Here is a 57,671-nt window from a genome sequence, read left to right as displayed (position 1 = left end):
AGTAATCTTGCATTAATTTAGAGAAATATCCAGAAGATTGAAAGCTGATACAGTCGGTTGGCATAATTTTAAATTTATTTTTGACAGCTGTAAATTTAATGAAAATATACAGGTAAAAACGCTTTTAACGAATGCTTAAGATTTGATTTTTAATTTTTGTTTTAAAGTACCTTAAATCAAGTTTTTAAATTGAAATAAAATTCGTGTTTTTAAAATGGAAAAAACATCAGATTTGTTAAAAAACGTATGATGTTTTAAAACTAATTCTTTGAAACATGAATTATTAATAATGAAACTATATTTTTGTAATCAAAAAAAAAGTTATATCTATTTTACATGAAAACTAACGAGAATAAAAAGAACTCTCTAAAACATGTTCTTTTTGGAAGCCTTATTGGTACCACAATTGAATTTTTTGATTTTTATATTTATGCCAATGCAGCAGTGTTGGTTTTTCCTCAATTATTTTTTCCTAGTTCAGATTCGACAATGGCGACTCTGGAATCTTTAGCCACTTTTTCTATTGCCTTTTTGTCGCGCCCTTTAGGTTCGGCATTTTTTGGCCATTATGGTGATAAGATCGGACGTAAGTTTACTCTTGTTGCAGCTTTATTGACAATGGGAATTTCGACAGTAACAATAGGATTTTTGCCAAGTTATGCGAGTATTGGTGTAGCCGCTCCGTTATTATTAATGCTTTGCCGATTCGGACAAGGTGTTGGTTTAGGAGGCGAGTGGGGAGGCGCTGTTTTATTGGCGATAGAAAATGCACCACCAAATAAACGTGCTTGGTACGGAATGTTTCCGCAATTAGGCGCTCCAATAGGATTATTGCTTTCTGGTGGAACTTTCTTGTTGTTGACAGATTCTATGAGCAATGAAGATTTTATGAATTATGGTTGGAGAATTCCTTTTATTGCAAGTGCATTTTTAGTGATAGTTGGTTTTTATATTAGAACTAAAATTACAGAAACGCCTTCGTTTGAAAATGCTAAAAAAGAGGAAGAAGAGGTAAAAGTTCCTTTTCTGGAATTAGTAAAATCATATAAAAATCAGTTGATTTTTGGAACATTCGCGGCAATAACAACATTTTTGGTTTTCTATTTAATGACTGTATTTACACTTAGCTGGGCTACTTCAGATTTAGGAATTGTAAAAAGAGACGGATTATTGATTCAATTATTTTCCGTATTGTTTTTTGCGCTTTTTATTCCGGTTTCTGCTGTTGTGGCCGACAAGATTGGTCGCCGCAAAATGCTTATCGTGGCAACTGCGGCTATTGCCGTTTTCGGATTTTTCTTTTCTTACTTTTTAAGTTCTGGAAATATCGTTTTGGTTACCATTTTTGCCTGCATCGGAATGTCGTTAATGGGCTTTACTTACGGACCTTTGGGAACTTTTCTGTCTGAATTATTTCCAACAAATGTTCGTTATTCTGGAGCCTCTTTGACTTTTAATATGGCTGGAATTTTAGGCGCTGCCTTTGCACCAATGATAGCAATTTGGTTGGCTAAGACCTATGATGTGAGTTATGTAGGTTTCTATTTAGTAACCGCTGCACTTATATCTTTAGTTTCATTTTTGGTCATTAGCAAAGACGAACATAAATTTTAAGTTATAGATTTAAAATATTTTAAAAGCAGTAATGTAAAAAATTACTGCTTTTTTTTGTTTGTTAGAAAAGTATTTAGATATTTGTCTAAATATATAAATGTAATGAATGATATTTTTAAAGCATTAAATGATGCCACTAGAAGAGAGATTCTCGATCTTTTAAAAGAGAAGGATTTATCTGCAGGAGAGATTGCAGACGCTTTTAATATTTCTAAACCGAGTATTTCACATCATTTGGATATTTTAAAACGGGCGGATTTAATTACATCTGAAAAAAACGGACAATTCATCATTTACTCCATTAATACCACCATATTGGAAGATGTTTTACAATGGATACTAACCTTTAAACAATAATAATATGAATCTAGAATTAAGAAAAGAACTCCCTATAATTGGAATTGTTTCGATTCCTTTTATTTATTTGGGAACAGTTTGGAATAGTCTTCCCGAGAGAGTTCCTATACATTGGAATTACGAAGGGCAAATTGACAATTTGGGAGATAAGATTAGTTTACTGTTTCTAGTTTTTATGCTTCCAGTTTTAATGTATGCTTTAATGACGGCAGCATCTAAAATTGATCCTAAAAAAAGAATTTCATTAATGGGGAGAAAGTTTTATCAGCTTAAATTTTTCTTGGTTTTATTTATGTCTTTGCTGGCTACATTTATTGTTTATATAACCAAAAATCAATCTTTTTCGAGTCCGGGTTTAATGTATGTTGCAGTTGGAATTTTACTAATAATTTTCGGAAATTATTTTAAAGTTATTCAACCGAATTATTTTATTGGAATTCGCACACCGTGGACACTAGAAAATCAGCAGGTGTGGAAAGCTACTCATTCCTTTGCAGGAAAATTATGGCTTGCGGCTGGCTTTATTTTCATCTTGGGAGGCTTGTTGTTTTCGGGATTTAATTTTTCTAAAATTTTTGTAGGTATTGGCGTTACCATTGCTTTTGTTCCTATTATTTATTCTTATTTTAAGTTTAAAAGTTTAGAAAAAAAAGAAAATAACCTTTAAGTAATTAAGCATCGAAATGAAAAAATAATACTTTTTATATTGATAATTTTTAGTTCTTCAAAATCGTTTGGACAAGATATTTCAGGACAATGGAATGGTATTTTAAAAATTCAAAATAATGAGCTAAGAGTTCTATTTAATATTACTAAAACAGAAAAAGGGTATAGTTCTACGGTGGATAGTCCGGATCAAAATGCAAAGGGAATTCCTGTTACATCTACTACTTTTGAAAATTCGGTATTGAAATTAGATATTGCAACTATCGGTGGTTTATACGAAGGAAGGTTAGGTGCTGATAATGTTTTTGTTGGGAAATTGATTCAAAACGGACATACATTAGATCTTAATTTATCTAAAGGAAATATGGAAGTTGCAAAACCTCAGGAACCTAAACAGCCATTTCCTTATTATACAGAGGATGTAAAATTTGAAAATAAAACAGATAAAGTGACTCTAGCAGGAACGTTATCAATGCCTAAAAAAGAAGGTAATTTTCCTGTAGTTATTTTGATTTCTGGAAGTGGCGCGCAAAATCGAGATGAAGAAATGCTAGGGCACAAATCATTTTTAGTTTTAGCAGATTATCTTACCAAAAAAGGAATTGCTGTTTTACGTTTTGATGATCGTGGTTTTAGTCAATCCACAGGTGATTTTAAAAAAGCAACTACTATGGATTTTGCAAAAGATGTACAAGCTGGAGTAGACTATTTGAAAACGAGAAAAGAAATCGATAAAAATAAAATTGGTTTAATCGGACATAGCGAAGGCGGCATAATTGCTCCAATTATAGCTGGAAATTCTAAAGATGTTAAATTTATAGTTCTACTTGCCGGACCAGGAATTCGCGGCGATAAATTGTTGCTACTGCAAAGAGAATTATTAGAAAAACAAATGGGAGTTCCAGATGCGGTGGTAGAGCAGAGTAAAGAAAATTTTAAAGGCGCTTATGATCTTATTATTCAAAGTACTGTTAATGATGACGATTTGAAAGCCAAAGTCAATTCGTATTTTAAATCAAAATTAGGGAATGATGATATGGCTAAAACCACTACAGATCAAATTACAAGTCCGTGGTATTATGCTCTTTTAAAACTTGATCCAAAGCCTTTTTTAGAAAAAGTAAAATGTCCAGTTTTGGCACTTAACGGAAGTAAAGATTTGCAGGTTCCAGCCCAAGTTAATCTTGAAAATATTAAAAAAGTTTTGACAGAAGCGGGAAATAAGAAAGTAACCATTAAAGAATTACCAAATTTAAATCACTTGTTTCAAGAATGTAAGACAGGTTCTCCAACTGAATATGCCACTATTGAACAAACTTTTTCGCCAATAGCTTTAGAAGAAATTTCGAGTTGGGTTTTAATGCAAACGAAATAAAATTATGTAATCGCAAAGATGTATACAGTTCAAAGAAGTTCTTTTCCGTATAAATCTTTGCGATTTTATTTTTATCGTTTTAAAGAAAAATGCCCTCTATATTCTGCCCCATTCATTCTCGTAACCGTAAACCAATAGTCTGATGCAGGTAGTTGATTTCCGAGATAAGTTCCGTTCCAAGAAGTGTTTAATGCCAATTCTTTAACTAATCTTCCGTAGCGATCAAATATTCTAATAGACGAATTAGGAGCTAAATAAGCTGGGTCGATTGTCCATGTATCATTATAACCATCTCCATTTGGAGTAAAGAATTTTGGGAAAGGAAGCTCCTCAGTCAAATTGACGCAATCTCTATTTTTTGCTTCTAGAATGTCTATTGCTACAGGAATTCGATCACTTTCACAACCACTTATGGTTTGAGAAGCATAATAGGTAATTCCGTTTTCAAGTGCAGTTGATTCTGCTAAATTACTTGTAGAAGAATAGCTTTCATACCATTTGACGTTTTGAGCATCAATTATGATATCACTAATTTTTGCATTTTTTTGAATACAGAATTCCTGTGGAGAATTTGCAATCGGACTCGGTGTGTCTTGTATTTTTACTGTAATTGGTAATCTTTCACTTTCGCAATCGTTTTGTGCTTGCGAAACATAATAAATACGACTTTCCAATAAAGTTGTTTCTGGCAAAATAGATGCTGAAAAAAAAGTATCAAACCATTTTATATTTTGCCCAATGATTGGAATGTCACTTAAAGTTGCGTTTTGCTGTACGCAAAATGTATGTGAAGAATTTACTTCAGGAAGTTGATTTGTAATAATAACGGTTTGATTTTGAGATGATCTATTTCCGTTTCCATCATCATAATTCCATTTTATGGTATAAGTTCCAGGAACAGAATATGATAAAGGATCCGCGGTTGTGGCAGTAATTGTTCCAGCACATTTATCTGTTGCTTTGGGAAATATTTTCACTTCAGTATGACAATCTCCCGATATAGTTGGAAGATCCGGAATGTTTGCAACTGGAGCTTGTACATCTCCAATAACCACATCAAAAGTGTATGTTTTTTCACAGTTGCAATCATCGCTTACCACTAAATGGTATTGTCCATTATTTGCACTTGATGGATTTGTAATGGTTGGATTAGACAGAGTACTTGTAAAACCATTTGGACCAGTCCATAAATAATTATATCCAGAATTAGAATCAGCTTTAAAAGATAATGTTTCGCCAAAACATACAGGCGAATTTGTTGACGGATGCACATCAATGTTACAGCTTTTTTCTTCAGAAAAATTGATTAAATAAAAATTCTTTCTTCCGTTAAGATTTTGCTGATAAGAATTCGAATCTGTTATTTTGTTATTTTCAACAGGTGTATCTGCAAAGACAGCATCTTGGGCTGTAGTTCCTCCAATAACAATATTATTATTTTCAAAGCAAATTTTGTTTTCAGAATACTGATCGAATCCATTTACATAAGTTCCAAAAACTAAGCTTCCAGATTTAGTAAACTTACCAATATAACCCTCTGCAAATCCTTTTCTTTTATAGGCGCATGGAGTAGTTATCGATTGATCGCCACCTTCGCCACCAATGTAAATGTGATTGTTTTTAAAAATTAATGAATATACAGCCGATGATGTTCCTAGATAGGTTCCCCAAATTCGCTGGCCGTCTTTATTTAATTTTGCTAAAAAACCAGTTTGAGTCCAACTGTTGTAATCATCAAAACTTCCTGGCGAGGTAATATTATCATCATTGTCACTTCCGAATAAATCTCCTCCAATGTAAACATTGTTTTCGTCATCATTTACAACAGCTTTTATTCTATTGCCAGAACCATAATAAGTGCTCCAAATTCTATTTCCATCTAAACTGAATTTATAAACCGTACCATTAACGCCATTTTTATAATTGGTCTCTTGAAATGTTCCAGGAGTAGAAATATAATTTAAACTAAAAGTTTTTCCTCCTAAAATAAGATAGTCAGATGCGACTTTTATAGTATGTAAATAATCATTGCTTTCCCCGCCTACATAGGTACTCCACACAAGATCGCCACTAGGGTTAAACTTAGTCAAAAAACCATCGAACGAACTATTTCCAGGCATACCAGAGTGATTTAATAAAGTCTGAAAATTATTGTTTGTAGAAAATCCAATGTAACTGTTTGTGCTTCCTACAATATAGATATTATCATTACTATCAATATCTACATCTTCGGCAGAATCTGTACCAGAATTACCCATGTATGTTGCCCACAATCTCGTTCCAGAGGAGTTAAATTTTGCAAGAAATGCATAAGTGGTGTTACTTGTTGTAGTTTGAATATAAGCTCCAGTTGTAGATATGTTTCTTTTGCTATCTGTACTTCCAGTAATTACAACATTATTTTGCTTGTCAATCTTTAGGCCAAATGCTCGATCCCAACTTTCTCCACCATAAAAAGTACCCCAAACTCTTTTTCCTGAAGGATCAAATTTTACAATTATTGCGTCAGATTGCATATTTCTAGAATCGAAAGCAGTGGTCTGATGGGCTCCAGATGTAGCATAAATTCCTGATGTACTGCTCGTGTAGCCCGTAAAATAGATATTGCCAAAACTATCAGTGTCTATATCTCCAAAGTAATTTGATTCGCCTTCACCATAATAAGTTCCCCACAATCTTACCGGAGTAGGATCAATAACAACTGTTTTACCCGCTAAGAAGTTTGCAGAACGAAATCCATAAACATCTTTTTTTAGCTTTTGATATCCAATAATTATTTCTTTTTTACGTCCTTTTTCTTCAATCCAGCTAGCAGGAATTGTTTCTTCCATTTTTCCAAAACGAACATTCATTTGGATTTTATTATCTACCAAATCGGTTTTGGCACCGTTAAATTTTAATTGAATATCAGAGATTTTTCCCTTTGGATGAATAACAAAATTATATTCAACAGCTTTTTTGGGATCTTCGGGAATTGTAAAAACAGCATCAATATTAGGATATATATTTTTGTAGGTAATTTGTTTATACTGATGAACTCCCAGAACGCCTTCTGGTTGATTTGGAACGTTATAATAATTATCAAAATCAGCTGATTTTTGTTCCGTAATTAATTCAACTTTAGAATTTGAATTGACAAAATCAATGTCTACCCTATGAAAAATATATTCTAGATTGAAATCGTCTTTTTCTTTGTTATCTTTTTCTGGAAATAGTTTTGGTGTTGCCGAACGAACAATTGGCGTCTTTTTTACTTCATAGATATCATAAGAAAATCCATTTTTCTTTAACTGAACATTTAAACCTCCCGAATTCAGTAAATACTTAACGTCGGTATTAGGTTTGCCATTCTGATCGATAATTTGACCTTTATTTTCTTTAAAACCAATTGATTGATTTTTGTTTTGTGAAAACAATTGTAGCGTTAATAAGAAAAAAAGTAAAAGTAATCTATGTTTCATTAGAGTAATTTGGATTGCGACAAATGTAATTAAATGTTTACAAATTCAAATCAAAAATTGAAACGCTAAAAAGTCTCAAAATATCCCGTATTTTTGCAAAAAAATAATTCTCTTTTGAAAACAAAACTTTTTGTAATTACGCCGCCATTTACACAACTGAATACCCCGTATCCGGCAACGGCGTATATAAAAGGTTTTCTGAATACTAAAAATATAGAATCAGTTCAGGCTGATTTGGGTATTGATGTGATTTTAGAATTGTTTTCGAAGAAAGGACTTATTGATTTGTTTGAAGTTTCAAGCCTGAAGTTTGAAGTTGGCTCTGAAGTCTCTGATAATTCTAAGCGAATTTTTGCTCTTCAAGACGAATATATTAAAACGATCGATTCTGTAATTCAGTTTTTGCAAGGTAAAAATCCAACTTTGGCTCTACAGATTTGTCAGGAAGATTTTCTGCCAGAAGCTTCTCGTTTTGCGCAACTAGAAGAACTCGATTGGGCTTTTGGAACAATGGGAACACAAGACAAAGCAAAACACTTGGCAACTTTATATCTCGAAGATATTTCAGATTTTATTGTAGAATGTGTTGACGAGAATTTTGGTTTCAGTCGCTATGCCGAACGTTTAGGGCGAAGCGCCAATTCTTTTGATGAATTGTATGAAGCCTTGCAGCAAGAGCCGACATATATCGATTCGATTTTAATTTCACTTTTAAAAGCTAAAATCGAAGCGGTAAGACCAACTTTATTTCTAATTTCTGTTCCTTTTCCAGGGAATTTGTATAGCGCATTTAGATGTGCGCAATGGGTAAAAGAAAATTATCCTGAAATTAAAATTTCAATGGGTGGAGGTTTTCCAAATACCGAATTGCGTTCGCTTTCTGATAAACGTGTTTTCGAATTTTTCAATTTTATCACTTTAGATGATGGAGAAGTCCCAATTGAAGAATTAATTTTTCATTTAGAAAACCCAGATTCGAATTCTTTCAAAAGAACATTTTTATTAGAAAACGGAGAAGTAGTCTATAAAAACAATTCTTTAAAACACGACTACAAGCAATCTCAAGTTGGAACACCAGATTATTCAGATCTGCCTTTGGATAAATATATTTCGGTGATCGAAATTGTTAATCCGATGCACCGAATGTGGAGCGACGGAAGATGGAACAAACTCACCATGGCACACGGCTGTTATTGGGGAAAATGTACTTTCTGTGATATTTCTTTAGATTACATCAAAGTATATGAACCCGTTGCGGCAAGTCTGCTTTGTGACCGAATAGAAGAATTGATCGATAAAACAGGTCAGAACGGATTTCATTTTGTTGATGAAGCCGCACCGCCAGCTTTAATGCGTGCGTTGGCGCTTGAAATTCTAAAAAGAAAACTAGCCGTAACTTGGTGGACCAATATTCGTTTTGAGAAAAGTTTTTCAAAAGATTTATGTTTGTTACTGAAGGCTTCAGGCTGCATTGCTGTTTCAGGAGGTTTAGAAGTTGCTTCAGATCGATTATTGAAACTGATAGATAAAGGAGTAACTGTTGAGCAAGTCGCAAAAGTAACTCGTAATTTTACCGAAGCAGGAATTATGGTTCATGCGTATTTAATGTACGGATATCCTACCCAAACCATTCAGGAAACGGTCGATAGTCTAGAAATGGTTCGCCAATTGTTTGAAGCGGGCGTTTTACAATCTGGATTCTGGCATCAATTTGCATTGACGGCTCATAGTCCGGTTGGCTTATATCCAGAACAATTTGGTGTAACAAAAAAAACAGAAACAATTGGAACTTTTGCAAATAACGACATTGAGTACACTGATGCAACAGGAATTAATCATGACAAATTTAGTTTCGGATTAAAGAAATCACTTTTTAATTTCATGCACGGAATCTGTTTCGATTATGAACTTCAGGATTGGTTCGATTTCAAAATTCCTAAAACCAAAATTCACCCTGATTTTATTTTTAATGCTTTAGAAGAACAAAACGATTTCAATACTAAACCAAATGCAAAAGTGGTTTGGCTTGGAGGAAAACCTGCAGCAGAAATCTTCGCAAAATCAAAAAAGGGAAGAAGTTGGGAAATGATGTCGCTAACTTTTCATGATAAAAAAGAAAGTTTCAATATTCAAACCGGAAAAGAAGAAGGCGAGTGGCTGACTTCAATTTTATCCAAAATAGCGGTTTCAGGTTCTAAAAATTATACTTTTCAGGAAGTCAAAAATGATTTTGAAACTTCGCTAGAAGATTTCGAATTGTTCTGGTATTCTAAACCGATAAACACTTTGCGTGAATTTGGGTTATTGGTACTTTAAACAATTCGAATAATTAATTTTTTGTTACCCAGTAATGTAAGTCTCTTTCTACATCGTAAACCATTCTTTTAACACTTCGCCTGATTACGAAATAAGGAATTCCGATCATTAAAGACATATGGAATAAAAGAAAGGGAAAAAAATGAAAGGGAAAAAAAATGAAAGGGGGATTTTCACCAGGTAGGAAAATAGAACTGAAAATCGAGATCAAATAAAACAGAATCATTATTCCTAAAAATAAAAGCATTCTCTTCTTAAAGCCATTAATTTCGGCATTTACAATTAATAGGTTATGATCTTCTTTGAATGTGCCGGTTACTTTTGCAAACGAATAATTATTGTTAAAGAATTTCCTCCTTTTTTTAAATTCGAAACTATTATTAAGGATGTTGCCTTTATATTCATTTTTGCTTGATTCAAACACTTCAAATGGAACAAAACTTAAATCAGATTCATCAACGTTAGTTCTGAATTTTTGAATGAAATCTATTTTTGAAATGGGTAATTGTATAGAAATGTCTTGAACTAAATTTATCTTCCTTAAAAAATCCTCCATTTATTTTGATTTGGTTAGCGAGCCAAATATAATATTTCTAGAAGAACTGGAAATAAAACATCATCTAAATGATTCTTGTTTTCAAAAAAATAGTTTAGGATTAGTATTCTATACATTCTCCGTCATTCGGAATAGAAGTTTTGCTTAAAAGACCATGATCTGAAAGAGCAGTTCTTAATTGTAATCGGGTGGTTGGGCAATGATTTAAAGCTTCTAAATGATTGGCAAGGACTTTTCCTGGTGCTAGTGTTACGAACTTTAAAATGTCGTCCATTCGCATTAGCAAAGGTTGGCCGATATCTAATCTTGCGGTTCCGCATGCTATAATCGAAATGTCTGGTTTTAATTGCGTTAAAACTTTATTTACATGTTCTGTAAAAACAGTGTCGGAACTGATGTAAATCGATTTTTGATCTGCCAGTTCAATAAGAAAACCCATTACATTTCCCATTAATTTGGCAATGAAACCATAACCGTGAATGGCTGGAATCCCGGTAATTTTTCCATCCAGAAATTTTTGCGGTTCCCAATATTCAAGAGTCTGAATTACACTAAGACCTCTTTGCACAAGAGCTTTTTCATCTTTAGAACTGCAAATTACAGGAATGCTTTTTCTTCTTAAAAAAACTTCACCAGCTTTGTCTATATGATCAGGATGCAAATGTGTGATCAAACAATGCGTCACTCGACTTAAAATTTCACGACTGTTTTTTGGCAAAGCCACCAAAGGATTTCGTTTCGGTTTGTATCTGAAAATAGTAAAAGGCGGAATTGTTTTTCTTTTACCTAACATTGGGTCAACTAAAATGACATGCTTTTCTGTTTCAATTACCAAAGAGGCATTTCGCAAATGATGTAATTTCATATCCAAGAAAATTAGATATTAAAAATACAAAGTTTTTCGAGAAACTACTTACAGATTTTTCTTTATTTTTAACAGAATTGTGATTTATCCTATTGAAAACCTAAACCCAATTCCATGAAGGTTTTCAATCGAAATTCCTTCTTCATTGGCAAGGATTTTACGAAGACGGGAAATGAAAACATCCAAACTTCTTCCCATAAAATAGTCGTCGGTTCCCCATAGAGACGTTAAAATCTGTTCTCTTTTCAAAACAGAATTTTTATGATCTAGAAAAAGTTTTAATAATTCGGCTTCCCGCTGAGTTAAACCAACCTTTTCTTCATCATTAAAAAGAATGAAATTTTTGGTGTCAAAATGATATTTTCCTACTTCATAAATTGTTTTTGCAGGAGAAATATTTTTCTGTGAACGTTTCAAGAAAATTTCAATTTTCAGCAGTAATTCTTCAATGCTGAAAGGTTTTACCAAATAATCATCTGCACCGATACGAAGACCTTTAATGCGGTCTTCTTTTAAAGTTTTAGCTGAAAGGAAAATAATCGGAACATCAACGTCTATTTTTCTAACTGCTTCAGCCAGCTCAAAACCATCCATTTTTGGCATCATAATATCAAAAATGCAAACATCAAACTCTTCTTCTTCAAAAATTTTAAGCGCAGATTTTCCATCAGAACAATGAATAACTTCATAATTATTTTGCTCCAAATTATCTTTGGTTAAAAACGCAAGGGTTTCGTCGTCTTCGGCATATAGTATTTTGAAGTTTCTCATTTTTTGTTAGGAATTGATAAAGTTATAGTAACACCTTTTTCTTTATTGTTTTCGGCTTTTATTTTCCAGTTTTGCAGACTGCAGATTTCTTTTACATAATATAAACCGAGTCCAAATCCGTTAACTTCATTGCTCTTTTCATTTTGAACTCTATAAAACTTATCAAAGATAAAAGATATTTTTTTAGGATTAATTCCAATTCCGTTATCTATAAATTCTAGTTTTAAACAATTGTTTTCTTCTGTGAATTTAATCGTAATTTCTGGCTTTTCATTACAATATTTCACTGCATTATCCAGTAAATTATAAACTAAATTACCAAAATGAAAAATATCGGTTTCCAGCAAATATTCTTTTGAAGAAGTTTCGATTTTAATAGAAGCTTCAGGATATTTTAATTGGATGTTTTCAATTGCTTCTTCAATTATGGGCACAATTAAAATACTTTCTTTTTTAAGTTCTAAAGGAGCATAATCGGATTTTGCGATGTTTAAAATCTTTTCGATATGGCCGTTTAATTTATTTCCTTGATTGATAATAATATCGGTGTAGGTATATAGTTTTTTGTCTTCTTTAATTGGTTTTTGTTCAATTAAATATTTAGAAGCGATAAGAATTGAAGCCAGAGGTGTTTTAAATTCATGCGTCATATTATTAATGAAATCACGCTGCAGTTCCGAATATTTTTTATGCTGTAAAAGCTTAAAAATCGAATAAACGTAAATCAGTAAAATCAGGATCAATGCCGTTGAAAGTACAAACCAAAAACGCATCGAACTAAATAAATAAGTAGTTTCATTTGGAAAACGAACGGCAAAATAATAGACTAGATTTTTATGTTTAGGAAAATAAACGGTCTTTTTGCATTCTGCTTTTTTCTTATAAAGCGAAATGTAATCACCATAAATCATTTCGTCGCTTTGACAATTGTACATCGCGTATTCGAAATCGGTCGTGATGTTCATTTTTTTGAATTCTGTTTTTAGATAAAATTCTAAAATATCAGGTTCAAACTCGTTATCGACATTTACTATATAATAATCGTTGGCAATTTTCTGAACCGGATTTTGAACCGGCAGTTCGTGGTTAGTTCCTTCGTATAATTTTTTAGCCACTTCCAACAAAGCAATATGGGCTTTCTGGCTAAGCTTTTTTTGTTCAATTGTAAAAGCTTCTTTTGTCCATAACAATTGTGCAACCAAAATACTAATGATGGCTACCAATCCTAAGAGAATGATGCTGTTGAGTTTATTAATTTTCAAGAATAACAAATTTTGAGAGTGTAATATTAATCAATTTTAGCCTGAAAATAAGCGATTAACAAGTCATTAACAAACGTTTGAAAGCGGTTAACAGCAATTTGATTTTGTCTGAATTACCTTTGTAATATCAAAATGAACTACAAACCATTTTAAATATATCAGTTATGAAAATGATCAAAATTTCGATGTTAGCTTTGGCTTTAGGCCTTATGTCTTTTTCTGCAATTGCACCAGTACAATCTTTAGTTTCAGAGAATGAAATTTCAGAAACTACAGCTGCTTCTACAATTGTTTGGAAAGCAGAAACAATTGATGTTGGACAAATTCCTCAGGGAACTCCAAAAGCAATTGTTTACGAATTTAAAAATACAGGAAAAACAGCTGTAGTTATTACAAATGTTCAAGGATCTTGCGGATGTACAGCGACAGATTACACAAAAGAACCAATTCAGCCAGGTAAATCTGCAAAAGTTACTGCAACTTACAATGCTGCAAACAAAGGTGCTTTTACAAAAACAGTTACTGTAACAACTAGTGCAGAAACAACACCAAAAGTACTTACTTTAAAAGGTACAGTTATCTAAGAATTTTAATAGGTTGGTTATATGGCGAAAGCTCCAGACATGTAAATTGTTTGGAGCTTTTATTTTTTATTAATCGTTTAAACTTCAAAAAAATAAGGATTAAGAATTATTGCCGAGAACTTTGTTTTAATAGAATTTTTTCTACTTTTATTCAAAAATTTTAAGCTATGAAAATTTGGTATACGCCTATAGTTGCAGTTGTTTTTTTTGTTGTTTTTTCGTGTAATTCGAAAGCAGATAAGAAAGAGGAAAATTCAATAAAAACTGTTGAAAAAATTCCAGAATTAAAACTTACTATTGATACTGTGCGAATCGCAAAGTTTTATGAAAATTATCCAAAACTGGAGAAATTTAAAGGCGATGTAACTTCTTTGTATCAAAAAAACAAATCGACTCAATTATGGCAGGATAATAAAGGAGTAGTGGAGTTTGGAAATACACTATTCAATCAATACAAAAATTTAGATCAAGAAGGATTGAAAGCTAATTATCCTTATAAAGAAGAACTAAATTCTGTTTTTGAAAGTAATCCAACCAAGAAATTATCCAAAGAAGATACTGATTTACTGCTGTCAAATTTGTATTACTACTATGCAGAAAAAGTATATGCAGGTTTTGATGAGAAAACTAGTATTTCTTTAGAATGGCTTTTGCCTCGCAAAAAGTTCAATTACCAAGTGCTTTCTGATTCTATCTTTAAAAAATCAACCATTTTGGATGATAAGAAAAGAAAGATGTTCAGCCAATATTATAAACTTCGTGATGCTCTAAAAGAATATAGAGAAATTGAAAAAAATGGTGGTTGGAAAACGATCGAAACAGATGAAGATTATAAAGCTCTAAAAGTTGGAGACTCATCAAATGTTGTGGCTCAGATAAGAGAAAGGCTTTTTGTGACCAAAGACCTTAAAGAAGACAATAAAAGCGTGGTTTGCGATACGACTTTAATGAAAGCTATTAAAAACTATGAAGTGCGCCATGGCTACACTCCCAAAAACACCATTTTATTAGAACATATTAATGACTTGAATATTCCAGTTTCGGAACGCATTAAAACGATTATTGTTAATATGGAGCGTTGTCGTTGGATTGATCCTGAATTAGAAAAAGGTCAAAAATACATTGAAGTCAATATTCCTGAATTTAAATTATATATAGTTGAAGACGGAAAAATCGCTTTTGTGTCGCCAGTTGTGGTGGGAAGGGCGATGACAAAAACGGTTGTTTTTAGCGGAATGATGAGCAATATTGTTTTTAGTCCGTATTGGAATGTGCCACCAAGCATTATTAAATCGGAGATTAAACCTGGAATGGCAAAAGATAAAAACTATTTGCAGAAGAAAAATCTAGAATGGAATAACGGTGCAGTTCGTCAGCTTCCGGGAAAAAATAATTCTTTAGGTTTGGTGAAGTTTTTATTTCCAAATTCAAGCAATATTTACTTGCATGATACACCTTCAAAAAGTTTGTTTGAAAGAGAGAGCCGAGCTTTTAGCCATGGTTGCGTGCGTGTCGCAAAACCTCGTGAATTGGCAATAGAATTATTAAAAGTCGATCCGCAATGGAATCCTGCAAGAATTGATAAAGCAATGCACGCTGGAAAAGAAAGCTGGTATACTTTAAAGAAAAAAGTTCCAGTTTACATTGGCTATTTTACCGCTTGGGTAGACCGCGAAGGAAATCTAAACTTCTATAAAGATATTTACGGAAGAGATGAAAGTCTTATCAAATTATTGACTGAAGAATAGAAAATGAATTTCACGCAGATTTAGCAGATTAAAGCAGATTTAATTAGATTTTTTACACTTTGAAAATAAATAAATCTGCGTGTATCTGCTTAAATCTTTTTAAATCTGCGTGAAAATAAATTTAGTGTCAACAGAAAAAAAACTATTTACTCAAAACATCCACACATTTATAAAAACGTTTGGTGTAGTGTTCTGTATCAAGTGATGTTATAGTTACTTGCTGCGCTTTTCCTGACGAAGCGTGAATAAATTTCGACTGCATTCCGTTGGCTTCACAAATAATGCCGACGTGCCCCACAACATTTCTGTTTTTATATCCGTAGAAAACCAAAATATCTCCAACTTTAAATTCTTCTGGTTTTAAAGTTTTACCGATGTTTTTATAGCCGCTTGAACTTCTAGGAAGCGTCATTCCAAAATTTTTAAACACATAACTCACAAAACCCGAACAGTCAAAACCTTTTTGCGGATTACTGCTCGCGTATACATAAGGCGTTCCTAAATATTTTTTTGCATAAACAATTATAGAATCACGATTAATTTCGGTTGCAGTTTGAGGTAGGTTTTCCTTTTCCTTCTTTTTTAAATTAAAAGAGGAAAATAAAATAAAGGCTGATAGAAAAATAAAAAAATGTGATCTCATTTTATATACAAAAAGGGTTAAACGGTAAAGATAAGCCTTAAATCTAGAATTTCAATAGAATACCATTTGTTTCAATTGTAAGAATTAACGTTCTATCGACAAAAATTGATGTGTTTATGTGGTGTTTTTTTATTACTTTTTGACATTTTAGTATCTTTTTAGATAATCTCTTTCCAATATATTTGTGAATCGTATTTAGATTTTAACAAATAAATTATGTTTCCCAAAAAAATAGCACTTTTAATTTCGTTTTTGCTGATTTCGATCATTTCGAACTCACAAACACTAAATTCAAATAAAACTTTCCTCTATCAAGGTCGCATAGAAAAATTGCAGCATGATACTATCATTTTAATTGGAACAGCTTCTTCTGTTTCTTTCAATTTTACTGGAAATGAATGTTCGATTTTACTTCAAAATGTAGATGCTTACGAACATCATAATTATGTTCAATTGGTTTTGGATGGAAAATATATTGGGAAAATTAGAATTGAAAAAGGTACGGTTCAATCTTTTCCAATAAAGATTACTTCAAATCAAAAAGAACATCGTTTAGAAATTTATAAAAATACAGAAGCACATACAGGCGGAGTTTTGTTCGCTGGAACAACGGCAAAGCTGACGTCAATTTCGTTTAAAAAGAAAAAGAAAATCGAGTTTATCGGAGATTCGATTACTTGCGGTGCAGCAAGCGATGGTTCTGAAATTCCTTGCGATAAAGGAGAATATTACGATCACCACAATAGTTATTATGCTTACGGTCCAACACTTTCTAGAGAGATTAGTGCCGATTATTTAATGAGCTGTGTTTCTGGAATTGGAATGTACAGAAATTGGAATGACGAGAATAAAGACGAAGTTATAATGCCTGATGCTTATCCAAATTTGTATTTGACGAAAGATGCTTCGAAACCTAAATATGATTTCGCTTTTCAGCCAGATATTATCAGCATTGCTTTAGGAACAAATGACTTTTCTGGCGGAGACGGTAAAAAAGAACGTCTTCCATTTAACGCTGAAAAGTATGTTTCTAATTATGTAAACTTCATCAAAATGCTCTACAAACATAATCCGAAAGTGCAGATTGTAATTACGAATAGTCCAATGGTTGGAGGAGAAAGAGGAGTTGTTTTTGAAGATTGCCTAAATAAAGTTAAAAACGCTTTCGCGAATGATAAAGCGCATAAGCCTATTCAGATTTTTAAATTCAAACCGATGACGCCGAACGGATGTATGGGACATCCAGATGTGGCAGATCATAAGGTTTTGGCAGACGAATATGCTCCATTTTTAAAGAAGTTACTAAATGAAAAATAATATCTATAAGTTTGTTTTCTTTTTATTGATTTCCAGTACTATGATGGCAAACGTTTCGCTTCCGAATATTTTTAGTGATAATATGGTTTTACAGCGCAACTCTGAAGTGAAAATTTGGGGTTGGGCAAATCCAAAAGAAGAAATTAAACTGGTTTCGAGTTGGAACAATCAGGAATATAAAACCGTGGCCAGTAATCAGGCAAAATGGGAATTAACGATTAAAACTCCAGAGGCTGGCGGACCTTTTACTATTTCGATAAAAGGCTACAATGAAGTCATTTTAAAAAATATTCTAATTGGCGAAGTCTGGCTTTGCTCTGGACAATCGAATATGGAAATGTCGGTAAGTTGGGGAATTGATGATGGCGAAGAAGAAATGAAAAACGCAACAAATCCAAACATTCGATTTTTTACGGTTCCGAAATTAACGGCTACAAGTCCGCAGAATAATTTACTTGGAAACTGGACAGAATCGACTCCGGAAACCATGAAATATTTTAGCGCTATTGGTTACTTTTTTGCCAAACGCCTTCGCGAAGATTTGAAAAATGTTCCAATCGGATTAATTTCTTCGAATTGGGGAGGAACTCCTGCAGAAATCTGGATGCCAGAAGATGTGGTAAATAATGATCCGCTTTTATTAGAAAATGCTAAAAAACTAAACGAACAGGAATACGGACCAAGACAGCCAGGACGTGCTTACAATGCCATGATTTACCCGATTGTAGGATTTAAAATTGCAGGAACGCTTTGGTATCAGGGAGAATCAAATGTGGGTTCTTTGGTTTATGATAAAACTCTTGGAGCGTTAATTACGTCTTGGAGAAAGGAATGGAATGATAATTTTCCGTTTTATTATGTTCAGATTGCGCCGTTTAAAACGGGTTCTAATAATTTCTCAAATGTAACGGTAAGAAATTCTCAAAGAAAATTATTGAAAGAAGTTCCAAAGACAGGAATGGTAGTGATTAGCGATATTTCGGATACGATTGATATTCATCCCAAAAATAAAAAATCAGTTGGAATTCGTTTAGCGAATCTGGCTTTGAAGGAAATGTATAAAACCAATTCTAATTTGGTAAATGGTCCCTTGTTTAAAGAGGTTAAGATTGAAAAAAACAAAGTAATTGTTTCTTTCGATTATGCTGACGGACTTTATTTTAAAGATAAAAAATCGAATCAATTTGAAGTAGCTGGAAGTGATGGAGTTTTCTATCCAGCGGAAGCTTCGATTAAAAATAACGAAGTGATTATGACAAGTAAAAAAGTAGCTTCTCCAGCAAAAGTGAGATTTGCATGGGGAAATACAACACAGTCTGATTTGTTTAATAAAGCGAATCTGCCTGCTTCTTGTTTTACGAGTGAATTTTAGATTTTAGAAAATAGATTTTAGAATATAGAACATAGAATATAGATTTTTGATTGTAGATCTGCTTGTTAGGCTGAGCGAAGTCGAAGCCCCGTGAAGTGAGACACAAAGTTTGTCATTCTGAGGAAGTAAGCATCACACACGTAACTCGACAAAGTTTGGCGAAGTTCTGTACGGAGTTTCTAGTGTGATCCTTCGTTCCTCAGGATGACAAAATGACCAAAACGCTCTTTTGAAAACGATTTGCGTGAGGGATAGAGGCGGTATCCTTTTGTGGAGAGAAACGGAACAAAAGATAAAGCCGAAAGCCCGACCCGCCTTTTTCGGCGGGACACGCCCAAAAAAAGCTTAGAATCTTAGCGTCTCAGAACCTTAGAAACTAAAAAAGAACTAACTAAACCACATATGAAAAATAAACAAATACTAATTATTGGGGTATTTTCCCTGTTTACTGTTGGAAATATGAATGCACAAAAAAAGCCGTATCTGGATAAGAATAAAACTGTTGAGCAGCGTATCGATTTGCTTTTACCGTTAATGACGCTGGAGGAAAAAGTGGGACAGATGAATCAATATAATGGTTTTTGGGATGTTACTGGACCTGCGCCAAAAGGCGGAACAGCCGAATTAAAATACGAACATTTAAGAAAAGGATTGGTCGGATCGATGCTGACCGTTCGCGGTGTAAAGGAAGTTCGTGCGGTGCAGAAAATTGCGGTGGAAGAAACGAGATTAGGAATTCCGTTAATAATTGGTTTTGACGTAATACATGGTTATAAAACGTTAAGTCCGATTCCGTTGGCAGAAGCAGCAAGCTGGGATTTGGAAGCGATTAAAAAATCGGCGGCGATTGCGGCAGATGAAGCTTCGGCATCTGGAATTAACTGGACATTCGGACCAAATGTTGACGTGGCAAACGATGCGCGCTGGGGACGTGTGATGGAGGGTGCAGGAGAAGATCCTTATTTGGGAAGTAAAATTGGTTATGCGCGTGTGAAAGGTTTTCAAGGAGAAACCATTGCAGATTTGGCCAAAGTAAATACGATTGCAGCTTGCGCGAAACACTTTGCTGCTTATGGCTATGTTGAAGCAGGTTTGGAATATAATATCGTGGATATCAGTAATTCGAAATTGTACAATTCGGTTTTGCCTCCTTTTGAAGCAACGGTTGAAGCGGGAGTTCGTACGTTTATGAATTCGTTTAATACTTTGAATGGTGTTCCTGCAACTGGAAATGCTTTTTTACAAAGAGATATTTTAAAAGGAAAATGGAAGTTTGACGGATTTGTAATTTCGGATTATGCTTCGATTCGCGAAATGATTGCGCATGGATATGCAAAAGACGAAGCCGATGCAACAGCAAAAGCAGTTATTGCAGGTTCTGATATGGATATGGAATCGTATTTGTATGTGGCAAAATTGGTTGATTTGGTAAAATCTGGGAAGGTAAAAGAAGCTCTGGTTGATGATGCCGTTCGTAGAATTTTGCGCGTAAAATTTGAATTAGGATTATTTGATGATCCGTACAGATATTGTGATGAAAAACGCGAAAAAGAAGTTGTTGGAAGTAAAGCCAACAACGAAGGTGTTTTAGACATGGCAAAAAAATCTATCGTTTTACTGAAGAACGAAAAGAATTTGCTTCCGCTAAAGAAATCTGGACAGAAAATTGCTTTAATTGGCGCTTTGGCAAATGATAAAAACAGTCCGCTAGGAAGTTGGAGAATTGCTGCTTCTGATGATACAGCGGTTTCGGTTTTAGAAGGAATGCAACAATATAAAGACAATCAACTAACTTTTGAAAAAGGGGTTGATTTGTTAAAACAAAAAGCAACGTTTTTAACGGAAACCGTTTTCAATACAACTGATAAAAGCGGATTTGAAGCAGCGAAAAAAGCAGCAAAAAATGCCGATGTTGTGGTAATGGTTTTAGGTGAATATGGTTTTCAAAGCGGTGAAGGAAGAAGTAGAACTGATTTGAACCTCCCTGGATTACAGCAAGAATTGCTAGAAGAAATTTATAAAGTGAATCCGAATGTGGTTTTGGTTCTAAATAATGGTCGTCCGTTGAGTATTCCTTGGGCAGCAGAGAATGTTCCAGCAATTGTAGAAGCTTGGCATTTGGGAACTCAGACTGGAAATGCAGTTGCTCAGGTTTTATATGGAGATTACAATCCGAGTGGAAAATTGCCAATGTCGTTTCCTAGAAATGTAGGTCAGGTGCCAATTTATTACAACAAATACAGCACAGGAAGACCAATAGACAGTGATAAAAATGTTTTTTGGTCGCATTACATGGATGTAGAGAAAACGCCTCAATTTCCGTTCGGTTTTGGATTGAGTTACACGAAATTCGATTATAAAAACCTGAAAGTAAATAAAACGGCTTTCGCAAAAGGAGAAAAAGTTGAGGTAAGTATTGAGGTAACGAATTCAGGAAATTATGACGGAAAAGAAGTAGTGCAATTGTACATTCATGATGAATTCGCAAGTATCGTTCGTCCAATAAAAGAATTAAAAGGTTTTGAATTGGTTAATCTGAAAAAAGGTGAAACTAAAACGGTAAAGTTTACTTTGACAGATAAAGAACTTGGTTTTTATAACAATGAAGGAGCTTATTTAGTAGAACCAGGAACTTTTAAAATCATGGTTGGAGGAAGCTCTGATAAAGGTTTGCAGAGTGGTTTTGAAATTAAAGAATAGGTTTTTTAGGAGAAAAGTAACAAAGTAACAAATTTTTTAATCTCGCAAAGGCACAGAGTCGCAAAGATTTTTGAATAGCCCCTAGCTTCAGCTAGGGGAATAAGATTTGAATAAGGAAAGGGCTTTAGCCAAACTTTATAGGTTTGGCTAAAGCCCTTTTTGATTGTGTTTATGTTTTCTAAAGCTGGACGCAATTGAATTTTTTGTGATGGTAAGTGTTTATATATCAGTATTTTATTATGTAAAAAATATTCTGGCTTACGCTTTTGTCTTATCTTTGATAGACAGACATTTAAATGTTTTTTATTGGCAGTTAAGGTAAGCTGAAAACTTTATAGAGTAGGCATGATTTTAAAAGTATAATTATGGAAAATTCTTTATTTAAAAAAGTAAAAAAAGCTATTGATTACTGGTATATTCCATTATTGGTGGGATTGCTGTTTGTTGGAATCGGAATTTGGTCTTTTATCACACCCGTAGCGGCTTATTTAACTCTTGCATTTCTCTTTAGTGTTTCGTTTTTAGGAAGCGGAATTTTTGAAATCATTTTTGCACTTTCAAATAGAAAGAAAATTGACAATTGGGGATGGACATTAGCATCTGGAATTTTAGGTTTTGTAGTAGGAATATTGTTGATTATTAATCCATTAATTTCAATTACTTTACTGCCTCTTTATGTTGGATTTGTGGTTTTATTCCGTTCAATAATGGCAATAGTTATTGCTTTTAATTTAAAGAGTTACGCTGTTTCTGATTGGGCAAATCTTTTAATATTGGGAATACTTGGGACAGTGTTTTCGTTTGTCTTATTATGGAATCCTATTTTTGCAGGTCTTTCGCTTGTGTATTGGACTGCTTTTGCTTTTATCGCACTGGGTATTTTTTATATTTATTTCTCTTTCAAGTTGAAAAGAATACACGATTTAGATTAAAAAATAAAGATTGGTTTTTAATTTTCGCTCGCAGATTTAGCAGATCAAATGGATTTTTTTAATCTCCTAAATCTGCAAAATCTGCGGGAGTTTTTTGTATTTTTAAAATCTATTAAAACTCCAACTTTTAAATTAAAACAATGAAATATAACAGATGCGGGAAAAGCGGATTGCTGCTTCCAGAAATTTCTTTAGGATTATGGCATAACTTCGGTTCGGTTGATAATTTTGATAATGCCGAAAGTATTGCCATTGAAGCTTTTGATAAAGGAATTACTCATTTTGATTTAGCGAATAATTACGGGCCAGTTCCAGGTTCTGCTGAAGAGAATTTTGGTAAAATCTTATGGCATAATTTTCAGGGAAATCTGCGTGATGAAATCGTGATTTCTACAAAAGCTGGTTATACAATGTGGAAAGGCCCTTATGGAGATTGGGGCTCTAGAAAATATCTTTTATCTAGTTTAGACCAGAGTTTAAAACGAATGAGCATTGATTATGTCGATATTTTTTACTCACATCGTCCAGATCCAGAAACTCCTATTGAAGAAACGATGATGGCTTTGGATCACGCTGTTAGAAGCGGAAAAGCTTTGTATGTCGGAATCAGTAATTATTCCGCAGAACAGACTCGAGTTGCTGTTGATGTTTTAAAACAATTGGGAACGCCTTGTTTGATTCATCAAGCAAAATACTCGATGTTGGAACGTTGGGTTGAAAATGGCTTATTAGATGTTTTGGAAGAAAAAGGAGTAGGTTGTATTGCGTTTTCACCTTTGGCTCAAGGATTATTAACAGATAAATATTTAAATGGAATTCCTGAAAATTCAAGAGCACATAATCCGAACGGACATTTGAAAGAAGATGAGGTGACACAGGAACGTATTCAAAAATTAATTCAGCTGAATGAAATTGCCCAGAATAGAAATCAGTCTTTGGCGCAAATGGCTTTGGCTTGGCTTCAAAAAGATAAACGAATTACTTCTGTTTTAATTGGAGCTAGCTCTGTAAAACAATTGTGTAATAATATTGATTGTCTTCAAAATAAGGAATTTTCGCAGGATGAATTGAATGCGATTGAAAAGATATTAGCTTAATTGTGAATTGTTAATGCACGGGATTGTAGAGATGTACCGTAGTGCGTCTACGTCCAGTTTAGATTCTAAATAGTTAAAACCCGACAGGTTTCAAAAACCTGTCGGGTTTGTTATATAAAATGGATGTTATTTTTATTTAATAGTCATTGCCAGTCCTCCACCGCTTGCCAAACGATATTTTAACTTGGTTGTCGAGTCAACAGTAATAATCTCTTTTTTATAATCGGTAGCAGCTTTATCAGCATTTACACCATCAGAGAAAATTTCGGCTTGGAATTTTTTGCCTTTTTCAAGGAAAGAAAAATCAATTGTAATATCTCTAGAATCCCAATTTGTAATCGCGCCTAAGTACCAAGTATTTCCTTTTCTTCTAGCGATAGAAACGAATTTTCCAACTTCTCCGTCTAAGGCAACAGTTTCATCAAAAGTAGTCGGAACTTTAGCTATAAAATCGGTGCTTTCTTGTTCCTTCATAAAAGCAGTTGGACTGTCGGCCATCATTTGCAAAGGCGCTTCAAAAATAGTGTACAAAGCCAATTGATGGCACCTCGTTCCTTGACTCATTGGAGTAGAATGACTTGGTTTGAATTCGCTTTTGGTAGCATTTCGCATCGCGCCTGGAGTGTAGTCCATTGGTCCAGCCATCATTCTGATAAACGGAATTGTGGTATCGTAAAGTGGAACATCATCATTTGGTGTCCATTTATTATTTTCTAAACCTTTTACGCCTTCAAAATTTAAAATATTTGGATACGTTCTCTGAATTCCAGTTGGTTTGTACATTCCGTGAAAATCAATAATCAGTTTACGATTGGCTGCTTTTTGGGCAATATCATAAACCGAATTGACCATTTTTGCATCGTCGCGGTCAATAAAATCGACTTTAAAACCTTTTACGCCAAGTTTTGCATAATTGTCAAAAACGGCTTCTGTTTTATCATTTATTGCCATCCACGAAGCCCATAAAATAATGCCCACGTTTCGTTCTTTCGCGTAAGCGATTAAAGCTTCCAGATCCACATTCGGATTGTGTTTCATAATGTCGGTTTCTACGCTCCATCCTTCGTCCAAAACCACATATTCAACTTTGTTTTTAGAAGCAAAATCAATATAATATTTATAAGTCTGTGTATTAATTCCCGCTTTAAAATCTACATTGTAAATATTCCAATCGTTCCACCAATCCCAAGCGACTTTTCCAGGTTTTATCCACGAGACATCCTTTATTTTGGAAGGCTCGGCTAATTTCTGAACCATATCATTATTGGCTAAAGCAGCATCATTTTCAGAAATGACAATCGCTCTCCACGGAAAAGTTCTCGTTCCTTTTGTTTTTACCAAATAATCAGCTCTTTCGGTAATCAGTTTGTTGAGGTAATTAAATCCGCCATTGGTTTCTTGGGTTGGATATTTAGAAAAGCGGGATTCAAAACCTGTTTTGTTTTTATTATTTGTGACAAATAATCCCGCATAATCTTCGAGATCAGCTTCTAGAAAAACGGCTTTTTTGTTTTTTTTGTAATCAATTAGAAAAGGTAAAAACGCCAAAGTATCTTTAGCAAATTCACTTATTTTTTTGTTTTCATAATGCGATTCAAACGAAGAAATAAACTGATCTTTCGGATTTCTTAAATCTCGTACATACGGCATCAAAGTATTGTAATCCTGATCGAAATTGAGAACGACTTCTTCGTCTTTAACCGTAATCTCTTTTTTCTTTTTTGTGACGAAACGATACGCGGCACCATCATCAAAAACACGAAATTCGAGAGCAAAATCATTTTTAAAATTTAGAATCAGTTTGTTGTATTGATCTTTAACCGTTTTCTTTTTGTATAAGGGCGTTTCGAAAGAAGTATTTTTGCTTTCTTTTTTTGAATTTAAAACTGCTGGATTTTTTCCTAAAACTTCATTTTGATCTAAAGTCAAAGACATTTCAGAGGGAGCCAAAATCAAATCCTTTTCATGCGAAATTGACCAAGAGATTTTATCATTTACAGCAATTTTAACTTCGATTTTTCCATTAGGAGAGCTAATATTAAAATTCTGTTTTTGTTGCGAAAAAGAAAGATTAAAGAATAATAAACAAAAAAGAATAAATGTATTTTTCATCTGGATATTTTTTAAACCATATAAGTTATATAAGTTCATTTTAATCACACTTTTAAACGAACTTATATAACTTATATGGTGGAAAATTAATTTTACTTTTTCTTTAATTCTGAATTGTATTTTTTTACAATTTCTAATGTTGATTTATCTCCATTAAAAACAGAATTTAAACCTTGCGGCTCTTGCGGAGGATCTGTAGTTAAAGGATCTCCAGGGTTCCATTTTCCGGTTTCGTTTATTGCTTTTCCTTCACCGCCATAACCCCAGAAATTGGCCGCTCGTAACGGACCATTATTTTTAACGCTTTCTGCAACTCTTCCAAAAATATAGCTATAAAATTGATTTCTGTAAACAGAAGAGGCTCCCGCATTCAGGTTTTCATTTTCTCTCGGAAGTCCAAATTCTTCAATAATAATAGGTCTTTTCAGATTGTTGGCAACCTTAATATGATCGTCAATGTATTTACCAGCGTTTTCAATAGTTTTTGGCATTGTAGCTTCGGCATTATCAGCCTTAAACCAATTCCAGTTTTTAGGCCAGATATGCATCGTCAAATAATCGATGTTCGGATTTTGATGCGTTCTTTCGAAGATTTCCATGCTATCGTTCGAACTATTTTTCCCTTCAGAACCTGTAGAAACCAGATGATTTTTATCTAAACTGTCAATTAAATCAACAATGTTATTGAGCCATTTCGTGAATTTAACTTCATTTTCTACCGTAAAAAGTCTCGGTTCGTTTCCAACCTGCCAAGACATAATCGTGTTGTCTTCGTTGTATTTCTTTTTAGAATACGCATTAGTTCTGCCAATAATAAACTTCACATGATTATTTAAAGCTTCCATGCAAGGTTCACAACTGTGAAACTGTTCTGTATACGACATAAACTGAGGCCAAGTATTCGGCGGAATATTCGGAACTGGAATTGCTCCTTTGCCATTCCATTCCAAGTATTGCGACATTCCGCCCGACCATTCCCAGTTATTGGTTAAGTACAAAACGGCGTACATGTTTCGTTTACTCATTTCGTTAATCAAGAAATCCAATCCGTCCAATAAATCTTCATCATATTTTCCCTGCTCATATTGCAGTGCGGGACGAACGGTAAAATCATATTTTCCGCCATCGGCACCCACTAAAACACGTAAATTATCGATTCCGTTTTTCTTCATTAAATCCAACTCGCGCAAGAGCCTTTTACGATCTCCTATTTTTTTAGAAGCCAACATACTCCCGTACCAATAATTGGTTCCAATATAAGCGTACGGTTTATCGCCTTTATAAAACTGGTTTCCTTTTACGGTGATTTTTTCCTGCGCCTGACAAGCAATTGCAGTAAAAATTAGGGCCAATGAAAGGGTTTTAAAAAATCTGTTTTTCATAATTTATATTTTAAGGAGCTAATCCCGCTATCCGCTACAATCTTTTTGTACCGAACCCCGGTACAAAAAGGATTTACGCTTCTATCGGGGCTAGGACTTTACGTTCTGTAAGACGTTTTGATTTTTATTTGAAACCTCAATTTCCGATTCGATGAATAAGCTCTAGGCAAGCTCGGCCATTATGATAAGGACATTTCCAGAATCCGGCTTTGTCTTTTTTCATTAGGCTATAATCGTCATAAACTCCCCAATACCATTCTCCATTTTTCTGATCGATCATATACTTTTTTATGAATTTCCAGTTTCTGTAAACAATATCCAAATATTCTTCTTTTCCGGTTAATTGATAAGCATTATAAAAACCAATTAAGGCCTCAGCTTGTGGCCACCAATGTTTTTCTGCAATCAACTCCTTTTTTTCAGGATCATATTCGTACCATAAACCGCCATCAGCATCTAGACCTTCTTTGGTTACTTCTGCAATTTGAATGGCATGTTTTTTATAATTGGCAATCAAAGTTTCATTTCCCGAAATTTCGGCACATTGCTGCAAAAGCCAAGCTGCTTCAATATCATGTCCGTACGATATGACATCTGGTTTTTCTTTCCAGTTTTCGTCAAAAAATAAGCGTAAATGTCCCGTTTCAGTATTGATAAAATACTTCTCGATGGTTTCTAATAATTCAACAATATCTACGAGCAATTTTTCGTCTTTCCAGACTTTATATAAATTCACATAGCCTTCAATAATATGAAGATGCGTATTCATGGTTTTCTTTTCGTTGGCATCTTTTTCGCTTAAACGCAAATCGTCAATAGGTTGCCAATCTCTGGTGAAAGCTTCAAAATAGCCTTTGTTTATCTTATCATAGCTATGCTCTTGAATTTTTGCATATAAGTTTTTAGCAATTTCTAAAGCTCTTTCTTCTTTTGAAATGGCATAATATTCAGACAATCCATAAATCGCAAAAGCCAATGCGTAAATCTGGTTTTTGGTGTCTTTTGGAGTTTTATCCTCATTTATACTCCAAAAAAGACCTCCAAATTGTGTGTCATAAAAATAAGAAGCAAGAAATTCGAATGCTCTTTTTGCCAGTCTTTTGTGGTTTTCGTTTCTAGTGGTTTTGTAACTGGCAGAGAACGTCCAAAGAATTCGGGCATTCAGAACCGAACCTTTTTCTGCATGAGCAATTTGAAGATCGTTAAAATCGATTTGCCCAACAAAACCTCCATTTTGATCGTCAATAGTACGTTCCGACCAATAGTTTAGGATAGAATCCAGTTCTGCGGTTAGTTCCGATTTTAAAAGCTTTCTTTGTAATGACACGATATTTTAAATTGCGTTATTTTTTTCGATTTGATTGATGATGGTTTGCACTGAACCTGCCGAAATAAAAGTATCTGCTGGAGTATTTATTACATAATCGACAAGTTTATCTACAGATGAAACTGCCACGTGCATTCTAGTGTCTGAAGAAGCGTAATAAACGTAAACCGTTCCATCTTCGTCTTCGATCCATCCGTTAGAAAATAAAACATTCGATACGTCTCCAACTCTTTCAATTCCTTCAGGTCCCATAAAATGCCCTGCGGGAACGTGTGTTACTTTTGTAATATCATTCAAATCGGTCATGAACATATACAAAGTATAGCGTAATCCTGCTGCAGTATTTCGAACTCCGTGCGCTAAATGCAACCAACCTTTTGATGTTTTAATTGGAGCTGGGCCCAAACCGTTTTTCAGTTCGTAAATCGTATGATATTGTTTTCCAAAAATGATTTTTTCGTCTTTTACAACAGGATTGGTCATGTCTTCAACGTAACCTAAACCAATTCCTCCACCATTTCCAACATCAATAAAACCATCTTGTGGACGTGTATATAAAGCGTATTTTCCGTTTACAAATTCTGGGTGTAAAACTACATTTCGCTGTTGTCCTGTGTTCGAAATCAAATCTGGAAGTCTTTCCCAGTTTACTAAATCTTTAGAACGCACAATTCCCGCATTGGCTACAGCCGAACTGGTATCGCCTTTTGGAGCTTTCGGATCTTTTCTTTCGGTACAGAAAATCCCGTAAACGTAACCATCTTCGTGATTAATAAGACGCATATCGTACACGTTTGTATCCGGTTCTTCAGTTTGTGGAATCACACACGGTTTATCCCAAAATTTGAAATTGTCAATTCCGTTTGGACTTTCGGCGATAGCAAAAAAAGATTTTCGGTCAATTCCTTCTACTCGAACTGCCAATAAATATTTTCCATTCCATTTTATTGCTCCAGCGTTGAAAGCGGCATTCACGCCAATTCTTTCCTGTAAAAACGGATTTGTATTTTCGTTAAAATCAAAACGCCAGTTTAATGGGATATGTGCCGCAGTAACGACAGGGCTTTTGTAACGTTCATATATGCCGTTTCCAACTATTTCTTGAGGTTCGTTTTTTTGCTCAAGCAATGTTTTATGTTGTTTTTCTAATGCCGATTTTCTTTCTTGAAAAGTGGCTGAAGATGTTATCGTTGTCATATCAATTGATTTTCTATGTCTTTTGTTTTTAATGATTTTGATCTCTTTTTTCGTTTAAATCTTGTTCTATAATCTGTAATTTCTCTTCTGATAAAGGGTAAAATGCTATAAAAGCTACTGAAATTGCGGCCGCAATTGCAGGTAAAATACTTAGCATTAATTGAATTCCGTTTTGAGCTGTTGCGTTTTGCTCAACATTGGCTTGAAAACCGTAATATCCTAAAAGCCATCCAGCTCCTGCGCCACCAATCGTCCATCCAAATTTTTGCGACATAGATGAAGCAGAGAAAACTAATCCTGTTGCTCTACGTCCTTGTTTCCATTCAGAATAATCGGCACTGTCGGCGTACATGGACCAGATTAAAGGAAAAATACAGCCCGCACAAATGCTGATTAAAACTTGAAAACTCATAATTAAGAAAACATCTTCTTTTCCGAATAAATAGAAAATAAGACTTAAAATGGCTGCCAAAGCCATTGCACCAAAAAAGGTTTTCTTTTTACCAATTTTATTGGCAATTGGTGTTGCAATGATTACTCCGATAATGTTTGCTGCTTGTCCTAAAACCAAATAAATTGAAGTTGGCGTCATGTGGAAATCGGTTCCGAAAAGCGAAAAATCAAAATTTACAGAACTGCTTACATAATATTTGAAGTAGTAAACGGCAGCCCCGTCACGAATTGAATTGAATACCAAAGCTCCGATTCCGGCTCCCAATAAAATCCACCAAGGTTTATTTTTCCAAAGATCTTTTAAATCTTCTTTCAAGTTATTCTGTTCATCTGCAATAGGTTTGATTCTTTCTTTAGTGAAGGCAAAACAAGCCCAGAAAAAGACAGTTGTAATTAATCCGAAGACGGCAATTGTTGCCAGCCAGCCCGTTTTAGAATTTAAATTTCCTCCAAAATAATTTACCAAAGGTTCAATTAGCCAAAGCGCTAAAAGACTTCCTCCAAAAGCAAAAACCATTCGATAAGACGAAAGTGTGTTTCTTTCTTTTCTATCAGATGACATTACGCCCAAAAGTGAAGCGTAAGGAACGTTGATTAAAGAATAAATCATCATCATTAAGGAATAGGTCACATAGGCGTAAATAATTTTTCCTTTTTCATCAAAATCTGGAGTGTAAAAAGTTAAAACTCCAATCACGGCAAAAGGTATCGCTACCCAAAGTAAATAAGGTCTAAATTTTCCCCATTTGCTTTTGGTTCTGTCAGCCAGAATTCCAACAATTGGGTCAAAACATGAGTCCCAGATTCTAGTAATTAAAAACATAGTTCCTACTACAGCAGGCGCCAATCCGAAAACGTCGGTGTAGAAAAATAGCAGATACATGCTAAAGATTTTCCAGAACATAGAAGAAGCAGCGTCTCCAAGTCCGTAACCGATTTTTTCTTTTAAACTAATTTTGTCGTGCATTGGTTATTTTTTAAGGTTGTAATTTATTTGGGGCAATTATTTTAATTTTTTCTGAATGTCTTTTTCAAAGATAGTCTGGTCGAGATTGTAAAAATCGATAAAATCTTTTTCGCTTACTTGGCCTGAAAATGGCGCATAATAATGCATTTTTTGCTCTTTTTCCTGCCATCCGTGATTTCTCCAAAGCAATACATAAGAAATTTTATAATCTCCAATTGCTTTCAGTAAAGTTCCCGTCCACCATTTTGGGTCTGGAACGGCTTCATAACCAGCTTCAGCGAGTGCCATTAATTTGTGTTTTTTTGAGCTGATTTCGTTTAATATTTTAAATTGATTTTGAACTTCAGCAACGAATTTTTCGCCATTTGGATCATTACTGTTTTGGTAGGTATCAAAACTCAACATGTCAGTATAATTATCTCCAGGATAATTGGCTAGAAAGTCGTTTTCGCTTCCAAAACTCCCTGTGTTATAAACATAAATCAAGTTGTGAACCCCTTTTTTCTGAAGGTAATCAAAAGTGAATTTCCAAGCGGTTTTGAATTCCTCTGGAGTGCAATTTCCTTTTCCCCACCAAAACCATCCGCCAGTAAGTTCATGGAAAGGCCTGAAAAGTATCGGAATATTTTTGCCATTTTTATCCTTTAAAGACAAAAAGAAAACAGCTGCTTTGTCTAGCCAAGAAGTAAATTTTTTATGATTTTCGGCTCCAGGGAGAATCGTTTTTAAAGAATTTGGAACATTATCCCAAGCATTTTTTCCTGTTGCAGGATTGTCAAAATGCCAGCTGATAGTCGAAATTCCGCCTCTAGAATCTGCCTCAATAATATATTGTTTCATTTTAGCAAAAGGAACTCCATCAATATTATTCGGACTGTCATTTTCTAAACCCGCAATATCCCAGCCATAAACCGCAGGATAATCTCCAACAACATCTTTTATGTCACTGCGTCCCTTTTCGTATTTCCATTTTACACCATAAGCCAAGTCGTCTTGATGTCCGAATAAGAAACCTTTTTGAGTTAAAGTATTAAGTTCTTTGTATAAAGTTTTAGTTTCTATTGTTGCTTTTTTATCTGAAAGTGACAAATTAATATTACTAGTGCTTTTTTGAGACCAACACGAACTGCTTAGTGCAGTTACAGTTAAAAGCGTTAAAAAATGTTTTTTCATCGAAAAATAAGAGTTGGCTGTTTAGCTAAATGCTAACTAAACAAGGGTTTACGGTTTTTAAATAATAGCATTTCTTCTGTCGAAAATTCTCTATGCGATTAGCGTTAAAATTATTAAAACTATAAAAAGTTATTTAATAAAAAATGATTAATGTTTATTATTAATGTTCTTTTTAAAGAAATGATAAATTAATTTTTTCAAAGATAAACGGATGATTATAGTGTAATTAATATTATTTTATCAATTATATATCATATTATTGCATCAAAAAAAGAACATTTGTTTTCCTGAAATAGTTTTTAAGATGAGTAATACGAAGAATTTTTATAGAGAAATAGCACCGCTTGCTGCGAGTGACAGCTTTTTGGTTTTTGATCGTGTAAAAGATAGTTTTGATTTTCCTGTTCATTATCATCCAGAATTTGAGATCAATTTTATTCAGAATGGAAAAGGGGTTAAAAGGGTTGTAGGAGATAATATTGAAGAAATTGATAATGTCGAGCTGGTTTTGATTGGTCCCAATTTATATCACGGCTGGGAATTGAATAAATGCACAAATAAAAAAATACACGAAATTACGATTCAATTTCATAATGATTTATTTCATGAATCTTTGCTTGCAAGACGTATCATGAATCCGATTCGAGATATGTTTAATAGATCAATTCATGGAATTCTTTTTTCTAAAAAAACAGCCGAAGAATTGATGCCAAGACTCGTAAGGCTTTCTAAGCTGGATGGTATGGATTATTTTTTAGAGATTACTTCTTTATTGTATGATCTGGCCAATTCCAGAAATCAGCGTTTGCTTTCGACTTATACAGTAGACTATGATACTTTTGATGATTATGATAAAATGAAGTTAGTTTACGAATATGTGCAAAAACATTTTGCTGAAAAAATCACTTTAGAAGACGTGGCAAATGTGGCGAGTATGTCTATAATTTCTTTTAACCGATTCATTAAAAAGAGGACTGGAAAAACTTTTGTGAATTATATAAATGACATTCGTATTGGTTATGCGGCGCGTTGGCTGGTAGAAAAAGATATGAGTGTTTCTGAAGTTGCTTTTAAATCTGGTTTTAATAATATAGCAAATTTCAATCGTAGTTTTAAAGCTACAAAAAATTGTACACCAAGCCAATATCGTGAAGAGTTTTCTGGTTTAAAACGAATTTTATAGTGATACTTTTTTATCACAAATAAATATTATTTTTAACGAAAACGTTTGATTTTTAAGATTTCATTGGTTTTTATGCATCGTTTGTGTTCTCGAGAGAGATATGATTGCGAATAATTTAAAATTTATGCGCTTTTATTTTTATATGTGTTTTTTTAATCGCTTATAGTAAAAATATTATCATTAAATGATATAATACTATCGATTTGATAATCCTCTCTGTTATAGATTTGTTAAATAATTTAAAAGTAAAAATTACCCAGGCATTTACTTTTGGATTATGCAATAAACAAATTTAACTAACCAAACACTTATTATGAAAAAACTAATGACTAGCTTCATTCATTGGAGGGCTGACCACAAAGCCGTTCCTTTGATATTATTTTTGTTACTGACTAGTAATTTTATTACGGCTCAGGTAAAGGTTTCGGGAACTGTATCTGATGAAAAGGGGTTATCTATACCAGGCGCCAATATCATAGTTACAGCGACAAAGAAGACGGTTTCCACAGATTTCGATGGAAAATATTCTATCGAAGCACCTGCAAACTCTACTATTTCTGTTTCATTTATTGGATATGTTGCACAAACTATCAATGTTAAAAATGGCGGAACAGTAAACGTTATTTTAAAACTTAGCGCCGAAGATCTGCGTGAAGTTTTGGTAAACGTAGGATATAGAAGTGTAAAGAAAAAGGATTTAACAGGGGCTATTTCTACTGTTAGTTCTAAGGATATTGCAGACTCTCCACAAGTATCTGTAGATCAATTATTGCAAGGACGTGCTGCTGGGGTAACAGTTACGAACAACTCTGGACAGCCAGGAAGTAGTGTCTCGGTTAAAATTCGTGGAACTACTTCTATTTCTGGAACCAATGAGCCATTGTATATTGTAGACGGTATTCCGATTTCTGGAGATGCTGCCAATACGGCAACTGGAGGTTCAATCGTTACGGGTTATTTAGGATCCAATACAGGAAACGTAACTTCGAGCCCTATAGCTTTTTTAAATCCGAACGATATCGAAACAATGGATATTTTGAAAGATGCTTCTGCAACTGCTATCTATGGTTCTAGAGCGTCGAATGGAGTTGTTATTATTACTACAAAAAGAGGTAAAAAAGGAACAGGAAAAATCACTTTTGATTCTTATTTCTCTATTCAAAATGTAACTCGTTTGTTAGATACTATGACTTTGAGTCAATATGCTGCACAGCAAAATGCTTTGGCAGGTGTTTATGGTGTAACGCCGCGAGATGAATTTGCTGTTCCGTCTGTTCTGGGTAAAGGAACAAATTGGCAAGATGAGATTTATAAAACGGCTATAATGAATAATTATCAGGTTTCGTTTTCTGGTGCAAAAGATGGTACTAACTACTATATTTCTGGAGGTTACACTAATCAGGAAGGTATTGTAATTGGTTCTGCTTTTAAAAGATATAATTTTAAAACAAACGTTGATAGTAAAATAAAAGATTGGTTAACTGTCGGAGTGTCTGTTGGTGCGGGAATAACAAATGAAGATATTACAATAAATGGTGCTAGTAATGGTATTATCAGTACTTCTATTTTGTCTACTCCAGATGTTGCGGTAAAAGATACTAATGGTAATTACTCTGGTCCGCCAGCAGATGGATCAATTGGGGTTTGGATCAATCCTGTAGCTTCAGCTTTAATGAATACCAATAAATTGATCAAGAAGAATTTCTTAGGAAATTTTTATGCTAGTTTTAGAATTGCAAAAGGATTAGAGTATCGATTTGATTTTGGAGGCTCTACAAATGTAGATAATTTCGAAGGTTTTCAGCCTACTTATAAATGGGGTTCAGCGGTTAGAGAAACCAATATGCTAACAGAGAGAGCAAACAATTGGTATCAGCTTAATGTTAAAAACGTTTTAACTTATAAGGCCGATGTAGGAAATCATCATTTTAATGTATTAGCAGGTCAAGAGGCAAATGATAATCATTGGTTTGGTAATTCGCAATCTGTTTCTGGGTTATTAAGTAATGATATTCATTCTATTAGTTTAGGAGACCCTGATTCAGTTATCGCTTCAGAATATAAAGGAAGTTCTGCTTTGTATTCTTTCTTCGGATCTTTTAATTATGATTATGATAATCGATATGGTTTACAGGCAACCATGAGAGCAGACGGAAGTTCTAATTTTGGCCCAGGTGAAAAGTGGGGTTACTTTCCTTCAGTTTCTGGTTATTGGAAACTTTCGAACGAAAAGTTTATGGAAGGAACTAGAGAATATATTGATAATATCAAGTTTAGAGGTGGATATGGAGAGACTGGAAACCAAAACATTGGCGGTGGCGGTTACATGAGCACAGTTCGTGCAATCAAATCGGCAATGGGGAACTTCTTTACGGTTAATAATATTGCAAATCCTGACTTAACTTGGGAAACTTCTAAACAAACCAATTTAGGTTTAGATTTTACACTTTTCAAATCAAAACTTCAAGCAACATTTGATGTATACAAAAAAGAATCTGAAGGATTTTTATTTGTGTTGCCATTGCCTTACTACGTTACTGGTACAGATGCGTATCAAGGAGGTTTAGGAGCGCCAAGTGTAAATCTAGGAAGCTTAAGAAATCAAGGTTTTGAGATGACTTTAGATTATAATGAGAAGTTTGGAAAAGATTTTTCATGGAATTCAAAAGTAATTTTTTCTACAAACAAAAATAAATTGTTGAGCTTACAAGATAATTTCGATTTGACAAAAGATGTATTGCTTAATGATTATACGACAAAAGCGGTAACTAAAACTATAGTAGGTCAGCCAGTAGGTCAGTTTTATGGATATCAAGCAGTTGGTATTATCAGAACGAACGAACAGTTGGCCAATGCACCAATTCCTTTTACAGGAAATAAAGCAGTAAAAAGCCAGTTGGGAGATGTTGAGTATGTAGATCAAAACAAAGACGGTCTGATTGATGATAAGGACTTAACCTATATTGGCAATCCCGCACCAAAATTTACTTACGGTTTCAATAATACTTTTAAGTATAAAAATATCGATTTAGGGGTCTTTTTGCAAGGATCGTATGGTAACAAAGTAATGAACTTAACAAGACGTGCAGGGACTAAAAACCAACGTCTGTATGAAAATCAATTGGCAGAAGCAGCAGATTTTTGGACACCAGAAAATACCGATGCAAAATATCCAAGACCTGATGGCGGAGACGGACATCCAAATATTGCAATCTCTGATCGTTATGTAGAAGATGGGTCGTATTTAAGAATTCAGCAAGTTACTTTAGGGTATAACATGCCTTCAGATGTGATCTCAAAAGCGAACATTAGTAAATTAAGATTTTATTTTGGTATTCAAAATCTTTACACATTTACCAAATATACGGGCTATGATCCTGAAATTGGGTCATATAACCAAGATCCATTATTATCAGGAATCGATTCAGGGCGTTACCCAACCAATCGTAGTTTTACTTTTGGAATGAATTTAGAATTTTAATTACTACTCTTATGAAAAAATATATCAATATAAAGACCTTAGTTTTATTCTTAACGCTAGGTTTGGCAACTACTTCTTGCAGCGAAGATTTCTTAGATCGCCCTTCTGAAGATAGTTACAGCAGTGACCAGTTTTATAATACCGATGAGCAGGTTGCAAGAACCACTTACGGAATGTATGGTGCAATGTGGGCTCCTTATTATACTAAAAACTTTTACGCATTATCAGAACTGTCATCAGGGAATTGTTTGGCTTATGCCGATGGGCCAGAGCTGATTCAGTTTAAATTGACTTCTGATAGTCCAATATTGTTAGATCCATGGAGAGCTTGTTTTGCAATCGTAGCGCAAGCCAATAATTTAATTAATAATATTGAAAAAAATGCTACTGCAGAGGTGAATAAGGCAGTTATTAAAAACACTATTGCAGAAGCGCATTTTTTTAGAGCCATAGCCTATTTTTATTTGGTTCGTTTGTACGGACCAGTGCCTATTATTGAAGATAATTTGGCTTTGGCAAAAGATCCGATGGTGAATACCAATAGAGTTGAAGATGTTTATACATTCATCGAAAACGACTTAAAATTTGCGGCAGCCAATCTAAAATCAAAAATTAGATCTAGATCTGCTAGCGGAGAAAATATTTTTGTGTCGCAAGGTTCTGCTGAAGCATTTTTAGCTAAAGTATATTTATATGAGAAGAAATATGCTGATTCTAAAACAATGGCTGAAAAAGTGATTAACTCAGGTGAGTTTGGATTACTGCCAAATTTTGCAGATTTGTTTTTGACTAGTAAAAATAACAACGAAGAATCTATTTATTCTTGGCAATGGTCTGGTGCTATCAATACTTATGGAGGAGGAAATTTCTCTAATATCCAATATGGTTTAGATATTTTGAATGATAATGCTTCATACGGGGCTACTTATGTTCCTAGTAATGACGTTCAAGATGCTTTTGAAATTGGAGATTTAAGAAGAAAAGAATCTTTTATGATTTATGGAGATTCGTATCCTAACATTAAAGGAGATGGTGTTGTAGGTTTTGTTATGGATAAAACTAAATATCCAGATGTATTGGCCAATACAGGAGCAGCGGTTAAGAAATATGTTGTAGGGCAAGTTACGAGCGAGACAGGTCCAGCTGATGGATGGGGCGGAATGAGTAACTGCAATTACATTATGCGTTATGCCGATCTTTTATTAATACATGCTGAGGCAACTATGGCTGGAGCTGATGAAACTACTAATGCAGCAGCAAAAGAATCATATAACAAAGTGAGACTTAGAGCGGGTCTTGGAACTTTAGGAAATAATGTGCCTTTAACAAAAGCAGCTTTGTTTCATGAGCGTAGAGTTGAATTTGCTTTTGAAGGTGAATTTTGGTTCGATTTAGGAAGATTGCCACGTCAAGAAGCAATCAATATTATTTCTCAGCAAGATAGAGGTTTCGATTCGCAAGGGGTAATACATTATACGCCAACGCCAACTGATTTTATTTATCCAAAACCAGATGTCGAAGTTAGAAAAAATCCAAAATTGAAAGAGGCACCAGTTCCTTACACTTTCAAATAATTTTTTAAAAGTAAATCACTATGAAAAATATAAAAAATAGAATGTTATTGAAGTTGTATTTTTTAGCTTCGATTTCAATTTTCCTATTCGCTTCTTGTTCCAATGATGATTCAGTAGGTTCATCTGGAAAACTGGAAGTAACTGGAATTAGCAGATCTGTTGTTGACGACCCTTTGGTTGAAGGAGATAGAAAAGTTGATGTTCCTACAGATGTTATTAATGCAGGAAATTATTATATCATTAGAGGATCTGGTTTTGCGACATTAAGATCAATTTCGTTTAACGGATTAGAGTCTTATTTTAATCCGACATTCGTAACAGATAATGCAATTGTGGTTATGGTAGATTCAAAAACGCCATACTATAATGAAATGGATGAAATGAAGATCGTAACCAATTTGGGTACTCTGAATTATAAAGTGGCTATTAGACCTCCAAGTCCTAATATTACAGGATTTCCTGTCAATGCAAATCCAGGAGATGTCATTACCATTACAGGAGAATATTTCTTGCGTCCTGTCGTTAATTTTGGCGATATCCAAGTTGAGCCAGTGTCTTCTACGTTAACAGAAATTGTAGTTAAAGTTCCTGAAGGAAGTTATTTGAAAAATTTATCTGTAACAAATGTATCTGGAACAACAGTGGCTCCACAAGTAATAGGTTCAGAAATATATGATGATGCTTTCACTAATATTTGGGGCTGGCAATCGCTGTGGGATGGAACTAATGAGTTTGATGCAGCCTACGCTAAAGATGTTTATCAAGGAACGAAGTGTGTTCAATGGAAGGCGGGTGAATGGGATGGATATGTTATTGGTATTAACAACTGGTCTTATCATGATACAGATAAATTCAAAGCAGTAAGATTTTGGGTTAAAGGTGAAAAAGCTGGAAAAGTGAAGTTTTTTGCTAATGGAGATGCTGAGAAAAACATCGTGATCGTTGATGTCAGAACATCTTGGACTTATGTTGAGGTGCCATATAGTTCGCTAGGTAATCCAACTGAATTATCTCAAATTGGATATCAAGAATTTGGCGGTTTTGGCGGAAATGTGATCTATCTAGATGATATCGGATTGGTGTTAAAATAATTGTTAGGATTCAAATAAAGATTTCGACAAAAGTCCAGTCTATTAATCAGAATCCATAATTAAAAAACTAAAAGAGAATTTATGAAAAATATATATAGTAAAATAAAACATATTGCTCTAAGTGTCTTTTTGGTTGTTGCAGCTTCTTCCTGCGATAACGAAATTGAAGATATTGGTGGAGCGCAGCAAAATTATAATACAGCGTATGGCTTAATTCAGGCAAATAGTAATTTAACTACGTTTACAAAAGCAATAAAATTAGCGGGTTTAGAATCAACATTAAATACACCTGATAATTACACGTATTTTGTTCCTAACGATGCCACTTTCGATGCTTATTTGGTAGCCAATGGCTATGTAAATGATCTGGGATATCCAGATATAACACTGGTTCCAGTTGAAGATTTAAAACAACTTGTTTTAAGTCATGTTATTAAAGGTGTCAAAAAAAGAGTGGGCAAACTTGCAGGGGTTGAAGCCGATTATTTAGAAACGGGAGATTATGCTACAATGGCAAATGCAGTAAATGCAGATTTATACTTGTTAAGCATTAATGTAACCAACGGTGTTTTAAAGGTAAACGGATCCGATAAAGAAGCGCCAGGATTAGATTATTACGGTACAAATGGTTTCGTAAATATTTTAAGCAATGTTATCGAATTAACTCCGCCAGCTCCAGCGATTTCAGGATTGTCGCAAGTTTTGGCTTCTCCGGGAGATGTTATAACAATTACAGGACAAAATTTTGTAAAAGTAAAAAGTGTAAAATTCGGATCTACTGAAGCGACATTTACTGCGGTTTCTAAAACAGAAATAAAAGCAACCGTTCCAGCTGATTTTGATTCGTATGCACTTATTGTTGTAGAAACGGAGTTTGGAGTTTCTGCTCCAAGCGGAATCGGACTTAAATATTTATTATACGAAGACTCATTGAAAGGATGGGGCTGGGGCTGGGGAGGAGACATTACCTGGGAAAGCACAGAAAAAGTAAGCAGAGGTACACATGCAATCAAAAAAGTTGCAGAAGCTTGGAGCGGACTTTTCATGCACTCAGATCTTCTTCTAAAAGCGACAGATTATCAATTTGTCAAAATGTCAATATTCCCAACAGAAAGCACTAAAATTATGGTGACCATAAATAGCGACACGGGCGATTCTGCTAAAGGTACGACTGTTGTCTTAGTGCCAGGGCAATGGAATAATATTTCAATTCCTATTTCAGCTTTGCATCCGGAACTTTTAACGGATGGAAATTTTGATAGCGTGTTTATTCAAGAATTTTCTGGAGGAACAATTACTCCGTCTAGCGTATTTTATATAGACGATATCGGATTTTTATAAAAAAATAATATGTTATGAGTTAGTTTGAGGTATTCCCTAATTGAGAAATTAGGGAATATCTTTTTTAAAAAAGATAAAGAATGAAAAAAATAATTTTAGGGTTTCTTCTCAGTATTTCGAGTTTTGCTTTCAGCCAAGGAAATACGCATAAACAGCAAGGCGGAAAATTTGATGGTCTTACAATGACACCACCAATGGGGTGGAATTCATGGAATACGTTTGCAACTAATATTGACGAAAAGTTAGTAAAAGAAACCGCTGACATCATGGTTTCTTCCGGTTTGGCAGCGGCAGGTTATAATTATATTGTTTTAGACGACGGATGGATGACGCACGAGCGTGATGCAAACGGTGATTTGGTGCCTGATCCAGAAAAATTTCCAAGCGGAATGAAAGCGCTTATAGATTATGTTCATAATAAAGGTCTGAAATTCGGTTTATATAATTGTGCAGGAACAAAAACTTGCGCAGGTTATCCTGGAACAAGAGGTTACGAATATCAAGATGCGAGATTTTATGCAAAACTCGGAATCGATTTCTTAAAATACGATTGGTGTAATACAGAAGGGATCACGGCAAAAGAAGCTTATACCACAATGAGTAATGCCTTAAAAACAGCTGGAAGACCAATTGTTTTCAGCCTTTGCGAATGGGGAGATAATCAGCCGTGGGAGTGGGGAAAACCAATTGGAAATCTTTGGAGAATATCTGGGGATATTTACCCTTGTTTTGACTGCGAATTCAAACACCCAGAAAATTGGTCGTCTTGGGGATTCATGAAAATTGCTGATATGCGAAAAGATATTCGTGAATATTCAGGTCCTGATCATTGGAACGATTTTGATATGATGGAGGTTGGAAATGAAATGAACGATACCGAAGATAAAACGCATTTTGCAATGTGGTGCATGCTTTCTTCTCCTTTATTTACAGGAAACGATTATCGTAAAATGTCTAAAGAAACTTTGGCAATTTTAACCAACAAAGAATTGCTTTCTGTAAATCAAGATAAATTGGGAATTCAAGGTTTCAAATATGCAATTTTAGATGGAGTGGAAGTATGGGTAAAACCGCTTGCTGATGGAGCTTGGGCGATAAGCTATGTCAATAGAACCGCAACTTCAAAAAAAGTAAATTTCGATTGGAAGAAAAACAATATCAAAGATGCTGATTTTGGTTATGAAGCCGATTTTAGCAAGACAATCTTCAAAATAAAAGACCTTTGGAAAAACAAAGAAAGCGGAAATACGAAAAAGGCTTTTACGGCAGAAATAGCTTCTCATGATGTTGTTACCTTAAAATTAACTCCTTAAAACTATATAATATGAAATCGAAGGTTTGGTATGCTGCTTTTTTTCTTTTATTATTTGTAAATTTTTCAAAAGCACAATTTGTGAAAAAACACGGGCAATTGAGTGTTCTCGGTACTCAGCTTGTAGATAAAGAAAATAATCCAATTGTGCTACGCGGCTTAAGTTTTGGATGGCATAGTATGTGGCCGAGATTTTATAATGAAAAAGCAGTAAGTTGGTTAAAAAAGGATTTTAATTGTAATGTAGTTCGCGCCGCAATGGGAATCGAGTTAGGAGATTACTCTTATATAAAAGATCCGCAGTTTTCTAAAGAGAAAATCGAGGCTGTTATAAACGGCGCTATAAAATCAGATATATATGTCATTATAGACTGGCACAGCCATAATGTAAACTTGAAAGAAGCAAAAGAATTTTTTGCGGAGATATCAAAAAAGTATGCTAAGTATCCAAATATAATCTATGAAGTATTCAACGAACCAGATTATGAGACTTGGTGGGAAGTAAAAAACTATGCAGAAGAAGTTATTAAAGTTATTAGGGAGAACGATCCTAATAATATAATATTAGTAGGCTGCCCGCATTGGGATCAAGATATTGATCTTCCTGCAGAAGATCCGATAGGAGGTTACACTAATTTAATGTATACTATGCACTTCTACGCGGCAACGCACGGTAAGGAATTAAGAGATAGAACAGATAAGGCGATAAAAAGTGGTTTACCAGTTTTTATTTCGGAATCGGCAGGAATGGAAGCTTCTGGCGACGGACCTCTAAACTATACTGCTTGGCAAGATTATATTGATTGGATGGAAGCTCGAAAATTAAGCTGGATTACGTGGTCTGTTTCAGATAAAGATGAAACGTGTTCTATTTTGCAAAAATCGGCAAAATCGGAAGGAAAGTGGAAAGATGAAGATTTGAAGGATTCAGGAATCAAAGTCCGAGAATATTTAAAGAAATACAATAAAGAAGAATAATCTGTTTTTATAGTTTAAATAAAGAAAGTCTGCTCGTGTTAGAGCAGACTTTTTTGTTTTTAGGTCTTCTGTTTTTTACTAAAAATACAGTTGTAATTAGTATTTAGAAGGTAATTTAATTGATGTTGTTTTTGTAGGAATAATTTTCTTGATTGCAATTGTGTTTTTGAGTTTGGTTATTTGTCTTTTTGAAATCTTATTTGTTTTGTTTTTAGACTTAACCCCTAAAATTTTAGGGGTTCTATTGTTTTTTGTTGTTTTTGTCGGTGGTATTTTGTAGTTTTTATCTGTTTTATTTTTAAAATACCCCTTTAAAAATTAAAATTATGTCTAAAATCTGTTGTTGAATTTTCAAAAACAATTATCGATAAATGTCAAATCACGATTATTGGAGATTTAATTTTTGTAATCCGTAATTCTTCGCCTAAAACGTCAAAAAAGCCGTTTCGAATTATTCTACTCATACAAAAGTTAATAAATTCGCTAATGAAAATGATGATGATTTGAAGGGCGCATGAAAGGTTTTAGAAATGACTTATACTATTAAAATAGATATATAAAAAGATTAACTAACCAGAATCAATTAATAACTAAAAACCAAATTAAAACATGAAAAAAGCATTTCACATTTTAGCCGCGATGTTAACAAGTTCTTTTGCCTTTGCCCAAGAAGAGGAAGCAGCCGCTACCGCTCCAGCAACCACATGGGGAGGTTCTGCAGATGCGTACTATAAATATGATTTTTCAAAACAAATGAATGGATTAACGAGCTTTACCAACTCACAGAATTCATTCGAATTAGGAATGGCGTCGATTGAAGCAGGTCATACTTTTGGAAAAGCTTCTGTTTTTGTAGACTTAGGTTTCGGAAAAAGAGCAGCAGAATTTTCATATAATGAAACGCCAGATAAAGATGCAAGCGCAAAATTTATGATTAAACAATTATTTTTTACATACAATTTAACTGAAGAGTTTAAGGTAGTGGCGGGTAGTTTCGGAACCCACATCGGATATGAAGTGTTAGATGCAGTAGATAATAAAAATTACAGTATGTCGTATGCGTTTTCTTATGGGCCATTTTTCAATACTGGGGTTAAAGCACAATATACTTCAGGTCAATTTACTGCGATGTTAGGATTAACCAACCCGACAGATTTTAAATCGGCTATGGATGCAGGTTCTTACCAAAAAACATTCATCGGGCAAGTAGGATATATTGGGGATACAGGAAGTGCTTATTTAAATTTTACAACAGGAAGTAGTAATCCAATTCCAGGAAGTACAATTCCAGTTTCAGACGAAAATAAAACGCAGTTTGATTTAACAGCATCTAAAACAATTAGTGATAGTTTCGCTCTTGGATTAAATGCAACTTATGCAAAAACAACAAATGATTTTGATAGCAATTTAGATGGAGATTGGTTTTCTGTAGTAGGATATGCTAATTATACTTTTAATCCAGCATTGCTTTTAGCTTACAGAATAGAATATTTTGATGCTAAAGATGCCGCTCCAAGTTTAGGAACTTTAGCAGGATCAAGTGTATTTGCCAACACAGTTTCTTTAAATTACAAAGTTGGAAAACTTACCATAATTCCTGAGTTAAGATACGATGCGGCTTCTGAGGATATATTTTTAGACAAAAATGCATTGCCAACAGGTGGAAGCTTCTATGGTTTAATTGCAACAACATACTCTTTCTAGAGATAAAGATTGATATTTTTTTTTTTTTTTGGAGCTGTCGAAACATTCTAATGTTTTGGCAGCTTTTTTACATTATGATGAGTTTTAAATTATGAATACTGCTTAATGATTGTTTAAAATTGCTGTGTGTTTTATTTATATGATTGTAGAGATGCGACGTAGTGCGTCTTTTTTCGAATCGTAATGGCGAATTGATTAATATGATTTATATTGTGGAAACGCACCGCAGAACGTCTTTTTGCAAATAGTAAATAGTGAATCGATTAATATGATCGTAGAGACGCGCCGCAACACATTTTTTTTGATAATATGAATCGTTAACTGTATTATGAGTATATTATTATGGAATAAAAAAACGCATTTCTAAAATCTAGAAATGCGTTGTATATTTTAAAAAAATAATTTTTATTTATTGGATTTGTTTTTTGTAAATAGAATAAATAGTGTCTATTGTTTTTCTGTCTAAGACTGAGGTTGCATCAGTTTGAATATAATGCAGTTTAAAAGCTTGAATTGCGGCACTTAAGTTTTTAGTATTATAGCCTATTATTCTAAGTGCGGGTTCAATTTTAAAATCAAAAGGAGCAGGTTCTAAGACTTCGTCTGGCCAAATTCCGAATCCTTTTTCTGCTAAAATTTTCCACGGAAACAATGCGCTCGGATCTTGTTTTCTTCCTGGTGCAATATCAGCATGGCCTAAAAAGTTTTGCGTCGGAATGTTATAATCCTTTTTTAGTTTAGTTAATAAAGCTACTAAACTGCTAATTTGTGCCTCAGTAAAGGGTTTAAAACCATTATTGTCTAATTCAATACCAATCGAACAAGAGTTTAAATCTGTTGTTTTCCCCCAAGTAGAATTTCCGGCATGCCAAGCTCTTAGATAATCATTAAGCATTTGAACCACCTTTCCGTTTTCAGAAATGATATAATGGGCACTTACTTGAGTTTTGGTTTTGGTAAAAGTATTAATCGTCTGCTGCAGCGAATCTTGTGCAGTATGATGAATAATAACAAAACTTGGTTTTCTTAAATTAAAATTTACAGTACCAACCCATTCTGTATTTATTCCGTTTACCAAATAAGTAGAGCCGGTTTTAGATAAAGTGTCTTTTACGATTCCCAGTTGTTGTGCATAAGAAGTGTCAATTGCTAATGGTGGAACCGCAGGAATTGTTTTGGATTCTTTGCTTGTAATCTGGTTTTCTAAAGTTTTCAGTTGCTGATCGTAAGCTTTTTCAGTAGTCTTGTACGGATTTGTAGAGCAAGAACTAATTACAATAGCTAGTATCAGATAACAAAAATGCTTTTTTGTCATAATTCGTTGTTTTATAGTTAATAACGATTATTCTGAAATTTTCGTATCTGGGGCGTCTTTTACTTCTTTTGAATCTTCTTTAGAATCTTTATCTTTTTTCTTTTTTGATTTGGTCTTTTTTATTTCTTTTAAAGAATCCATAAAAGTTTTATACTTTTCAACTTGGTCTGGATTTAAAAAAGCACTAATTTTCTTATCGGTACTTTCGCGTAAAGCTTTTATCTGCTCAATTTTTTGATCTTGATTACTGCTTTCGTTTTTTAATAAAATACCTTGCTCACGTATACTATCAGCCAAAACATTTGAAATTGCAATTGACTGCAACTCATCTAGATTAATTTGCTGTTTCATCTGATCGACAATCAATGCTGCCGTTTGCTCTGGAGGAGTCTCCTTAGGTTTGCTTGGTGTACTTTGCGGACCAGCCATCATACTTCTATCCATGCCCATTCCGCCACCTCGACCATAACCGTTGCCATAGCCATTATTGTAGTATCCGTTTCCGTATTGAGCAGAAACAGTACTGAAACAGAATAAAGTGAAAACGAAAATAATTAAGTTGAGAGTAGGTTTCATAAAAGTATTTTGTCTAATGTTAGCAATAGTTATGTGTAAATTTAAGCAGGTTCTCCGTATAAATCAAATTCTGTCGCTTCAATTATTTTTATATTAACAAATTCTCCAGTTTTTACATAATGTTTAGAGGCATCAATTAGAACTTCGTTGTCAACATCTGGACTGTCAAACTCTGTACGTCCCACAAAATGAGCGCCTTCTTTTCTGTCAATAATACATCTGAAAACTTGACCAACTTTCTCCTGATTCAAATCCCAAGAAATTTGAGATTGAAGTTCCATAATTTCATTTGCTCTAGCTTGTTTTACATCATCTGGAACATTGTCTTCCAATAAATAAGCATGAGTATTTTCTTCGTGAGAATAAGCAAAACATCCCATTCTGTCAAATTTCATTTCCTGAACAAAATCTTTCAAAATTTCAAAATCTTCTTGAGTCTCACCAGGGTAACCAACAATTAATGTTGTTCTAATTGCCATTCCAGGAACTGCTGCGCGGAAATCTTTTAATAACTGAGTAGTTTTAGCTTGAGTTGTACCACGGCGCATCGATTTTAGAATAGAATCTGAAATGTGTTGCAATGGGATATCTATATAGTTACAGATTTTTGGCTCACGTTTCATTAATTCTAAAACGTCCATAGGGAAACCAGTAGGGTAAGCATAATGTAAACGAATCCATTCGATTCCTTCAACAGCTGCTAGAGCTTCTAATAGTTCTGCTAAATTTCTTTTTTTATAAAGATCAAGTCCGTAGTAAGTTAAATCTTGAGCAATTAATATTAATTCTTTAACTCCATTTTTAGCAAGACCTTGAGCTTCTTTGACTAATTTTTCAATTGGTTGAGAAACATGAGAACCTCTCATTAAAGGAATTGCGCAAAAACTACAAGGTCTATCGCATCCTTCAGCAATTTTTAAATAAGCATAATTTTTCGGAGTTGTAGTTAAACGCTCTCCAAGTAATTCATGTTTATAATCTGCACCTAAAGCTTTTAGCAATTGAGGTAATTCTGTTGTTCCAAAATACTGGTCAACGTTCGGAATTTCTTTTTCTAAATCTGGTCTATAACGCTCAGATAAACATCCTGTTACGAAAACTTTGTCTACAAGTCCTCTATCTTTTTTGTCTGCATATTCCAAAATCATATTTACCGATTCTGCTTTTGCATTATCAATAAATCCGCAAGTATTGATTACAATAATGTTTCCTTCTTTTTCTGCAGGAGCTTCATGTTCAACTTCTTTTCCATTTGCACGCAGCTGTCCCATAAGGACTTCACTGTCATAAACATTTTTTGAACACCCAAGAGTGATTACGTTAATTTTGTTCTTTTTTAAAGACTTGGTTCTCATACTTTTATAAATTGGAGTGCAAAATTACACTTTTTTTATTCAAACAACACTAGTTTCCAGTTTGTTTTAGCTGTTTTTTATGAAGTAGTCCTGACTTCTTGACTGTTCATTTTAAATTAAACTAAAAAGAAAGGTCTTTCAAACGGCAAAAAAAAATCCACCAAGTAAAAACCTGATGGAAATTTTCAATCATCTATTTTGATTTTTAATTACAATTCAAATAATAAAGTCATGGTAACATTGTTCAATTTTGATGTAATGTTAGCTCCATCTGTGAATCCTCTTGTAAAGAAACCTTGATTTGAATCTCTTTCTAAATAAGAATAAGCTAAATCAAGCTTTGTAGATCCAAAATTATAACCTAAACCAGCAGAATAGCTGTTTAATTCACCAACTGTAATTCCGTTTTTATAAGGGCTTCCTTCATAACGGTATCCACCTCTTAAGCTCAATTGTTTTATTTTGTACTCAGCACCAATTCGAAGTTCGCCTGTGCTCGTTAAAGTATTGCTGATATCATTATTGATTCCTCTAAATCCCGGATCATTTGTAGGTTTAAATTTGCTGTTGCCATAATTTCTTATGCCGTAATCAACGCTTAATAAACCAGATTTTCCGAAAACATAAGCAGCGCTAAAAGTCCATTTGTCTGGTGTTTGTAAAGTATACGATTCGTATACGTTAACTATGTTTGGGTTTACTGGGTTGCTGAAAGTTTCGCCTGAGCTAGTTTCAGTAGTAGAATATAAACTTTGTGAAAGTTCATCATAAAGTTCGTACCATGTATTTGATTCGTAAGCTATCCCCAGTCTGAAATTGTCTGTTACTTTTCCAATTGCTCCAAGCTGGAAAGAAAAACCATTTCCATATGTGTAAAGTTCGTTGTTGAAACGCACATTAGATATTGTTTCGTATGTTTCTAAAGGGTTGTTATTGTATTCGTAAAAGCTTGAAGATCTTCTGTAGTCGGTTATGTGAGCATTTAAATTGGCTCCAAAATAGAGTCTGTCTTTGTATGAAGTTGCAATATTAAAGCCTATTTTGCTATTATATCCTCTAGTGTAAACATCATTTTCTTGGTGATAATTTCCTCCAGCAGGCACATTTGTGTAGTATTGTGTATTGTTGTCATTGCCTGTAACAGGGTTGATTACATATCCTTCAAGACCAAAAAAAGCTTGTTGTTCAGAATATGTAAGGTTTCTGAATGGGATTTTAGTGACATTGCCCAATTCAAGTCCGTTTGCATAGTTTAAAAAATAGCCATCTATTGAATTAGTTGGATTCGTTCCTGCAGAAAAAACTTGATTGTTGAAATTATTAGTATTTTCATAAGTTGCGCCAATCGCAATCTTATTCCATCCAACATTTGGATTGTTATTTTTAAATACAAAAACGCCTCCTGCTTGATTTAAGATAAAAGAGTTCTCTTTATCTGATGTTTCAGTTCCGAAGTAATTAGAATTGTTTTTAATATTCTGATTGCTAAATGTTACTCCAACTTGATTGCTATTAAAAATTGCAGATCCAGCTGGGTTAACACTTAAAGAAGAAATGTCTCCTCCAACTGCTCCAAAGGCACCGCTCATGGCTCTATAGCGTGCAGTTCCGGTAAGGTTCTCTTGAGAATAACGTAAAGCATCTGAAACTTCTTGTGAATATGACGCGCTGACAGTTAGTCCTGTTATAAATAGGAAAAATATTTTTTTCATTTTGATAAGTTTAAGTTAGAAATTGAGAGGGTTGAGGAAGAATTATCTTCTGCCTCCACCGCCACCGCCACCAGATCTCATTCCGCCACCGCCGCCACCGCCGCTGTATGATCTAGATCCTCCACCGCTATTGCTAGGAGCGTAGCTTCTTGATGAACCACTATTGCTAGGAGCATAGGTTCTTGATGAGCCACTGCTGTTGCTAGGTGCGTAAGTTCTATTTGTTGTGGTATTTCCGCTATTATTATAAGATCTTCTGTTGCTGTAATTGCTATTGTTGTAGTTTGAGCTGTTGTCGTAAGATCTTCTGTTTGTAAACGTAGGACTGCTTGTTCTTCCATTCATATTAGAACGTCTAAAGTCAGTGTATCCGTTTGATCTGTTTGTGGTATAATTTCTATTTGTTGTGTAGTTTCCTCTATTTGTAGTGTAGTTTCTGCTAGTGTTATAGCCTCTATTGGTGCTGTAATTTCTGTTATAAGCATAGTTTCTATCGCCATAATAGCCTGCAGAGCCTCTTCTTCCATAGTTATAAGAGTAATTGTAGCCGTAGTATGGATATCCCCAACTTGGATAGCCCCATCCTGGATATCCCCAGCCAGGGTAGCCCCATCCGTAATAAGGGTAACCCCATCCATATCCATAACCGTAGCCGTAATAAGGGTAGCCCCATCCAATTCCGAATGACCATGATGGATTAGAGTAGACATTTACAGAAACTTCAGAACTGCTGCTTCCCCATGCAGGATAACCTACAGAGGCAGTTTGGGTGCTGTCTGAATAATTAGTGTAATTGTCAACGTCTGTAAATATCTCAGTCGGCTGATTGTCATCTTGTAACGATCTGAAATATTCTTTGTATTGGTTGTTTGTACCTGTTTGTACGTATTTAACTGATGTACCACCATATACTCCATCATTATCGTAATAAGATGAATTTTGGTAAGAACCACATGATGCAAGCAGTAAACTCAGTAATCCGATTAAGTAAAAATGATTAGAGTTTTGGCGGAGTGAAAGGTAAGTTTTCATATCTGTGGTGTTTTTTATTGTTGCACATTACAAAATTAGTTAGTTTTGTCAAACTATTTAGTTAAAATTGTATAAAACAAAATTTGTGCCAAAAAATATAATATGAGTAAGAACCTTACTACAAGATCAGAAGATTATTCGAAATGGTATAACGAACTGGTTGTAAAAGCAGATCTAGCTGAAAATTCAGGAGTTAGAGGATGTATGGTAATAAAACCATACGGATATGCTATTTGGGAAAAAATGCAAGCTGAGTTGGATCGTATGTTCAAGGAAACTGGACATCAAAACGCATATTTTCCTTTGTTTGTACCGAAAAGCATGTTTGAGGCAGAGGAGAAAAATGCTGAGGGATTTGCGAAAGAATGCGCTGTTGTAACGCATTATAGGTTGAAAAATGATGAGGATAGACCTGGGAAACTAATGGTTGATCCAAATGCAAAATTAGAGGAGGAGCTTATTGTTCGACCTACAAGTGAAGCTATTATTTGGTCTACATATAAAGGATGGGTGCAATCTTATAGAGATTTGCCTTTGTTAATTAATCAATGGGCTAATGTGGTTCGATGGGAAATGCGTACGCGTTTATTTCTAAGAACTGCTGAGTTTTTATGGCAGGAAGGGCATACAGCTCACGCTACAAAAGATGAAGCAATTGAGGAATCAGAGAAAATGATGAATGTTTATGCTGATTTTGCAGAAAACTTCATGGCGATTCCGGTTGTAAAAGGTTTTAAAACTGAAACAGAACGTTTTGCTGGAGCAGATGAAACGTATTGTATTGAAGCATTAATGCAAGACGGAAAAGCATTGCAAGCAGGAACATCTCACTTCTTAGGGCAGAACTTTGCAAAAGCATTTGATGTTAAGTTTGCTAATGCTGAAGGAAAGCAAGAGCATGTTTGGGGAACTTCTTGGGGAGTGTCTACTCGTTTAATGGGGGCGTTAATTATGACGCATTCTGACGATCAAGGATTGGTATTGCCTCCTAATTTGGCTCCAATTCAAGTAGTAATTGTTCCTATATATAAGACAGATGAACAATTGGCTCAAATTACAGAGGCAGTTAAGGATTTGACTGCTAAATTGAGAAAATTGAAAATCACTGTCAAATTTGACGATAGAACAACGCAAAAGCCAGGATTTAAATTTGCAGAATGGGAACTTAAAGGAGTGCCTGTTAGAATTGCGGTTGGTCCAAAAGATTTAGAGAACGGAACTTTTGAGGTGGCAAGACGTGATAATTTGACAAAAGAAGTTGTTTCTAACGAAAAAATCGTGGAACACGTAAATGATCTTTTAGAACAGATTCAAAGGGACTTATTTGCAAAAGCATTAGATTACCGTAATACTCATATTACGGAAGTAAATAATTTTGAGGAATTTAAGGAAGTTTTAGAAGGAAAAGGAGGCTTTTTATCTGCTCATTGGGATGGAACTGCTGAGACAGAAGAGAAGATAAAAGAATTGACAAAAGCGACGATTCGTTGCATTCCTTTGGATGCTGTAGAAGAAGCGGGAAGCTGTGTGTTTACTGGGAAACCTTCGTCTAAAAGAGTGCTTTTTGCTAAGGCATATTAAAAAAATATAGTTTTTTTTGCATTAGGTATTGCGCAAATAAAAAATAGATGTATCTTTGCATCCGCAATACAGAAGCGCGGTCCGTTCGTCTATCGGTTAGGACGCCAGGTTTTCATCCTGGTAAGGGGGGTTCGATTCCCCCACGGACTACAAGTTATATTACATATTGAAAAGTTTCCAACTTAGGAGAATATTGGTCCGTTCGTCTAGGGGTTAGGACGCCAGGTTTTCATCCTGGTAACAGGGGTTCGATTCCCCTACGGACTACAAATTAGTTGTAAATAAGTTTTGTAAAACAAAAATTGGTGTCTCGGTTTTTGTTTTATTAGTTAAAACCAAAGTGATTGTTTTACAGTTGTGGGAGGTTTTTCTTTTTTAACTAGTATTTATAATAATTATTACATCTAAAATTAAAAGAAAATGGCAAATCATAAGTCAGCATTAAAAAGAATCAGAAGTAACGAAAAAAGAAGAGTTCTTAACAGATACCAGCATAAAACTACTCGTAATGCTATTAAAGCGTTAAGATTAGCTACTGATAAAGCTGATGCTACTGCAAAATTATCAACTGTAATCTCTATGATTGATAAATTAGCTAAAAAGAACATCATTCACGATAATAAAGCTTCTAACTTGAAGTCTAAATTAACGAAACACGTTGCTAAATTGTAATTAATACAATTTGTAAGATATATAAAAGTCCTCTTCTCAGAGGACTTTTTTTTGTTTTAAATTGCATGTAAATGAAATTCCAATAAAAAATAAATTCCAAATTCCAATCTTTATGAATAATTGGAATTTGGAATTTAAAATTTAAAATATTGGAGTTTTATAAACCTTAATTTGATTTTGTACCGAAGACTTTGGTATTTGGAATTTAAGATATTGGAATTTTAATTTTCACTCTAAATCAATCTTCTTTTTAAGATATTCCAGCATTGGCTGTGTAATAGGTTTGGAAAGGAAATCTATTATAATGGGATATTTTTTTGCTTTAGCAAGATCTTCGGGATCAATAGTGGAAGATAATACGATTACTGGAACGGTATTAAATTCTTTGTAATCTGAAGAAGTGAAATGATCCAGAAATTCCCATCCTCCCATAATTGGCATATTTAAATCTAAAAAAATTAATTCTGGTCTTTTCTTAGCTTGATCGTTGGTGTATTTTAAAACATTAAAATGATGAAGAGCTTCTTCGCCGTTTTGAGCTGTAATAACTTCGTGTGAGAATGAAGATTTTGAAATTACCTTTTTGCATAGCATCAGTGTGATAGGGTCATCATCGATGCATAAAATCTGCTCAAGCATAATAATTAATTTTTAAATGTTATTGTAAATGTGGTTCCTTTATTGACTTCGCTTTCGATAGAGATTGTTCCTCCCATGGTTTCTACCTGCGATTTTACAAGGTATAATCCTAATCCTTTGCTGTCGGGATAATTGTGGAATCTTTGATAAAGCCCAAATACTTTGTCGCGATTTCTTTCTAAGTCAATTCCGATTCCGTTGTCTTTAAAGGTTAAGATTGTTTTTTGTTCTATTTGTTCTGCTATTATTGATATTTTTAATTTTCTATTTTCCGATTTGTATTTTATAGAATTAGTAAGCAGATTTAATAGAATGCTTTCTATATAGGCTTTATTGGTAATGAGTTCAGGGACTTTATCAAATTTAAGCTTAATTATAGGTTTGTGTAATTCAATCTGAAATGAAAGCTGGCTGAATACATTTTCAAAAACTTCTTTTAGAGACACTTCCTCTTTTTGCATCGAAGGATTGTCTTTTATAATAATAACCTTTACTAAATCATTGATGGTTTCGTTTAGTAAATGAGTCGATTTTGTAAATCCAGCTAATATTTCTTCTAGCTCTTCATTTTCGATCGGAATATCTTCTATTAAATTTAATAGTCCGATTAAGTTAGAAAGTGGAGCTCTAAGGTTGTGCGATGTGATGTAAGAAAACTGTTTTAAGTCTTTATTGTTTTGTGTTAATTCTCGAATAAGATGTTCTTTTTCTGTTTCTAGTTTTTTCTCATCTGTAATATCTCTTTGTATCGAAATCCAATGCGAGATAACGCCTTCGTTATTAAAAATAGGAATCATAGAAAAGCGTACCCAATATTCTTCTTTGCTTTTAGTGTATGTAATGGTTTCGATTAAACATTCCTCTTCATTTTTTATGGCTCTCAGAAGTTTTTTTAATTCATCAGAATCCGATTTTGGTCCTTTAAAAATGTTCGGCGATTTTCCGATAATTTCATTTGACTGATAACCCGACATTTGAGAAAATGCTGGATTTACATATACTATTTTTGGTATTTTTCTTTCAGAAGAATTGGCTTCGGTAATTAAAATAGAATCTTTAGATTGTGTAATTACGGTTTCTAAAAGTTTTAATCGCTGTTCTTCTTCCTTTTGTTTTGTAATATCTTGAATGGCTCCAATCATTCTGATGGCTCTTCCGTTTTCATCTTTTAATAAAAAACCTCTATCCAAAACATATTTGTAGGATCCGTCTGCGCATCTAAAACGGTATTGATCTTGCCATTTTTCAGTTTTTTGCTCTATAAAAGAATATAGTTTTATTGACATTCGGATACTGTCTTCTGGGTGAATTTTGTCAAACCACCATTTAGAAGTTTTTCCTACTTCTTTTGGGTCATAACCAAAAACACCTTCAATTCCTTTATTCCAATTAATACTGTCCTCTTGAATTTTCCAATCCCAAATAGTATCGCTTGTCGCTTTTGCTACAATGTCATATTTCTCATTAGATTCTTTTATTTCTTCGTTGGTTTTGTTTAACTTTTCAAAAATGGTTATGTTTCTTTTTTCGTTTTTTGAAAGGATAAAGCTAAAAACCAATACTGTAATTAGAATAAATATAACGTCTTTTACTAAGGATAGATATAGATATTCTGATGAGGAAAAGTAGGTTATGAGTAATTTATGACATAGGACCGCCATAATTATCGAGATGATGGTATAAATAAGAGTAATTTGGAGAGTTTTACTTTTCATCACTTCAAATATAGTTAAATTAACTATAACTAAACGTATGTTAATGTCATTTTGAAACCGATATTTTTAGGATTTATATTAACTAATTGATTGTATATACGCAAACTATGGTATAAACATTTTTTTTTAAAAAATAAAGTGTACCTTTGCGCCCATTAAAAATCACAAATGGAATCTATTAGAAATATTGCAATTATTGCCCACGTCGATCACGGTAAAACCACTTTGGTTGATAAAATTATGTATCACTGTCAATTATTTCGTGACAACGAAAATACAGGTGATTTAATTCTTGATAATAACGATTTAGAGCGTGAGAGAGGTATTACTATTACTTCTAAAAACGTTTCTGTTCAGTACAAAGGAACAAAAATCAATATTATTGACACTCCTGGCCACGCGGATTTTGGAGGTGAAGTAGAACGTGTATTGAACATGGCCGATGGTGTATGTTTGCTAGTGGATGCTTTTGAAGGTCCTATGCCGCAAACTCGTTTTGTATTACAAAAAGCTATTGACTTAGGTTTGAAACCTTGTGTTGTTATTAATAAAGTTGACAAAGAAAACTGTACTCCTGAAGAAGTTCACGAAAAAGTTTTTGATTTGATGTTTGAATTAGGTGCTACTGAAGAGCAATTGGATTTCCCAACTGTTTATGGTTCTGCTAAAAACAACTGGATGTCTGATGATTGGAAAAACCAAACAGAAAACATCGAGCCTTTACTAGATATGGTAATTGCTAATGTTCCAGCTCCTAAAGTTTCTGAAGGAACTCCACAAATGTTGATCACATCTTTAGATTTCTCTGCATTTACAGGTCGTATCGCTATCGGTCGTCTTGAAAGAGGTGTATTAAAAGAAGGTATGCCAATATCTTTAGTAAAAAGAGATGGTTCTGTAACAAAATCGAGAATCAAAGAATTACACACTTTTGAAGGTCTTGGACGTAAAAAAGTGGCAGAAGTAATTGCAGGTGATATTTGTGCTGTAGTTGGTGTTGAAGGTTTTGAAATTGGTGACACTATTGCAGATCATGAAAATCCTGAAGGTTTAGCTTCTATTGCTATTGATGAGCCTACAATGAGTATGTTGTTTACGATCAATGACTCACCTTTCTTTGGTAAAGAAGGTAAATTTGTAACTTCTCGTCATATTAGAGAAAGATTGACAAAAGAATTAGAGAAAAACTTAGCTATGAAGTTAGGTGAAACTGATTCTGCTGATAAATTTATGGTTTTTGGCCGTGGTGTACTTCACTTATCTGTTCTTATTGAAACAATGAGAAGAGAAGGTTATGAGTTGCAAATTGGTCAGCCACAAGTTATCATCAAAGAAGTTGATGGTGTGAAATGTGAGCCAATTGAAGAATTAACAATCGACTTGCCAGAAAATCTTTCAGGTAGAGCGGTTGAGTTCGTAACAGTTCGTAAAGGTGAAATGTTAAGTATGGAAACTAAAGGTGAACGTATGATCATCAAATTTAATATTCCATCACGTGGAATTATTGGATTACGTAACCAATTACTTACTGCTACAGCTGGTGAAGCTATTATGTCTCACCGTTTCATTGGATATGAGCCTTACAAAGGAGAAATTTCTGGACGTAACAAAGGGTCATTAATTTCTATGGAAAAAGGAAAAGCGATTCCTTATTCTATCGATAAATTACAAGATCGTGGTAAGTTTTTCGTTGAACCAAATGCTGAAATTTACGAAGGACAAGTAATTGGTGAAAACTCTCGTAGCGATGATATGTGTGTGAACGTAACTAAAGAGAAAAAACAATCTAACGTTCGTTCGTCTGGAGCTGATGAAAAAGCGAGAATTATTCCTCCGATTATTTTCTCTCTTGAAGAAGCTTTAGAGTACATTCAAAAAGATGAATATGTAGAGGTTACACCAAAATCTATTCGTTTGAGAAAAATCTATTTGACAGAAACTGATAGAAAAAGATTTAAAATCTAATTATATTTTAAATTTCAATATAAAATCCCAAATTCCAATTCTGGAGTTTGGGATTTTTTTTGTTTGCAATTTTTGGATTTGTATTTTTTTTGGATTTTGGAATTTAAAAAAGTTGGAATTTTAAATATTATCTTTTTAAACTAAAATGCCCTTTTGCTTCTCGATTATCTGCTAATTTTAAGGTGTACCAATAATCAT

At 34.0% G+C, this 57,671-nt stretch carries 44 protein-coding genes and 2 tRNA genes (2 of these 46 only partly in view); 25 read left to right on the top strand and 21 right to left on the bottom strand.

The genetic code is table 11. From position 1 onward, the window contains the following. Positions 1-64, bottom strand: partial view of a bacillithiol biosynthesis cysteine-adding enzyme BshC gene (bshC, locus tag SOM12_RS02950; RefSeq protein WP_320492324.1) — the beginning only. Its footprint begins 1,526 nt before the window's first position; 64 of the gene's 1,590 nt are visible here — the first part of the coding sequence; its start codon is at positions 62-64; the stop codon falls past the left edge of the window. 272 nt (positions 65-336) lie between these two features. On the opposite strand from bshC, the gene SOM12_RS02945 reads away from it, so the two are divergent. The 4 genes from SOM12_RS02945 (at position 337) to SOM12_RS02930 (ending at position 4,012) form a co-directional block, all read left to right on the top strand. Beyond that, positions 337-1,614 (top strand): MFS transporter, encoded by a 1,278-nt coding sequence (locus SOM12_RS02945; protein WP_095931052.1) that lies wholly within the window; start codon positions 337-339, stop codon positions 1,612-1,614. A gap of 102 nt (positions 1,615-1,716) precedes the next feature. Continuing rightward, positions 1,717-1,971, top strand: coding sequence for an autorepressor SdpR family transcription factor (locus SOM12_RS02940; protein WP_320492323.1), 255 nt, complete (start codon positions 1,717-1,719; stop codon positions 1,969-1,971). A 4-nt stretch (positions 1,972-1,975) separates the two neighbouring features. Beyond that, complete coding sequence (locus tag SOM12_RS02935) at positions 1,976-2,638, top strand: SdpI family protein (RefSeq protein WP_320492322.1); 663 nt, start codon at positions 1,976-1,978, stop codon at positions 2,636-2,638. A 39-nt stretch (positions 2,639-2,677) separates the two neighbouring features. After that, complete coding sequence (locus SOM12_RS02930; RefSeq protein WP_320492321.1) at positions 2,678-4,012, top strand: alpha/beta hydrolase; 1,335 nt, start codon at positions 2,678-2,680, stop codon at positions 4,010-4,012. A gap of 71 nt (positions 4,013-4,083) precedes the next feature. On the opposite strand, the gene SOM12_RS02925 is transcribed toward SOM12_RS02930, so the two are convergent. Beyond that, positions 4,084-7,473: a T9SS type B sorting domain-containing protein gene (locus SOM12_RS02925; RefSeq protein ID WP_320492320.1), complete on the bottom strand. Its 3,390-nt coding sequence runs from the start codon at positions 7,471-7,473 to the stop codon at positions 4,084-4,086. Positions 7,474-7,587: 114 nt separating this feature from the next. Between SOM12_RS02925 and SOM12_RS02920 the strand changes: the two genes are divergently transcribed. After that, entirely contained in the window at positions 7,588-9,789 is a 2,202-nt protein-coding gene (locus tag SOM12_RS02920) for a B12-binding domain-containing radical SAM protein (protein ID WP_320492319.1), read from the top strand. Positions 9,790-9,802: 13 nt separating this feature from the next. On the opposite strand, the gene SOM12_RS02915 is transcribed toward SOM12_RS02920, so the two are convergent. The 4 genes from SOM12_RS02915 to SOM12_RS02900 all read right to left on the bottom strand — a co-directional run bounded on the left by SOM12_RS02915 (position 9,803) and on the right by SOM12_RS02900 (position 13,243). Beyond that, entirely contained in the window at positions 9,803-10,345 is a 543-nt protein-coding gene (locus SOM12_RS02915) for a hypothetical protein (protein WP_320492318.1), read from the bottom strand. A 100-nt stretch (positions 10,346-10,445) separates the two neighbouring features. Beyond that, on the bottom strand, positions 10,446-11,210 hold the full coding sequence (locus SOM12_RS02910; protein WP_320492317.1) for an MBL fold metallo-hydrolase: 765 nt from the start codon (positions 11,208-11,210) through the stop codon (positions 10,446-10,448). A gap of 84 nt (positions 11,211-11,294) precedes the next feature. After that, positions 11,295-11,981 (bottom strand): response regulator transcription factor, encoded by a 687-nt coding sequence (locus SOM12_RS02905; RefSeq protein ID WP_095931045.1) that lies wholly within the window; start codon positions 11,979-11,981, stop codon positions 11,295-11,297. Then, positions 11,978-13,243 carry a HAMP domain-containing sensor histidine kinase gene (locus SOM12_RS02900; RefSeq protein WP_320492315.1) on the bottom strand — a complete coding sequence of 422 codons (1,266 nt, stop codon included), beginning with the start codon at positions 13,241-13,243 and terminating at the stop codon, positions 11,978-11,980. The genes SOM12_RS02905 and SOM12_RS02900 overlap by 4 nt, the downstream gene beginning before the upstream one ends. A 164-nt stretch (positions 13,244-13,407) precedes the next feature. Between SOM12_RS02900 and SOM12_RS02895 the strand changes: the two genes are divergently transcribed. Further along, positions 13,408-13,827, top strand: a complete 420-nt coding sequence (locus tag SOM12_RS02895; protein WP_095931044.1) for a DUF1573 domain-containing protein — start codon at positions 13,408-13,410, stop codon at positions 13,825-13,827. Between the two features lie 167 nt (positions 13,828-13,994). Beyond that, positions 13,995-15,575: a L,D-transpeptidase family protein gene (locus SOM12_RS02890; RefSeq protein WP_320492313.1), complete on the top strand. Its 1,581-nt coding sequence runs from the start codon at positions 13,995-13,997 to the stop codon at positions 15,573-15,575. 142 nt (positions 15,576-15,717) lie between these two features. Here the strand turns inward: SOM12_RS02890 and SOM12_RS02885 are convergent, their stop codons facing one another. Next, the gene (locus SOM12_RS02885) at positions 15,718-16,218 is read right to left on the bottom strand and encodes a C40 family peptidase (RefSeq protein WP_320492312.1); all 501 of its coding nucleotides are present in this window, start codon (positions 16,216-16,218) and stop codon (positions 15,718-15,720) included. 216 nt (positions 16,219-16,434) lie between these two features. On the opposite strand from SOM12_RS02885, the gene SOM12_RS02880 reads away from it, so the two are divergent. The 5 genes from SOM12_RS02880 to mgrA all read left to right on the top strand — a co-directional run bounded on the left by SOM12_RS02880 (position 16,435) and on the right by mgrA (position 23,636). Further along, positions 16,435-17,535 (top strand): SGNH/GDSL hydrolase family protein, encoded by a 1,101-nt coding sequence (locus SOM12_RS02880; RefSeq protein WP_320492311.1) that lies wholly within the window; start codon positions 16,435-16,437, stop codon positions 17,533-17,535. Next, positions 17,525-18,907: a sialate O-acetylesterase gene (locus SOM12_RS02875; protein WP_320492310.1), complete on the top strand. Its 1,383-nt coding sequence runs from the start codon at positions 17,525-17,527 to the stop codon at positions 18,905-18,907. The genes SOM12_RS02880 and SOM12_RS02875 overlap by 11 nt, the downstream gene beginning before the upstream one ends. 402 nt (positions 18,908-19,309) lie before the next feature. Beyond that, positions 19,310-21,607, top strand: coding sequence for a beta-glucosidase BglX (gene bglX / locus SOM12_RS02870; RefSeq protein ID WP_320492309.1), 2,298 nt, complete (start codon positions 19,310-19,312; stop codon positions 21,605-21,607). 365 nt (positions 21,608-21,972) lie between these two features. Next, the gene (locus SOM12_RS02865) at positions 21,973-22,539 is read left to right on the top strand and encodes an HdeD family acid-resistance protein (RefSeq protein ID WP_095931038.1); all 567 of its coding nucleotides are present in this window, start codon (positions 21,973-21,975) and stop codon (positions 22,537-22,539) included. Between the two features lie 140 nt (positions 22,540-22,679). After that, positions 22,680-23,636: an L-glyceraldehyde 3-phosphate reductase gene (gene mgrA, locus SOM12_RS02860; protein ID WP_320492308.1), complete on the top strand. Its 957-nt coding sequence runs from the start codon at positions 22,680-22,682 to the stop codon at positions 23,634-23,636. A gap of 132 nt (positions 23,637-23,768) precedes the next feature. Here mgrA and SOM12_RS02855 read toward each other — a convergent pair whose 3' ends face one another. The 6 genes from SOM12_RS02855 to SOM12_RS02830 all read right to left on the bottom strand — a co-directional run bounded on the left by SOM12_RS02855 (position 23,769) and on the right by SOM12_RS02830 (position 32,247). Continuing rightward, positions 23,769-25,748 (bottom strand): glycoside hydrolase family 97 protein, encoded by a 1,980-nt coding sequence (locus SOM12_RS02855; RefSeq protein ID WP_320492307.1) that lies wholly within the window; start codon positions 25,746-25,748, stop codon positions 23,769-23,771. Between the two features lie 92 nt (positions 25,749-25,840). Next, positions 25,841-27,130, bottom strand: a complete 1,290-nt coding sequence (locus SOM12_RS02850; protein WP_320492306.1) for a cellulase family glycosylhydrolase — start codon at positions 27,128-27,130, stop codon at positions 25,841-25,843. Positions 27,131-27,266: 136 nt separating this feature from the next. After that, positions 27,267-28,457, bottom strand: coding sequence for an AGE family epimerase/isomerase (locus SOM12_RS02845; RefSeq protein ID WP_320492305.1), 1,191 nt, complete (start codon positions 28,455-28,457; stop codon positions 27,267-27,269). 6 nt (positions 28,458-28,463) lie between these two features. After that, positions 28,464-29,654 carry a glycosidase gene (locus SOM12_RS02840; protein ID WP_320492304.1) on the bottom strand — a complete coding sequence of 397 codons (1,191 nt, stop codon included), beginning with the start codon at positions 29,652-29,654 and terminating at the stop codon, positions 28,464-28,466. A gap of 28 nt (positions 29,655-29,682) precedes the next feature. Continuing rightward, complete coding sequence (locus SOM12_RS02835) at positions 29,683-31,074, bottom strand: MFS transporter (protein ID WP_320492303.1); 1,392 nt, start codon at positions 31,072-31,074, stop codon at positions 29,683-29,685. A 36-nt stretch (positions 31,075-31,110) separates the two neighbouring features. Further along, positions 31,111-32,247, bottom strand: a complete 1,137-nt coding sequence (locus SOM12_RS02830; protein ID WP_320492302.1) for a glycoside hydrolase family 26 protein — start codon at positions 32,245-32,247, stop codon at positions 31,111-31,113. A gap of 304 nt (positions 32,248-32,551) precedes the next feature. Between SOM12_RS02830 and SOM12_RS02825 the strand changes: the two genes are divergently transcribed. The 8 genes from SOM12_RS02825 (at position 32,552) to SOM12_RS02790 (ending at position 44,911) form a co-directional block, all read left to right on the top strand. Further along, positions 32,552-33,430 carry an AraC family transcriptional regulator gene (locus tag SOM12_RS02825; RefSeq protein WP_095931031.1) on the top strand — a complete coding sequence of 293 codons (879 nt, stop codon included), beginning with the start codon at positions 32,552-32,554 and terminating at the stop codon, positions 33,428-33,430. Between the two features lie 313 nt (positions 33,431-33,743). After that, positions 33,744-36,911 (top strand): TonB-dependent receptor, encoded by a 3,168-nt coding sequence (locus SOM12_RS02820; protein WP_320492301.1) that lies wholly within the window; start codon positions 33,744-33,746, stop codon positions 36,909-36,911. An 11-nt stretch (positions 36,912-36,922) separates the two neighbouring features. Further along, positions 36,923-38,485 carry a RagB/SusD family nutrient uptake outer membrane protein gene (locus SOM12_RS02815; RefSeq protein ID WP_320492300.1) on the top strand — a complete coding sequence of 521 codons (1,563 nt, stop codon included), beginning with the start codon at positions 36,923-36,925 and terminating at the stop codon, positions 38,483-38,485. 20 nt (positions 38,486-38,505) lie between these two features. After that, on the top strand, positions 38,506-39,576 hold the full coding sequence (locus SOM12_RS02810; protein ID WP_095931028.1) for an IPT/TIG domain-containing protein: 1,071 nt from the start codon (positions 38,506-38,508) through the stop codon (positions 39,574-39,576). Between the two features lie 81 nt (positions 39,577-39,657). Next, complete coding sequence (locus SOM12_RS02805) at positions 39,658-40,917, top strand: fasciclin domain-containing protein (RefSeq protein WP_320492299.1); 1,260 nt, start codon at positions 39,658-39,660, stop codon at positions 40,915-40,917. Positions 40,918-40,997: 80 nt separating this feature from the next. After that, the gene (locus SOM12_RS02800) at positions 40,998-42,230 is read left to right on the top strand and encodes a glycoside hydrolase family 27 protein (protein WP_320492298.1); all 1,233 of its coding nucleotides are present in this window, start codon (positions 40,998-41,000) and stop codon (positions 42,228-42,230) included. Between the two features lie 11 nt (positions 42,231-42,241). Next, the gene (locus SOM12_RS02795; RefSeq protein ID WP_095931025.1) at positions 42,242-43,207 is read left to right on the top strand and encodes a glycoside hydrolase family 5 protein; all 966 of its coding nucleotides are present in this window, start codon (positions 42,242-42,244) and stop codon (positions 43,205-43,207) included. Positions 43,208-43,816: 609 nt separating this feature from the next. Next, the gene (locus SOM12_RS02790) at positions 43,817-44,911 is read left to right on the top strand and encodes an outer membrane beta-barrel protein (RefSeq protein WP_248727866.1); all 1,095 of its coding nucleotides are present in this window, start codon (positions 43,817-43,819) and stop codon (positions 44,909-44,911) included. A gap of 409 nt (positions 44,912-45,320) precedes the next feature. On the opposite strand, the gene SOM12_RS02785 is transcribed toward SOM12_RS02790, so the two are convergent. The 5 genes from SOM12_RS02785 to SOM12_RS02765 form a co-directional block, all read right to left on the bottom strand. Continuing rightward, positions 45,321-46,226: an N-acetylmuramoyl-L-alanine amidase gene (locus SOM12_RS02785; protein ID WP_320492297.1), complete on the bottom strand. Its 906-nt coding sequence runs from the start codon at positions 46,224-46,226 to the stop codon at positions 45,321-45,323. Positions 46,227-46,253: 27 nt separating this feature from the next. Then, positions 46,254-46,802, bottom strand: coding sequence for a hypothetical protein (locus SOM12_RS02780; RefSeq protein ID WP_095931022.1), 549 nt, complete (start codon positions 46,800-46,802; stop codon positions 46,254-46,256). A gap of 41 nt (positions 46,803-46,843) precedes the next feature. Next, positions 46,844-48,157 (bottom strand): 30S ribosomal protein S12 methylthiotransferase RimO, encoded by a 1,314-nt coding sequence (gene rimO / locus SOM12_RS02775; RefSeq protein WP_095931021.1) that lies wholly within the window; start codon positions 48,155-48,157, stop codon positions 46,844-46,846. Between the two features lie 209 nt (positions 48,158-48,366). Then, positions 48,367-49,869 (bottom strand): OmpP1/FadL family transporter, encoded by a 1,503-nt coding sequence (locus SOM12_RS02770; RefSeq protein ID WP_320492296.1) that lies wholly within the window; start codon positions 49,867-49,869, stop codon positions 48,367-48,369. A 42-nt stretch (positions 49,870-49,911) separates the two neighbouring features. After that, complete coding sequence (locus SOM12_RS02765) at positions 49,912-50,901, bottom strand: hypothetical protein (protein WP_320492295.1); 990 nt, start codon at positions 50,899-50,901, stop codon at positions 49,912-49,914. Between the two features lie 102 nt (positions 50,902-51,003). On the opposite strand from SOM12_RS02765, the gene proS reads away from it, so the two are divergent. The 4 genes from proS to rpsT all read left to right on the top strand — a co-directional run bounded on the left by proS (position 51,004) and on the right by rpsT (position 53,154). Continuing rightward, positions 51,004-52,482: a proline--tRNA ligase gene (gene proS, locus SOM12_RS02760; RefSeq protein WP_320492294.1), complete on the top strand. Its 1,479-nt coding sequence runs from the start codon at positions 51,004-51,006 to the stop codon at positions 52,480-52,482. 78 nt (positions 52,483-52,560) lie between these two features. Continuing rightward, a tRNA-Glu gene (locus SOM12_RS02755) sits at positions 52,561-52,632 on the top strand. Between the two features lie 45 nt (positions 52,633-52,677). Next, positions 52,678-52,749: transfer RNA gene (locus SOM12_RS02750), tRNA-Glu, on the top strand. Between the two features lie 153 nt (positions 52,750-52,902). Beyond that, complete coding sequence (rpsT, locus tag SOM12_RS02745) at positions 52,903-53,154, top strand: 30S ribosomal protein S20 (protein WP_073417115.1); 252 nt, start codon at positions 52,903-52,905, stop codon at positions 53,152-53,154. A 228-nt stretch (positions 53,155-53,382) separates the two neighbouring features. On the opposite strand, the gene SOM12_RS02740 is transcribed toward rpsT, so the two are convergent. Continuing rightward, a complete protein-coding gene (locus SOM12_RS02740) occupies positions 53,383-53,793 on the bottom strand; it encodes a response regulator (protein ID WP_248727859.1) in 411 nt (136 codons plus the stop codon). Positions 53,794-53,798: 5 nt separating this feature from the next. After that, the gene (locus SOM12_RS02735; RefSeq protein WP_320492293.1) at positions 53,799-55,508 is read right to left on the bottom strand and encodes a PAS domain-containing sensor histidine kinase; all 1,710 of its coding nucleotides are present in this window, start codon (positions 55,506-55,508) and stop codon (positions 53,799-53,801) included. A 168-nt stretch (positions 55,509-55,676) separates the two neighbouring features. Here SOM12_RS02735 and typA point away from each other — a divergent pair, with 168 nt between their 5' ends. Continuing rightward, the gene (gene typA, locus SOM12_RS02730) at positions 55,677-57,473 is read left to right on the top strand and encodes a translational GTPase TypA (RefSeq protein WP_095931015.1); all 1,797 of its coding nucleotides are present in this window, start codon (positions 55,677-55,679) and stop codon (positions 57,471-57,473) included. Between the two features lie 127 nt (positions 57,474-57,600). Here typA and SOM12_RS02725 read toward each other — a convergent pair whose 3' ends face one another. Continuing rightward, positions 57,601-57,671: the final stretch of a T9SS type B sorting domain-containing protein gene (locus tag SOM12_RS02725; RefSeq protein ID WP_320492292.1), read on the bottom strand. The gene runs 2,380 nt beyond the window's last position; the window shows 71 of its 2,451 coding nt (coding positions 2,381-2,451); the start codon falls outside the window, past its right edge; the stop codon is at positions 57,601-57,603.

Origin of the sequence: Flavobacterium sp. CFBP9031 (assembly GCF_034044945.1) — a bacterium.
In the GTDB taxonomy this organism is placed as follows: domain Bacteria; phylum Bacteroidota; class Bacteroidia; order Flavobacteriales; family Flavobacteriaceae; genus Flavobacterium.
The sequence above is the reverse complement of the archived record's forward strand: the minus strand, read 5'-3'. Positions and strand labels throughout refer to the sequence as shown.

Bases quoted from the DNA above. Each gene is read 5' to 3' on its own strand.
- SOM12_RS02800 (WP_320492298.1), top strand. From the start codon at position 40,998: ATGAAAAAAATAATTTTAGGGTTTCTTCTCAGTATTTCGAGTTTTGCT.
- proS (WP_320492294.1), top strand. From the start codon at position 51,004: ATGAGTAAGAACCTTACTACAAGATCAGAAGATTATTCGAAATGGTAT.
- SOM12_RS02795 (WP_095931025.1), top strand. From the start codon at position 42,242: ATGAAATCGAAGGTTTGGTATGCTGCTTTTTTTCTTTTATTATTTGTA.
- rimO (WP_095931021.1), bottom strand. From the start codon at position 48,157: ATGAGAACCAAGTCTTTAAAAAAGAACAAAATTAACGTAATCACTCTT.
- SOM12_RS02895 (WP_095931044.1), top strand. From the start codon at position 13,408: ATGAAAATGATCAAAATTTCGATGTTAGCTTTGGCTTTAGGCCTTATG.
- SOM12_RS02770 (WP_320492296.1), bottom strand. From the start codon at position 49,869: ATGAAAAAAATATTTTTCCTATTTATAACAGGACTAACTGTCAGCGCG.
- SOM12_RS02835 (WP_320492303.1), bottom strand. From the start codon at position 31,074: ATGCACGACAAAATTAGTTTAAAAGAAAAAATCGGTTACGGACTTGGA.
- SOM12_RS02740 (WP_248727859.1), bottom strand. From the start codon at position 53,793: ATGCTTGAGCAGATTTTATGCATCGATGATGACCCTATCACACTGATG.
- SOM12_RS02935 (WP_320492322.1), top strand. From the start codon at position 1,976: ATGAATCTAGAATTAAGAAAAGAACTCCCTATAATTGGAATTGTTTCG.
- SOM12_RS02810 (WP_095931028.1), top strand. From the start codon at position 38,506: ATGAAAAATATAAAAAATAGAATGTTATTGAAGTTGTATTTTTTAGCT.
- SOM12_RS02815 (WP_320492300.1), top strand. From the start codon at position 36,923: ATGAAAAAATATATCAATATAAAGACCTTAGTTTTATTCTTAACGCTA.
- SOM12_RS02915 (WP_320492318.1), bottom strand. From the start codon at position 10,345: ATGGAGGATTTTTTAAGGAAGATAAATTTAGTTCAAGACATTTCTATA.
- SOM12_RS02890 (WP_320492313.1), top strand. From the start codon at position 13,995: ATGAAAATTTGGTATACGCCTATAGTTGCAGTTGTTTTTTTTGTTGTT.
- SOM12_RS02885 (WP_320492312.1), bottom strand. From the start codon at position 16,218: ATGAGATCACATTTTTTTATTTTTCTATCAGCCTTTATTTTATTTTCC.
- SOM12_RS02830 (WP_320492302.1), bottom strand. From the start codon at position 32,247: ATGAAAAAACATTTTTTAACGCTTTTAACTGTAACTGCACTAAGCAGT.
- SOM12_RS02940 (WP_320492323.1), top strand. From the start codon at position 1,717: ATGAATGATATTTTTAAAGCATTAAATGATGCCACTAGAAGAGAGATT.
- SOM12_RS02905 (WP_095931045.1), bottom strand. From the start codon at position 11,981: ATGAGAAACTTCAAAATACTATATGCCGAAGACGACGAAACCCTTGCG.
- SOM12_RS02780 (WP_095931022.1), bottom strand. From the start codon at position 46,802: ATGAAACCTACTCTCAACTTAATTATTTTCGTTTTCACTTTATTCTGT.
- rpsT (WP_073417115.1), top strand. From the start codon at position 52,903: ATGGCAAATCATAAGTCAGCATTAAAAAGAATCAGAAGTAACGAAAAA.
- SOM12_RS02840 (WP_320492304.1), bottom strand. From the start codon at position 29,654: ATGACAACGATAACATCTTCAGCCACTTTTCAAGAAAGAAAATCGGCA.
- SOM12_RS02910 (WP_320492317.1), bottom strand. From the start codon at position 11,210: ATGAAATTACATCATTTGCGAAATGCCTCTTTGGTAATTGAAACAGAA.
- SOM12_RS02820 (WP_320492301.1), top strand. From the start codon at position 33,744: ATGAAAAAACTAATGACTAGCTTCATTCATTGGAGGGCTGACCACAAA.
- bglX (WP_320492309.1), top strand. From the start codon at position 19,310: ATGAAAAATAAACAAATACTAATTATTGGGGTATTTTCCCTGTTTACT.
- SOM12_RS02825 (WP_095931031.1), top strand. From the start codon at position 32,552: ATGAGTAATACGAAGAATTTTTATAGAGAAATAGCACCGCTTGCTGCG.
- SOM12_RS02765 (WP_320492295.1), bottom strand. From the start codon at position 50,901: ATGAAAACTTACCTTTCACTCCGCCAAAACTCTAATCATTTTTACTTA.
- typA (WP_095931015.1), top strand. From the start codon at position 55,677: ATGGAATCTATTAGAAATATTGCAATTATTGCCCACGTCGATCACGGT.
- SOM12_RS02785 (WP_320492297.1), bottom strand. From the start codon at position 46,226: ATGACAAAAAAGCATTTTTGTTATCTGATACTAGCTATTGTAATTAGT.
- SOM12_RS02875 (WP_320492310.1), top strand. From the start codon at position 17,525: ATGAAAAATAATATCTATAAGTTTGTTTTCTTTTTATTGATTTCCAGT.
- SOM12_RS02925 (WP_320492320.1), bottom strand. From the start codon at position 7,473: ATGAAACATAGATTACTTTTACTTTTTTTCTTATTAACGCTACAATTG.
- SOM12_RS02855 (WP_320492307.1), bottom strand. From the start codon at position 25,748: ATGAAAAATACATTTATTCTTTTTTGTTTATTATTCTTTAATCTTTCT.
- SOM12_RS02880 (WP_320492311.1), top strand. From the start codon at position 16,435: ATGTTTCCCAAAAAAATAGCACTTTTAATTTCGTTTTTGCTGATTTCG.
- SOM12_RS02735 (WP_320492293.1), bottom strand. From the start codon at position 55,508: ATGAAAAGTAAAACTCTCCAAATTACTCTTATTTATACCATCATCTCG.
- mgrA (WP_320492308.1), top strand. From the start codon at position 22,680: ATGAAATATAACAGATGCGGGAAAAGCGGATTGCTGCTTCCAGAAATT.
- SOM12_RS02850 (WP_320492306.1), bottom strand. From the start codon at position 27,130: ATGAAAAACAGATTTTTTAAAACCCTTTCATTGGCCCTAATTTTTACT.
- SOM12_RS02790 (WP_248727866.1), top strand. From the start codon at position 43,817: ATGAAAAAAGCATTTCACATTTTAGCCGCGATGTTAACAAGTTCTTTT.
- SOM12_RS02865 (WP_095931038.1), top strand. From the start codon at position 21,973: ATGGAAAATTCTTTATTTAAAAAAGTAAAAAAAGCTATTGATTACTGG.
- SOM12_RS02945 (WP_095931052.1), top strand. From the start codon at position 337: ATGAAAACTAACGAGAATAAAAAGAACTCTCTAAAACATGTTCTTTTT.
- SOM12_RS02805 (WP_320492299.1), top strand. From the start codon at position 39,658: ATGAAAAATATATATAGTAAAATAAAACATATTGCTCTAAGTGTCTTT.